This window comes from Microbacterium sp. (genome assembly GCF_047607225.1).
Lineage (GTDB): Bacteria > Actinomycetota > Actinomycetes > Actinomycetales > Microbacteriaceae > Microbacterium.
In genome coordinates this window covers 1-56,121 of the sequence record NZ_JASGDO010000045.1, presented here as the reverse complement: position 1 = coordinate 56,121, position 56,121 = coordinate 1, and the positions used below count along the sequence as shown (strand labels likewise).

51 protein-coding genes and 1 riboswitch (1 of these 52 only partly in view) are annotated in these 56,121 nt (G+C 69.6%); of the genes, 19 read left to right on the top strand and 32 right to left on the bottom strand.

Annotated elements, in window-relative coordinates; genetic code table 11:
- Together QM591_RS09360 and QM591_RS09355 are read right to left on the bottom strand one after the other, a co-directional pair.
- Positions 1–58 carry the 5' end (the start) of an MFS transporter gene (locus QM591_RS09360; protein WP_415131874.1) on the bottom strand. It extends 1,388 nt beyond the left edge of the window, so the window shows 58 of its 1,446 coding nt (coding positions 1–58); the start codon lies at positions 56–58; its stop codon lies beyond the left edge, outside the window.
- Between the two features lie 225 nt (positions 59–283).
- Positions 284–634: a Fe-S protein gene (locus tag QM591_RS09355; protein WP_415131872.1), complete on the bottom strand. Its 351-nt coding sequence runs from the start codon at positions 632–634 to the stop codon at positions 284–286.
- Between the two features lie 178 nt (positions 635–812).
- Between QM591_RS09355 and QM591_RS09350 the strand changes: the two genes are divergently transcribed.
- On the top strand, positions 813–4,436 hold the full coding sequence (locus QM591_RS09350; protein WP_415131870.1) for a hypothetical protein: 3,624 nt from the start codon (positions 813–815) through the stop codon (positions 4,434–4,436).
- Positions 4,437–4,489: 53 nt separating this feature from the next.
- Here QM591_RS09350 and QM591_RS09345 read toward each other — a convergent pair whose 3' ends face one another.
- On the bottom strand, positions 4,490–5,569 hold the full coding sequence (locus tag QM591_RS09345; RefSeq protein ID WP_415131868.1) for a LacI family DNA-binding transcriptional regulator: 1,080 nt from the start codon (positions 5,567–5,569) through the stop codon (positions 4,490–4,492).
- A 79-nt stretch (positions 5,570–5,648) separates the two neighbouring features.
- Here QM591_RS09345 and QM591_RS09340 point away from each other — a divergent pair, with 79 nt between their 5' ends.
- The 5 genes from QM591_RS09340 (at position 5,649) to QM591_RS09320 (ending at position 10,962) form a co-directional block, all read left to right on the top strand.
- Complete coding sequence (locus QM591_RS09340; RefSeq protein WP_415131866.1) at positions 5,649–6,962, top strand: ABC transporter substrate-binding protein; 1,314 nt, start codon at positions 5,649–5,651, stop codon at positions 6,960–6,962.
- 67 nt (positions 6,963–7,029) lie between these two features.
- Complete coding sequence (locus QM591_RS09335; protein ID WP_415131864.1) at positions 7,030–7,938, top strand: carbohydrate ABC transporter permease; 909 nt, start codon at positions 7,030–7,032, stop codon at positions 7,936–7,938.
- Entirely contained in the window at positions 7,935–8,792 is an 858-nt protein-coding gene (locus QM591_RS09330; RefSeq protein ID WP_415131862.1) for a carbohydrate ABC transporter permease, read from the top strand. The genes QM591_RS09335 and QM591_RS09330 overlap by 4 nt, the downstream gene beginning before the upstream one ends.
- Before the next feature lie 44 nt (positions 8,793–8,836).
- Positions 8,837–9,925, top strand: coding sequence for a glycosidase (locus tag QM591_RS09325; protein ID WP_415131860.1), 1,089 nt, complete (start codon positions 8,837–8,839; stop codon positions 9,923–9,925).
- The gene (locus QM591_RS09320) at positions 9,922–10,962 is read left to right on the top strand and encodes a hypothetical protein (protein ID WP_415131858.1); all 1,041 of its coding nucleotides are present in this window, start codon (positions 9,922–9,924) and stop codon (positions 10,960–10,962) included. The genes QM591_RS09325 and QM591_RS09320 overlap by 4 nt, the downstream gene beginning before the upstream one ends.
- 10 nt (positions 10,963–10,972) lie before the next feature.
- On the opposite strand, the gene ribH is transcribed toward QM591_RS09320, so the two are convergent.
- From ribH to ribD, 4 genes are read right to left on the bottom strand one after another with little or no spacing between them, the layout of a single operon-like run.
- A complete protein-coding gene (ribH, locus tag QM591_RS09315) occupies positions 10,973–11,446 on the bottom strand; it encodes a 6,7-dimethyl-8-ribityllumazine synthase (RefSeq protein WP_415131856.1) in 474 nt (157 codons plus the stop codon).
- Positions 11,443–12,717 (bottom strand): GTP cyclohydrolase II, encoded by a 1,275-nt coding sequence (ribA, locus tag QM591_RS09310; protein ID WP_415131854.1) that lies wholly within the window; start codon positions 12,715–12,717, stop codon positions 11,443–11,445. The genes ribH and ribA overlap by 4 nt, the downstream gene beginning before the upstream one ends.
- Complete coding sequence (locus QM591_RS09305; RefSeq protein ID WP_415131852.1) at positions 12,714–13,349, bottom strand: riboflavin synthase; 636 nt, start codon at positions 13,347–13,349, stop codon at positions 12,714–12,716. The genes ribA and QM591_RS09305 overlap by 4 nt, the downstream gene beginning before the upstream one ends.
- Positions 13,349–14,380 (bottom strand): bifunctional diaminohydroxyphosphoribosylaminopyrimidine deaminase/5-amino-6-(5-phosphoribosylamino)uracil reductase RibD, encoded by a 1,032-nt coding sequence (gene ribD, locus QM591_RS09300; protein ID WP_415131850.1) that lies wholly within the window; start codon positions 14,378–14,380, stop codon positions 13,349–13,351. Before ribD ends, QM591_RS09305 begins: the two co-directional genes overlap by 1 nt.
- Before the next feature lie 70 nt (positions 14,381–14,450).
- Positions 14,451–14,591: riboswitch (FMN riboswitch) on the bottom strand.
- A gap of 97 nt (positions 14,592–14,688) precedes the next feature.
- Between ribD and QM591_RS09295 the strand changes: the two genes are divergently transcribed.
- The gene (locus QM591_RS09295; RefSeq protein WP_415131848.1) at positions 14,689–16,401 is read left to right on the top strand and encodes a glycerol-3-phosphate dehydrogenase/oxidase; all 1,713 of its coding nucleotides are present in this window, start codon (positions 14,689–14,691) and stop codon (positions 16,399–16,401) included.
- Positions 16,402–16,461: 60 nt separating this feature from the next.
- On the top strand, positions 16,462–18,000 hold the full coding sequence (glpK, locus tag QM591_RS09290; RefSeq protein WP_415131846.1) for a glycerol kinase GlpK: 1,539 nt from the start codon (positions 16,462–16,464) through the stop codon (positions 17,998–18,000).
- A gap of 28 nt (positions 18,001–18,028) precedes the next feature.
- Here the strand turns inward: glpK and QM591_RS09285 are convergent, their stop codons facing one another.
- The 9 genes from QM591_RS09285 to sdhC all read right to left on the bottom strand — a co-directional run bounded on the left by QM591_RS09285 (position 18,029) and on the right by sdhC (position 26,266).
- A complete protein-coding gene (locus tag QM591_RS09285) occupies positions 18,029–18,901 on the bottom strand; it encodes an Fpg/Nei family DNA glycosylase (protein WP_415131844.1) in 873 nt (290 codons plus the stop codon).
- A 55-nt stretch (positions 18,902–18,956) separates the two neighbouring features.
- Complete coding sequence (locus tag QM591_RS09280) at positions 18,957–19,523, bottom strand: GNAT family N-acetyltransferase (RefSeq protein ID WP_415131842.1); 567 nt, start codon at positions 19,521–19,523, stop codon at positions 18,957–18,959.
- Between the two features lie 118 nt (positions 19,524–19,641).
- A complete protein-coding gene (gene trpS / locus QM591_RS09275) occupies positions 19,642–20,646 on the bottom strand; it encodes a tryptophan--tRNA ligase (RefSeq protein WP_415131840.1) in 1,005 nt (334 codons plus the stop codon).
- 59 nt (positions 20,647–20,705) lie between these two features.
- On the bottom strand, positions 20,706–21,542 hold the full coding sequence (locus QM591_RS09270) for an exodeoxyribonuclease III (protein WP_415131838.1): 837 nt from the start codon (positions 21,540–21,542) through the stop codon (positions 20,706–20,708).
- A gap of 45 nt (positions 21,543–21,587) precedes the next feature.
- On the bottom strand, positions 21,588–22,757 hold the full coding sequence (locus QM591_RS09265) for a YihY/virulence factor BrkB family protein (RefSeq protein ID WP_415131836.1): 1,170 nt from the start codon (positions 22,755–22,757) through the stop codon (positions 21,588–21,590).
- A 36-nt stretch (positions 22,758–22,793) separates the two neighbouring features.
- Positions 22,794–23,555, bottom strand: a complete 762-nt coding sequence (locus QM591_RS09260; protein ID WP_415131834.1) for a succinate dehydrogenase iron-sulfur subunit — start codon at positions 23,553–23,555, stop codon at positions 22,794–22,796.
- 1 nt (position 23,556) lies between these two features.
- Positions 23,557–25,380, bottom strand: a complete 1,824-nt coding sequence (gene sdhA, locus QM591_RS09255) for a succinate dehydrogenase flavoprotein subunit (RefSeq protein ID WP_415131832.1) — start codon at positions 25,378–25,380, stop codon at positions 23,557–23,559.
- 2 nt (positions 25,381–25,382) lie between these two features.
- Entirely contained in the window at positions 25,383–25,832 is a 450-nt protein-coding gene (locus tag QM591_RS09250; protein ID WP_415131830.1) for a succinate dehydrogenase hydrophobic membrane anchor subunit, read from the bottom strand.
- The gene (gene sdhC / locus QM591_RS09245) at positions 25,832–26,266 is read right to left on the bottom strand and encodes a succinate dehydrogenase, cytochrome b556 subunit (protein WP_082829136.1); all 435 of its coding nucleotides are present in this window, start codon (positions 26,264–26,266) and stop codon (positions 25,832–25,834) included. Before sdhC ends, QM591_RS09250 begins: the two co-directional genes overlap by 1 nt.
- 296 nt (positions 26,267–26,562) lie before the next feature.
- Between sdhC and QM591_RS09240 the strand changes: the two genes are divergently transcribed.
- On the top strand, positions 26,563–27,678 hold the full coding sequence (locus QM591_RS09240; protein ID WP_415131828.1) for a mannose-1-phosphate guanylyltransferase: 1,116 nt from the start codon (positions 26,563–26,565) through the stop codon (positions 27,676–27,678).
- A gap of 23 nt (positions 27,679–27,701) precedes the next feature.
- Here QM591_RS09240 and QM591_RS09235 read toward each other — a convergent pair whose 3' ends face one another.
- Positions 27,702–28,265 (bottom strand): hypothetical protein, encoded by a 564-nt coding sequence (locus QM591_RS09235; protein ID WP_415131826.1) that lies wholly within the window; start codon positions 28,263–28,265, stop codon positions 27,702–27,704.
- Between the two features lie 245 nt (positions 28,266–28,510).
- Here QM591_RS09235 and QM591_RS09230 point away from each other — a divergent pair, with 245 nt between their 5' ends.
- The 7 genes from QM591_RS09230 (at position 28,511) to QM591_RS09200 (ending at position 36,706) form a co-directional block, all read left to right on the top strand.
- On the top strand, positions 28,511–29,632 hold the full coding sequence (locus tag QM591_RS09230) for a BMP family lipoprotein (protein ID WP_415131824.1): 1,122 nt from the start codon (positions 28,511–28,513) through the stop codon (positions 29,630–29,632).
- Between the two features lie 115 nt (positions 29,633–29,747).
- Positions 29,748–31,262: an ABC transporter ATP-binding protein gene (locus QM591_RS09225; protein WP_415131822.1), complete on the top strand. Its 1,515-nt coding sequence runs from the start codon at positions 29,748–29,750 to the stop codon at positions 31,260–31,262.
- Entirely contained in the window at positions 31,259–32,566 is a 1,308-nt protein-coding gene (locus QM591_RS09220; RefSeq protein ID WP_415131820.1) for an ABC transporter permease, read from the top strand. The genes QM591_RS09225 and QM591_RS09220 overlap by 4 nt, the downstream gene beginning before the upstream one ends.
- On the top strand, positions 32,563–33,843 hold the full coding sequence (locus QM591_RS09215; protein WP_415131818.1) for an ABC transporter permease: 1,281 nt from the start codon (positions 32,563–32,565) through the stop codon (positions 33,841–33,843). The genes QM591_RS09220 and QM591_RS09215 overlap by 4 nt, the downstream gene beginning before the upstream one ends.
- A 1-nt stretch (position 33,844) precedes the next feature.
- A complete protein-coding gene (locus QM591_RS09210) occupies positions 33,845–34,243 on the top strand; it encodes a cytidine deaminase (RefSeq protein ID WP_067163593.1) in 399 nt (132 codons plus the stop codon).
- Complete coding sequence (locus tag QM591_RS09205) at positions 34,240–35,547, top strand: thymidine phosphorylase (RefSeq protein WP_415131816.1); 1,308 nt, start codon at positions 34,240–34,242, stop codon at positions 35,545–35,547. Before QM591_RS09210 ends, QM591_RS09205 begins: the two co-directional genes overlap by 4 nt.
- A 43-nt stretch (positions 35,548–35,590) precedes the next feature.
- Positions 35,591–36,706, top strand: coding sequence for an adenosine deaminase (locus QM591_RS09200; RefSeq protein ID WP_415131814.1), 1,116 nt, complete (start codon positions 35,591–35,593; stop codon positions 36,704–36,706).
- Between the two features lie 55 nt (positions 36,707–36,761).
- Here the strand turns inward: QM591_RS09200 and QM591_RS09195 are convergent, their stop codons facing one another.
- From QM591_RS09195 to QM591_RS09155, 9 genes are all read right to left on the bottom strand, one after another.
- Positions 36,762–37,667, bottom strand: a complete 906-nt coding sequence (locus QM591_RS09195; RefSeq protein ID WP_415131812.1) for a type IV toxin-antitoxin system AbiEi family antitoxin domain-containing protein — start codon at positions 37,665–37,667, stop codon at positions 36,762–36,764.
- Between the two features lie 175 nt (positions 37,668–37,842).
- Entirely contained in the window at positions 37,843–39,177 is a 1,335-nt protein-coding gene (locus QM591_RS09190) for a flavin-containing monooxygenase (protein WP_415131810.1), read from the bottom strand.
- Between the two features lie 77 nt (positions 39,178–39,254).
- On the bottom strand, positions 39,255–40,013 hold the full coding sequence (locus QM591_RS09185) for an alpha/beta hydrolase (RefSeq protein WP_415131808.1): 759 nt from the start codon (positions 40,011–40,013) through the stop codon (positions 39,255–39,257).
- Positions 40,010–41,161 (bottom strand): mannitol-1-phosphate 5-dehydrogenase, encoded by a 1,152-nt coding sequence (locus QM591_RS09180; RefSeq protein ID WP_415131806.1) that lies wholly within the window; start codon positions 41,159–41,161, stop codon positions 40,010–40,012. Before QM591_RS09180 ends, QM591_RS09185 begins: the two co-directional genes overlap by 4 nt.
- The gene (locus QM591_RS09175) at positions 41,158–41,598 is read right to left on the bottom strand and encodes a PTS sugar transporter subunit IIA (protein WP_415131804.1); all 441 of its coding nucleotides are present in this window, start codon (positions 41,596–41,598) and stop codon (positions 41,158–41,160) included. Before QM591_RS09175 ends, QM591_RS09180 begins: the two co-directional genes overlap by 4 nt.
- A gap of 89 nt (positions 41,599–41,687) precedes the next feature.
- Positions 41,688–43,301 (bottom strand): PTS mannitol transporter subunit IICB, encoded by a 1,614-nt coding sequence (locus QM591_RS09170; protein ID WP_415131802.1) that lies wholly within the window; start codon positions 43,299–43,301, stop codon positions 41,688–41,690.
- 32 nt (positions 43,302–43,333) lie between these two features.
- Positions 43,334–44,995 carry a phosphoenolpyruvate--protein phosphotransferase gene (gene ptsP / locus QM591_RS09165; RefSeq protein WP_415131800.1) on the bottom strand — a complete coding sequence of 554 codons (1,662 nt, stop codon included), beginning with the start codon at positions 44,993–44,995 and terminating at the stop codon, positions 43,334–43,336.
- 50 nt (positions 44,996–45,045) lie between these two features.
- Positions 45,046–45,318: an HPr family phosphocarrier protein gene (locus QM591_RS09160; RefSeq protein WP_415131798.1), complete on the bottom strand. Its 273-nt coding sequence runs from the start codon at positions 45,316–45,318 to the stop codon at positions 45,046–45,048.
- Positions 45,315–45,641: a PTS sugar transporter subunit IIB gene (locus QM591_RS09155; RefSeq protein ID WP_415131796.1), complete on the bottom strand. Its 327-nt coding sequence runs from the start codon at positions 45,639–45,641 to the stop codon at positions 45,315–45,317. The genes QM591_RS09160 and QM591_RS09155 overlap by 4 nt, the downstream gene beginning before the upstream one ends.
- A 118-nt stretch (positions 45,642–45,759) precedes the next feature.
- On the opposite strand from QM591_RS09155, the gene QM591_RS09150 reads away from it, so the two are divergent.
- Positions 45,760–47,688 carry a BglG family transcription antiterminator gene (locus QM591_RS09150; protein ID WP_415131794.1) on the top strand — a complete coding sequence of 643 codons (1,929 nt, stop codon included), beginning with the start codon at positions 45,760–45,762 and terminating at the stop codon, positions 47,686–47,688.
- 12 nt (positions 47,689–47,700) lie between these two features.
- Here the strand turns inward: QM591_RS09150 and QM591_RS09145 are convergent, their stop codons facing one another.
- Genes QM591_RS09145 through QM591_RS09135 form a run of 3 tightly spaced genes read right to left on the bottom strand, consistent with a single transcriptional unit; the run spans position 47,701 to position 50,778 of the window.
- On the bottom strand, positions 47,701–48,267 hold the full coding sequence (locus QM591_RS09145; RefSeq protein WP_415131792.1) for a GNAT family N-acetyltransferase: 567 nt from the start codon (positions 48,265–48,267) through the stop codon (positions 47,701–47,703).
- Positions 48,268–48,292: 25 nt separating this feature from the next.
- A complete protein-coding gene (locus tag QM591_RS09140; RefSeq protein ID WP_415131790.1) occupies positions 48,293–49,945 on the bottom strand; it encodes a phospho-sugar mutase in 1,653 nt (550 codons plus the stop codon).
- Entirely contained in the window at positions 49,945–50,778 is an 834-nt protein-coding gene (locus QM591_RS09135; RefSeq protein WP_415131788.1) for a purine-nucleoside phosphorylase, read from the bottom strand. The genes QM591_RS09140 and QM591_RS09135 overlap by 1 nt, the downstream gene beginning before the upstream one ends.
- A gap of 104 nt (positions 50,779–50,882) precedes the next feature.
- Between QM591_RS09135 and QM591_RS09130 the strand changes: the two genes are divergently transcribed.
- Positions 50,883–52,334 carry an NAD(P)H-quinone dehydrogenase gene (locus tag QM591_RS09130; protein WP_415131786.1) on the top strand — a complete coding sequence of 484 codons (1,452 nt, stop codon included), beginning with the start codon at positions 50,883–50,885 and terminating at the stop codon, positions 52,332–52,334.
- A gap of 6 nt (positions 52,335–52,340) precedes the next feature.
- Here the strand turns inward: QM591_RS09130 and QM591_RS09125 are convergent, their stop codons facing one another.
- The 3 genes from QM591_RS09125 to QM591_RS09115 all read right to left on the bottom strand — a co-directional run bounded on the left by QM591_RS09125 (position 52,341) and on the right by QM591_RS09115 (position 55,387).
- A complete protein-coding gene (locus QM591_RS09125) occupies positions 52,341–52,811 on the bottom strand; it encodes a hypothetical protein (protein WP_415131784.1) in 471 nt (156 codons plus the stop codon).
- 50 nt (positions 52,812–52,861) lie between these two features.
- Positions 52,862–54,643 carry an acetyl/propionyl/methylcrotonyl-CoA carboxylase subunit alpha gene (locus tag QM591_RS09120; protein WP_415131782.1) on the bottom strand — a complete coding sequence of 594 codons (1,782 nt, stop codon included), beginning with the start codon at positions 54,641–54,643 and terminating at the stop codon, positions 52,862–52,864.
- Positions 54,644–54,721: 78 nt separating this feature from the next.
- Complete coding sequence (locus QM591_RS09115) at positions 54,722–55,387, bottom strand: Maf family protein (RefSeq protein WP_415131780.1); 666 nt, start codon at positions 55,385–55,387, stop codon at positions 54,722–54,724.
- Positions 55,388–55,432: 45 nt separating this feature from the next.
- Here QM591_RS09115 and QM591_RS09110 point away from each other — a divergent pair.
- A partial coding sequence (locus tag QM591_RS09110) for a TRAM domain-containing protein (protein ID WP_415131778.1) occupies positions 55,433–56,121 on the top strand: 689 nt, incomplete at its 3' end.

Below are 56,121 nucleotides of genomic sequence, written 5' to 3'. Positions count from 1 at the left end.
TGATGACGCGCGAGCGGGGATTGACGGGGGTGGTGGACGGAGCGGGAGCGTGGGACATGGAGCACCTGGAAGACACGGAGGGACAGCGGATCCTCGTGGGATGAGGGCCAGGCGGGTCGCGCGCCGCGCGGGGTGGTGCGCGGGGCGGCTCGGAGGTCGTGGCGGAGCGGCGGTTAGCCGGAGCCGACGGAAAATCGTACGTCCGCATGCGACGCACTCGGGTGAAACGTCAACCGCCGTCCGCCACGTGTGCGGCGGACGGCGGTGGTGGTGCGACGGACGGTCAGCGCCAGAGGACGGCCAGAGCGGCGTTCAGGAGCGTCAGGACGCCGATGCCCCAGAAGAGGGGAGCCGGGACGCTGCCCACCTTGCGCTGGCGTGAGGCACCGATGCCGAGGAGGGCGCCGATGACGAGGAGCACGACGAGCTTCACCCCGATCTTGACGTAGTTGAGCTCCCACGTGATCCCCCATGGGGCGGCCAGCGCCAGGCCGGCGACCCCGGCGATCGCGAGACCCCAGTGCTGCAGCCGCGTGATCTTGCGGTCGCCGACGGCGGCGACCAGCCAGGCTCCGAAGAGGGTGGCGAACCCGACGAGGTGGACCAGGACGACGACGTGGCGGAGGGTTTCCATACCCTCAGTCTATCTGAAGGTCAAGAGGAGAGGTTGCGGGGCTTTGCGCGCTGTCGATAGGCTCGCATCGCCGCAGGGACCGAAACGCTTCGGTAATTTCGGTTCGCCCTCTCGACATCACAAAGGAGTGAGTATGCCTTCGATCACACGGGATCGTCCGCCGCGATCACCAAGACGGATGAGGACAGCGGCGATCATCGCCGCGACGGTCTCCGTCGTCGGCGCGGCGAGCGCCGTAAGCGTGTCGGCCGCCGCAGCCACGAGACCAGTCGACTACGCGATCGACCTCTCGCCCGCCGCGATCGCCGCTCCGGCCTGGCAGGTGACCGGCGAGATCGACCTCGTCAGCCGCGTGGCGCTGGAGCCGGGCGGCGCGTTGTGGCAGGGGATCGCCTCGACCACCGAGGCGACGACGCCACAGCCGGGCGACATCGTGCACGGCTCGGTGGAGGTGCTCCGTCACGACGACGTCGATGCCGACGCGACGGTCCTCATCCGGGTCACCGACGACCGGGGGATCCTCGCGGAGCACACCGATCTCACCTCCGTGGAGGCCGGTGTGCCCACGGCCGTCGAGACGGCGCCGGTCGCCGGCGACGCGCGTATGCACGAGGGGGCGACGACCCTCTGGGTGGAGTTGCACAACGACACCGAGGGAACGATCGAGTTCACCGACGTGCGTCTGTGGGGGGAGCGAGACGGCGAGCGTGTGGACTACGTGCTCCCCGACGCCGACTTCTCGGACGGTTTCGGTGGTGACCTCTGGGGTCACAGCAAGGCCGTCGTCACGCGCGTCGCCGAGCTCGCCCCGGGGGCGCGGGCAGAACGAGCGATCGAGATCGATGCGGCGAACGCGGACCTGCCGATGACCGGCGACCGGCTGACGCTGTTGGCGGAGGTCTTCGGCGCCTCGGCGTCGCCCTCCCACGGATCCATCTCGATCCGCTCGGAGAGCGAGGACCTCGCGCGGACGACCTGGGATGCCGCTGCAGGATGGCAGGACGTCGAGGCCGCGACCTCCGTCGCCCTCGCCTCGGACGTCGCCACGGTGCGGGTGGTCATCGACAACCCCACCAGCGCCCCCGTGCGCCTGCGTGCGCTCGAGCTGACCGGCGAGCGGGGTCGCCCCAGTGACGACCTGAACGGCGACGGGCGTGTCGACGACGATGACCGCGCGTGGTTCGCGGCGGCCGTCCGCGACGGGTCCGCCGACGATGCGTGGGACTACGACGGCGACGGCGAGGTGACCGCCGCCGACGTGGACTACTTCGCGCGATTCGTCCTGGACGACTCCTCGGTCGTCTTCCCGAGTCTTGCCCATCTCGACTTCCTCAGCGAAGACGTCGAATTGGACGGACAGCAGATGATGATCACGCACCTCTACTCGGAGCCTCGACGGGCGGGCGATCCGGCTTCCGGCTACGTCTGGGTCGGCGACCCCCAGGAGGGTGTCTCTGCGCTCGACGACGTCGCCCGAGCGGTCATCGCCTATGCCGAGCACCACACCACCTACGGTGACACCCACAGCTACCGGCAGCTGGTCAAAGGTGTGCGCTTCGCGATGTGGATGCAGGCCGACAACGGCGACTTCGACAACTTCGTCGCCCGGGACGGCGCAGGCGAGCTGGTCAAGAAGGACAGCCAGTCCTCGCAGACCTCCTTCGGATACTGGGCCGCGCGCGCCTGGGAGGCGTTCGCCACCGCCCTTCCGGCGATCGACGAGCGCGACCCCGCCCTGGCGGCCGAGGTGCGGGCGCGCCTCGACCTCATCCGCGATCGGGTGAGTGCGCTGCTGGCAGCGGCGCCCGCCAGCGGCGAGGGCCGACTTCTCGCCGGTGACGTGTGGATGTCCTCGATCGCCGTCAACGCCGCCAGTCGGGAGTACGCCGTCGCCGACGCGGGCGCGCGCGCCTCGCTGTCCTCGATCGTGGCGCAGCTGGCCGGGGGTATCGCCGCACATCAGCGAGGTTCGTTCACCTCGTATCCGCTCGGGGCGATCCAGAACGCTGCTGGCGGCTGGGACGAGTGGGGGAGCGTGCAGGTGGAGGCCCTGGCGCGCGCCAGTGTGGTCACCGGCGACGGCACGTTCCTCGAACGGGCGCGCACGAGCGCGGAGAGCTTCCTCTCCGATCTGCTCCTGTCCGGCCGGGCCTACGCCGTCTCGCCGAACAAGGCCACCTATCCGCAGCTGAACTACGGCACGGCCAGCTACGTCGACAACTTCCTCGCGTTGTACGAGGTCACCGGAGATCGGGTGTACGCCGACGCAGCAGGTCTGGCGGCGTCGTGGTGGCGAGGGAACAATCCTGCCGAGACGATCATGTTCACCGAAGACACCGGCGTCGCCTTCGATGCCGTCGACCACAACGGGGTGAACCGCAACGGCGGGGCGGAGTCGGTCGTAGAGGCGCTGCGCGGCATCCTGAGGGTGCAGCGGGTGCCCGCCGCGCTCTCCGCGATGACCGCGAGCATCGGCGACCGCGTGTCGGCGCAGGTCGTGGAGGCCGAGGAACTCGCCCGCGCGGTGGGAGGCGCGGACACGCGCCGCGAGCTTCCCGACGGAGACCTCAACGACCCGGCTCGCGCGCTCGTGACCCCCGCGCCGTCGTCGGGCACGGACGAAGGGCCCGTCTATGCCGACGCTCAGCGGGTGGAGGAGCCTCAGGAGATCTACCCCTCCTGGTCGGGACGCAGGGCGATCTTCGTCGCCGGATCCGGGCACAACAACGTCCGGCTCTTCGACGGCGGGTTCCTCGAGTCGCGGATCGAGGTCGGCGGCGAGGGCCAGCCGGTGCCCGGCGACAGCCTTGCCGTGCGCTTCAGTGCCATCGTGCAGTTCGACACCGACCTCGACGCGGAGGTGCTCGGCGTGGATGCCGCGGGCACCGAGACCCTGCTCTCGGACGACTCCGGCTTCAGCTACCACCCGCGCACGTGGTACGCCGGCGGAGCGGCGGTGCGCACCTCGCCGATCGTCGCCGTCCCCGAGGACGCCGTGGCGGTCGTAGTGCGCTTCTCGGTCACATCGACGAAGTCGATCCCTGCCGAGGGCTACGCGAACGTCACCGAGGCGAGCCTCTGGCGCGTCGGCACTCCCGAGTTGCGCTACGGTGCCTCCGATCTCTCCGGCGGCGCCTACGCTCAGCTGGACGCAGACTCGACGCATGACTGGACGGCTGACCTCATGCGATCCGACGACTACCTCGTCTACGCCAGCGTGCGCGCGGGCGAGGAGGACACCCAGCGACGGGCGGGAGCGGCCACCGGCGGAAGCGGCTCGCTGCGCGTCGGCGGCGTGGACGTCGGCGTGATCACGGCGCCGGGGGAGACCGGGCAGGTCACCATCGTGCCGGTGGGCCGGCTCGCACTGCCGGCCGGTCCGCTCCCGGTGCGGGTGATCGCCGGTCAGGAGGGGCTGGCGCTGGACGCGCTGATCTTCTACCCGGTGCGCACGTCGGTGGAGCTGCGCTCTCCCGACGGCACCGAGAGACTGATCGTGCGTGACGCGGATCAGAGGAGGTTGCTCTCCGGCACCGCCGCCGAAGTCGCCCCGACGGCCTCTCCCACCGCCTCTCCCACCGCGTCTCCCGCTCCGACCACGACCGCCGCGACCCCGGTTGCCCCGACGCCGACGGCGACCGCGTCGTCGACCGGCGGCTCTCCGGCGGCAGCGGGCGAGGGCGACGGGGCACTGGCGGGAACAGGTGGAGCGTCCACCCCGCTGTGGTGGATCGCCGGCGTCCTGGCGTTCCTCGTGGGAAGCGCGCTCGTGCAGCGGGCGCGCCGGACGCGGCGCAGCTGAGACCGCGCAGAAGGGGCTCGCGGCGGGATGACACCTGCCGCGGGCCCGTCCGGTCAGCGCATGTCGCTGCGCAGGCGTCCCGCGGAGCCGCGGAGCACGAAGCGGGCCTCCGACAGCACGACGTCGGCGGGGCGTCCCCCCGTCACGGCGTCCAGCAGCATGCGTGCGGCTTCCCGGCCCAGCTGCCGGGGAGAGGTCTGCACGGTCGCGAGTTGAGGTTTCACGAACTCGCCGATGCGGTTGCCGTCGTAGCCCACGATGGAGAGGGCGTCGGGGACGGCGACGTCGAACTCGATCGCCCGGTTCATGAAGCCGATCGCCGACTGGTCGTTCGCGCAGAACACCGCGGTGGGACGCTCGTCTCGTGTCAGCAGGATCTCGGCCGCCCGGCGCCCGCCTTCATAGGTGAAGCTGCCGTCTTCGACGAGGTCGGCCGGCAGGCCCTCCTCCGCCATGGCCGCCTGCCAGGCCCGCAGACGCTCAGCGGAGTGGGCGTAGGTGTCGGGCCCGCTGACATGAGCGATCCGCCGGTGCCCCAGCTGGACGAGGGTGTGGACGACGTCGCGGATGGCGCGGGTGCCGTCCTGGTGCACGGCGGGGAAGGCGAAGTCCGCCTCGGCCGGGTTGACGGCGACGGCGGGCACTTCGAGATCGCGCAGGAGTGCGATGCGAGGGTCGTCGACCTTGAGTTCGTTGAGGAAGACGCCGTCGACCCGCCGGCCGTGGACGAGCTCGACCAAGCGGCGGAGGGTGGCCTGCGAATCCTCGGTTACCAGGAGCGCCAGAACGTACCCCTCGGCGGAGAGCGACTCTTCGATGCCTCCGATGAACGCCCCGAAGAACGGATCGGCTTCGAGGACATCGGGATGCCGCTCGACGACGAGCCCGACGGCGAAGGCGCGTTGGCTCGAGAGCGACTTCCCGCGCATCGACGGAACGTAGTCGAGCTGGGCGGCCACCTCCTTGACGCGCGCGCGGGTGGCCTCCGAGACTCCGGGGCGGTCGTTGAGCGCGGCCGATGCGGAGCTGAGGGCGACCCCCGCCTCCCGAGCGACGTCGACGATGGTGGCGCGCGCCGTGGCGGGTGACCGATTCGCCTGAGCCGCCCGGCCCGCGGAGGTTGTGTTCTTCATCGAAGTCAGTCTAAAGTACGAGTACCGAAAGAACAGAAACGTTTCGGTTCTGCCTCGAAGTACTGCACAAAGGAGTGACATGCGCACACACATCACCCGGGGGATCGCGGCCGTCGGGGTCGCCGCTCTCGCGCTGGCCGCCGTGACCGCCTGCTCGTCGACCGAGGACGGCGCCGCGACCGGCGAGGTCTCCGGGACGCTGCAGATCCTCGTGTCGAGCTCGTCGGGATCCGACGCCGCCTTCGCGAAGGTCAACGAGGCCTTCATGAAGAAGTACCCCGATGTGAAGGTCGAGTTCAGTGCCGTTCCCAACGAGAACTTCAACTCCACCCGGTCGTCGCGCCTGACCGCGGGCAACGTCGACGTCACGCTCGCCCAGCCCCGCGATGTACCCGCCTTCGCCGAGGGCGTGTCCGCGAGCGATGACAACGTGGCCGCCGACGCGGGGCTCTTCGTCGACCTCACCGATCAGGCTTTCATGAAGAACTTCACCCCGACGGTGCTGGAGGCCACCGCCTACAACGGCAAGCAGTACACGGTGCCCACCGGCCTCAGCTACTACTCCGGCGTGTACTACAACAAGAAGATCTTCGACGACCTCGGCCTGGAGATCCCGACGACGTGGAGCGAGTTCGAATCCGTCGCCGCCGCGCTCCAGAAGGACGGCATCACCCCGCTCGGCATCGGCGGGAAGGACAGCTGGCCCGCCGGTCTCGCGATGCTCGCCGCGGTGCAGGGCCTCTACCCGACAGCCGACGACAAGAACGCGCTGGCGACCGGCCTCTGGGACAACTCGCTCTCGCTGACCGACGGCACGCAGCTGCAGGTGCTGGAGAGGGTGAAGAGCCTCTACGACATGGCCCAGAAGAACTTCGCCGGCGTCGGGTACGACGCCATCCCGTCGGGCTTCGCCAACGGGGACTTCGCCATGACCATCGACGGAACCTGGAACCAGACGACGATCGACGACGCCGTCGGCGACGCGTTCGAGTACGGATACTTCCCGTTGCCGGCCAGCGACGACGCGGCCGACAACGCAACTCTTGCCGGCAAGGTGGAGCTCCGGCTGGCGGCAGCCTCCAACGCCCCCAACAAGGCGGCCGCACTCGCCTACCTCGACTTCTTCTCGAGCCCCGAGGTCTACGCCGACTTCGTGGCCACCACGGGGTTCGCGCCCGCACAGCCGAACATCACCGCGAGCGATTTCCTCACGGGCATCGCCGACTACACGGCGACCTTCTCGCCGGCGTGGGACACGATCTGGGTGTCGAACCAGGACGCCGGCCCCGCAGCCGTGTTCCCGTTCAACTACCCCGCCATCGCTCCGCTCGGAACGATGACCGTGCCCCAGGCCGCCCAGGAAGCGCAGTCGGCCTGGTCCGCCGCCTTCTGATCGACCGACCGCGCCCGCGGGCGGCGACCATGTCGTCGTCGCCCGCGGGCCCCTCCAAAGGAATGGCATGAGCACCTTCCCCTTCGGGCACCGTCGCACCATGCGGGTGAGCATGAGCGCCGGCGCGGCCGTCCTCGCCGTCTTCGCCCTCGTCCCGGCGGTCGCCGTCTTCGCGATCTCCTTCACCGACATCCGGGGCCTCCCCGGCATCCCGGTGAACTTCGTCGGTCTCGAGAACTACGCCCGGTTCTTCTCCGCCGCCAAGCTCGGCTACAACCTCAACGCGCTGCAGAACACCCTCGTCTACGCGATCGTCTCCACCGTCGTCATCAACGTGCTGGCGCTCGGCATCGCGGTGCTCTTGAACACCAGGCTGCGCGGACGCACCTTCACCCGCGCGCTGGTCTTCCTGCCGACGATCCTCGGGGTCACCGTCATCGGCCTCATCTGGTCGCTGTTCTTCAACCCGTCGGCCGGGCCCGCCGCCACGATCTGGTCGTGGTTCGGGGCCGACTCGGCGTTCTTCGGCGACCCCGCCCTCGCGCTCGGGCTCGTGATCTTCGTGCAGATCTGGGCGGGACTCGGCGTCGCCGTCGTCATCTATCTCGCGGGCCTCCAGTCGATCCCCGAGGAGCTGTACGAGGCGGCGGCCCTCGACGGCGCAGACGGCGCGAAGAGACTGCGCCTGGTCACGATCCCGCTCCTTGCCCCGTCCGTCACGGCCAATGTGCTCCTCGCGATCGTCGGCTCGCTGCAGAGCTACCAGCTCGCCTACGTCCTCACCGGCCCGAACAACCCGGCCACGCAGTTGCTCTCGCTCGCGATCTTCGCTCAGGCGTTCGGCGGATCCACCACCAGCGGCATGGGGCAGTCGCAGGGATATGCCGCGACCATCTCGGTCATCCAGTTCTTCATCGTCGGCATCGCCTCTCTCCTGGTGATGTGGTACCTGCGCAGAAGGGAGGCCCGACTGTGACCACCGTGGAACTGCGGCCCGGCCGCGTCGAGAAGCGCCGACGTCCGCTCACGCCCGGCCGTGTCGTGTCGTACCTCCTGCTGGCCCTCGTCGCCGTCTGCTATCTCTTCCCCCTGGCGTTCCTGCTGAACACCTCGCTCAAATCCAGTGGTGCCTTCTTCGCCGATCCCGGGGCCGTGGTGACCGATCCCCAGTGGGGCAACTTCGGGGCAGCCTGGGTGCAGGGGAACTTCGGCGCGTACCTTGCCAACAGCATCATCTACACCCTGACGGCGGCGGCGATCGGAACCGCGGTCTCACTCGTGCTGGCGTTCCCGGTGGCGAGATCGTATGTGAAGCATCCGCGCCTATGGAACCTGCTGTTCGTGGTGCTCCTATTCCTCCCCAACGCCCTCATCACGCAGTTCCAGCTTCTGCTCCGCCTGGGGCTCTACAACACGCAGATCGGCTACATCGCCATCATGGCCGCGGGGGTGGGGATCGGACCGATCCTGCTGGCCGGATACGTCCGCTCGATCCCGTTCGAGCTCGACGAGGCGGCGGCCGTGGACGGTTGCGGCTATTGGCGGTACCTCATGACGTTCGTGATCCCGATGGCCCGGCCCGCCCTTGCCACGGTGTTCATCCTGCAAGCGATCGGCGTGTGGAACGACATCATCCTCGCAACGATCCTCCTCCCCGATCCCGCGAAGAGTCCGATCTCCCTCGGCCTGTACGCGTTCAAAGGCACCTACACGAACGACTGGCCGCTGCTGGCGGCGGCCACGATGATCGTCGCGGCGCCGCTGCTGGCGGCCTACGTCTTCCTGCAGCGGTACCTCGTCGGGGGCGTCGTCGGCTCCGTCAAGGGCTGATGCCTCCCTCCCGCCCCGTCCCTCCTCGACACGAAAGCCCTCTCATGACCTCTCCCGCCGTCTCCACGGCATCTACCGTCCCCTACGAGATCCGTCGGCTCGGCGTGCTCATGTCGCCCGACCCGCAGGCGCCGGAGGAGGTGGAGGGCGTCCTCAATCCTGCGGTGGCGACTGACACCGACGGCAGGGTGTGGCTGTTCCCGCGCCTGGTCGCCGAGGGGAACTTCTCGCGCATCGGCCGGGCCGAGGTGCAGTGCGACGGCGGGGTGCCCGTCGGAGTGCGCCGCGACGGCATCGCCCTCGAACCGGACCGCACGTGGGAGGCGGGGGGCCGGCACGGAGGCGCCGAAGACCCGCGCATCACCCGCATCGACGCGCTCGGGCTCTACGTCATGACCTATGTCGCGTTCGGTCCCACGGGCCCGCGGACCGCACTGGCCGTCTCCGATGACGCGCGCTCCTGGCGACGCCTTGGACCCCTGCAGTTCGCGTACGAGGATGCGCTCGATCTCGACCTGAACCTCTTCCCGAACAAGGACGTCGTCTTCTTCCCGGAGATCGTGCCGGCCCCCGACGGGACCCCGTCGGTCGCGCTGTTGCACCGGCCGATGTGGGACCTCAGCTTCGTGCGTCCCGACCACGACGTGCGTCTGCCCGACGGCGTCGTCGAGCAGCGGCCGAGCATCTGGATCTCCTACGTACCCGTCGACGAGGTGCATCGCGACCAGTCGGCGCTCACGCGTCCCCGGGGTCACCGTTTCCTCGCCGGACCGAAGCAGGACTGGGAGAGTCTGAAGATCGGTGCCGGCCCCGCCCCGCTGAGGGTTCCCGAGGGGTGGCTCCTGCTGTACCACGGTGTCTCGGGAACGATCGAGGGAAGCGTGTTCACGCCGCAGGTCGACGTCCACTACGCCGTCGGAGCGATGCTGCTCGACCCGACCGATCCGTCCCGTGTCATCGAGCGCACCGCCGCCCCGCTGATGATTCCGGAGACCGACGGAGAGCGCGAAGGCGTGGTCGCCAACGTCGTCTTCCCGACGGCCGTGGAGCGGATCGAGGAGCGCGACTTCGTCTTCTACGGCATGGCCGACAGCCGGATCGGCGTCGCCGAGCTCGTGCGGCGGGAATCGTGACCCGTCCGCTCACGACCGCGTCGCAGCGGCTCGCGCTCGCCCGCGCGCGGGCACAAGCCAATCCGCAGACCGACGCCCTGTCCGAGCACACCTTCCTCGCGCAGTTCGCCGAGCCTCGGGAGTGGCAGGTCGGTCCCTTCGCCGAACGGCCCGAGCTGCGATTCGACGGACGCCCCTGGGAAGACCCGTGGGGGATCGGGTGGGAGGTGGCCTCGCTCATCAACTCGTCGCTCTTGCCCGAGGGTGACCGGCTCCACCTGTTCTACCGCGCTTCGCCGGCCAAGGAGTCGCTGGCCTCGCGCATCGGCCACGCCGTTCTCGACGCCGACGGCACGTGGCAGGACGACGCGGCCAACCCCCTCGTCTGGCCGACGGTCGAGGGGGAGGACCTCGGCGTCGAGGATCCCAAGATCTACCGAGCCGAGGGGCGCTACCTGCTCTTCTACAACGGGGTGTTCACCGTCACCGACGCCGATCGCGCGCAGTACCCGTCGCCGGGGTACGAGGTCGGCGACGTCGGGTGCGACATCTCGGTCGCCGAGTCCGACGACCTCCGCACCTGGACCAAGCGCGGACGGGTCGTCGACCGCGACGTGTCACGGCTCTGGGCGAAGGGCGCCGTCATCCCGCGCGACCTCGACGGCAACGCCGTGCGCATCGGCGGCGAGTACCTGATGTACCTCTCCGAAGGCTGCAATGGCCGTCTGCACGTGGGGCGCTCGACGGACCTCGTCAGCTGGAGCTTCGCCCCGTGCGACTATCTCGACCTCACCGGCTTCGGCGACATCCTGCACGAGGTGGCCACCGCGATCGTGATCGACGACCGTCTCGTCCTCGACTTCTTCTACGAGTCGGAGGGCACCTGGCGGGCCGGGCAGGCGCTCTACCGACTCGAGGACCCCTTCACCGCGAGGGAGCTCGCCCGTGGCGGCACGCTCGCCTGGGGTGGAATCGTCCGCTGGAGAGGCGAGACGATGTTCGCTCAGGGATGGGACGCGCCCCCGGGAGAGGCCCAGGTGCAGCTCTTCGTGCGCTGAGCGACGGGGTTCAGCCGCGCAGCTCGCGCAGCAGCACCGCGGTGCGCAAGGCCGCGTCGGCCGCCTCGGCGCCCTTGTCCTCCTTCGAGCCGGCGAGGCCGGCACGATCGAGGCCCTGCTGCTCGTCGTCGAGGGTCAAGACGCCGAACCCCACGGGCTTGCCCGTCTCCAGGGCGACGCGCGTGAGGCCATCGGTCGCTGCGGACGAGACGTACTCGAAGTGGGGCGTCCCGCCGCGGATGATGACTCCGAGGGCGACGACCGCGTCGGCCCCCGCCTCCAGCGCCACCTTGCTCGCGACGGGGAGCTCGAAGGAGCCGGGCACCCGGACGAGCCGCCACGACGCGCCGGAGGCCTCCAAGACGCGCTCGGCTCCCGCGATCAGGCCGTCGGTGATGGTGTCGTGCCACGTGCCGGCGACCACGATCACGCGCAGCCCCGTCGCGTCCACCCGCTCCGTCGTCGGTGCCCCGTGTCCGCTCATGCGTTCTCTCCCTGTGCTCCGGCCAGCGCCTGGTCCAGCGCCGCACCGTCGATGATGTGTCCCATTCGCTCCGCCTTCGTGGCGAGGTACTGGTGGTTGTTCGGCCCGACGCCGACCAGCAGCGGCACCTGCTCGACGATGTCGAGTCCGAGTGCACGCAGCTGGTTGACCTTGTCGGTGTTGTTCGTGAGGAGACGCACCTTGTCGACGCCGAGGTCGGCGAGGATGCCGGCAGCGGCGGCGTAGTCGCGCGCGTCGGCCGGGAGGCCGAGGGCGAGGTTCGCATCGACGGTGTCGAGGCCGCGCTCCTGGAGGCTGTAGGCGCGGAGCTTGTTGATCAGCCCGATTCCTCGTCCCTCATGGCCCCGCATGTAGATCACGACACCGCCGTCCTGCTCGATCGCATCGAGGGCGGCGTCCAGCTGCGGGCCGCACTCGCACTTCAGCGAGCCGAAGGCCTCGCCCGTCAGGCATTCCGAGTGGACGCGCACGAGCGACGCGTCCTCGGTGAGGTCGCCCGAGACGACGGCGATGTGGTCGGTGCCGGTGATCCGGTCCTTGTAGGCGAGGAAGCGGAAGGAGCCGTGCGAGGTCGGCACCTGCGCCTCGGCGCGGAGGCTGACGCGTCGGCGCGAGCCGTGCTCGCCCTGTGACTGGGCCACCGAGGTGCCATCGAGGTGAGCGATCAGCTGCTCGATCGTGATGACCGGCACGCCCTCGCGCGCCCCGAGTTCGAGCAGGCCCGGAAGCCGCATCATGCTGCCGTCCTCGGCGACGACCTCACCGATCGCCCCCACCGGCTGGAGACCTGCGAGCATCATGAGCTCCACGGCCGCCTCGGTGTGCCCCGCCCTCTCGCGCACCCCACCGTCGACGGCGCGCAACGGAAGGATGTGCCCGGGGCGGATGACCGAGGACGGGGTCGAGGCGGGATCGGCCAGGACGTTCAGGGTGTGGGCGCGGTCGGCCGCGCTGATGCCGGTCGATACGCGGTCGGCGGCGTCGACGCTCACGGTGTACGCCGTCCCGCGGCTGTCCTCGTTGACTGCCACCATGGGCGGCAGGTCGAGTCGGTCGGCCCAGTCGGCGGGCATCGGGGCGCAGAGGAAGCCGCTCGACCAGCGGATGGTCCAGGCGAGCCATTCGGGGGTGGCGAGCTCGGCCGACAGGATGATGTCGCCCTCGTTCTCGCGGTTCTCATCGTCGGCGACGATGACCGGGCGGCCGGCGCGGAGGGCGTCGAGGGCCTCGGGAATGGTGGAAAGGCTCATGCGGAGCCTCCTTCTCGGATGGTGTCGGGTCGGAAGTCGAGGAGGCGCTGCACGTGGCGCGCGAGGATGTCTGTCTCGAGGTTCACGCGGTCGCCGGGGCGCAGCGCGCCGAGTGTCGTCTTGTCGAGGGTCTCGGGGATGAGCGACACCTCGAACCAGGCCTCTGGCGCATCGGCGGGCGAGACGGCCGAGACGGTCAGCGAGACTCCCTGCAGGGAGATCGAGCCCTTGTCGACCACGAGCGGCGCCAGGTCGGCAGGCAGCGACACCCGGATCACACGCCATTGTGCTCCCGGTCGGACCTCGATGACACTCCCGGTGCCGTCGACGTGTCCCTGCACGATGTGTCCTCCCAGGCGCGCGTGCGCGGCGAGCGCGCGCTCGACGTTCACCTCCGCGCCGACGTCGAAAGCGCCGAGACTGGACATGTCCAGCGTCTGCTTCATCACGTCGGCGGTGAACCAGTCCTCGCCCTGATCGGTGACCGTCAGGCAGACGCCGCTGATGGCGATCGAGTCTCCGCGGCGGGCGTCCGACACCGCGAGGGGCGAGCGCACCGTGAGTCGCACGCCGTCGCCGGACGGCTCGATGGCGGTGACGACGCCGCGCTCTTCGATGATCCCGGTGAACATCAGGCGGTCTCCTTCTCGATGAGGGGGCGGGTGGTGACCAGGAGGTCGTCGCCGAGGCGCTCGACCGTGACGATCTCGAGTCGTCGTTGCTGGGCGATCGTGGACACACCCACGTCGGTGACCGCGACGCGGTCGCCGCCGATCACGGTGGGGGCGATGTAGGTGAGGACCTCGTCGACGAGACCCGCACGCAGGAACGAGCTGGCCAGCGTCGGGCCGCCCTCGACGAACACGGACTGCGCACCCAGCTCGCGGAGGCGGTCGAGGAGGTCGGGAAGGTCGTCGCCCTCGTCCTGCAGGAAGGGTCGAGGGTGACGTCGGACAGCGGCCTCCTGCGGCACCGCGCGGGTCCCGACGATGACGGGCCGCGGCTGGTCGGGGAGCAGTGCGCCGTTCGGCTCCCGTGCCGTCAGCGCCGGGTCGTCGGCCAGCAGCGTGCCGGTGCCGACGATGATCGCGTCGGCCCGCGCGCGTCGGCGGTGCACGTCCGCCCGCGCCTCAGGCCCCGTGATCCACTGGCTGGTGCCGTCCTGGGCGGCAGCGCGACCGTCGAGCGACTGCGCCCACTTGATCGTCACGTGCGGCCGCCCGAGCCGCTGCACCGTGAGCCATCCGGCCAGCAGCTCGGCGGCCTCCTCGGCGCGTACACCCGCGACGACGTCGACGCCGGCGGCCCGCAGCCGGTCGGCTCCGCCCGAGGACGCCTCGCCGGGGTCGTCGATCGCGTAGACCACGCGCGCGATCCCGGCATCGATCAGCGCCTGCGCGCACGGTCCCGTGCGGCCCGTGTGGTTGCACGGCTCGAGGCTCACGACGGCAGTCGCTCCGCGCGCGGCATTCGGCGCGAGGTGGGAGAGAGCATCGACCTCCGCGTGAGCGGTGCCCGCACCGCGGTGCCAGCCCTCAGCGAGCAGCTCGCCGTCAGCGCCGAGGATCACCGCGCCCACCTGGGGGTTCACCCCGCGCGGCCCGTTGAGCGCCAGCATCAGCGCGCGGCGCATCGCCTCGCTCTCGCGGTCGGTGGCGGCCATCCCTCGTCCTTCGGTCAGACTCCGGGGATCGGTCGACGCCTCGCCGGCATGCGCTATCGACACACACCGCCTGTGCTTCCTCCCATCCGGACTCGCGACTCGCGTCGCATCACCGTCGGTCCTGGAGTTCCACCAGGTCAACCCGTCGCCGTGGCGAGGGGCTCGCGGACTGTCACCGCCGGTTCGGATTCTCACCGACCCCGGAGCACATCGTGCTTCCGAGTGTACTCAACGCGTCCCGCGGTGTTTCATTCCGCGCCAGCCTCTCCACAGGCCGGGCGACGTAGCCTGGGGTGGAGAGGACGGGTATGCAGACAGCGGAGGAACGCACGAGGCTCATCGACCGGCCGTACGCCGACGTGCTCATCATCGGGGGCGGCATCAACGGTCTCGCGACCTTCCGCGACCTCGCACTGCAGGGTGTGGACGTCGCGTTGGTCGAGCAGAACGACTTCGTCTCGGGGGCATCGGCCGCCTCCAGCCACATGATCCACGGCGGCATCCGGTATCTCGAGAACGGCGAGTTCCGTCTCGTCCACGAGGCCGTCACCGAGCGCAACGCCCTGCTGCGCATCGCGCCCCACTACGTCCGGCCGCTGCAGACGACGATCCCGATCTACTCCACGTTCTCGGGCCTCCTGTCCGCACCGCTGCGGTTCCTGCGCCACGGGGCCGGCGCGCCGAGGGAACGGGGCGCGCTGCTCATCAAGATCGGCCTGGTCATCTACGACTCCTTCTCCCGCGGAGGCGGCTTGTGGGGTAAGGGCACCGTGCCCCGTCACGCCTTCCACGGCCGCCGACGCTCCCTCGAGCAGCTGCCCCAGCTGAATCCCCGCGTGCGATACACGGCGACGTACTGGGACGCCTCCCTGCACGATCCCGAGCGATTGGCGCTCGACGTGCTCCACGATGGGCGGCTCGCCGGTGGCGAGCGTGCCCGCGCGGCCAACTACACGGCAGCGGTCGGTGTCGACGACGGCCGCGTGGTGCTGCGGACGGAGGACGGCGAGGAGTTCCCCTTCACGGCGTCGGTGATCGTCAATGCCTCCGGTCCGTGGACCGACCTCACCAACGCCGCGCTCGGGCAGCCCACGCGCTTCATGGGCGGGACGAAGGGCTCGCACATCGTGCTGGAGCACGACGAGTTGCTGGCGGCCACGGGCGGACGGGAGTTGTTCTTCGAGCACTCCGACGGCCGCATCGTCCTCATCTACCCGCTCAAGGGACGTGTGCTGGTCGGGACGACCGACCTGGAGCACGACATGACCGAACCGCTCGTGTGCACAGAGGCGGAGGTGGACTATTTCTTCGACCTCATCGGGCACGTCTTCCCCGGCATCGAGGTCTCCCGCTCCCAGATCGTCCACCGCTTCGCCGGTGTCCGCCCGCTTCCCGGCCACGGCGACCTCGCTCCCGGATTCGTCTCGCGCGACTATCGCATCGAGGCAGAGCGACTGCCGGGAGCGACCGGCGCGAGCGTGCTCAGCCTCGTGGGCGGGAAGTGGACCACCTTCCGGGCGTCGGCGGCCCACCTCACCGACCGAGTCCTGGCCCTGCTGGCCGTGCCACGGCGGCGGAGCACCAAGGGGCTCCCGATCGGGGGCGGCAGGGGATACCCGCAGAGCCATCGCGCGCGTCGCCAGTTGATCGAGTTGCACGCGCCGGGGCTCGGCGCGCGCCGGGCTGAGACGCTGCTCGACCGCTACGGCACCCGCGCCGGCGAGGTGATCGCTTCCCTCGGCGACGACGACAGGGACCTGCGCACCCTTCCCGGCTACAGCGTGGGCGAGGTGCGGCACCTCGCGCGCACGGAGGATGTCGTCCACCTGGACGATCTGGTGCAGCGTCGCACGAGTCTGGCCTTTGCCGGCCTGGTCGATGCCGAGGTCGCCGCCGAGCTGGCCGAGGTGATCGCACCGGTGCGGGGGTGGGACGCCGCGACGCGCGACGCCGAGGTCGCCCGCACCTTGGAGCGGATCGACTCCGCCGTTCCCGGCCGCCCCACACTTTCCGCGCGATAGCGTGTCAGGGCGTGTGACGGCCGCCGGAGGAGCCAGAGCCGGCGACTCAGTGAGGAGACGATGTTGCCCAGCCATGTGATCGCTGTCGACCAGGGGACCACCTCCACTCGGGCCATCGTGTTCGACGCGACGGGAGGGATCGTCGGCACTGCTCAGCGCGAGCACGAGCAGATCTTCCCGCGGGCCGGACGGGTGGAGCACGACGCCGACGAGATCTGGACGAACACCGAATGGGTGCTCGCGCGGGTCATGGAGGACACCGCCCTCTCCCGCGACGACGTGGCCGCGATCGGGGTGACCAACCAGCGCGAGACCGCGATCGTGTGGGATCGGCGCACCGGACGGCCCGTCCATAACGCCCTCGTGTGGCAGGACACCCGCACCCAGCCCATGCTCGACCGCATGATCGCCGAGCGCGGGGTGGACGCCTTCACCGAGCAGACCGGCCTTCCGCTGGCCACCTACTTCTCCGCGTCGAAGCTCGCCTGGATCCTCGAAAACGTTCCCGGCGCGCGCGAGGATGCCGAGGCGGGGCACCTGCTGTTCGGCACGGCCGACAGCTGGGTGGTGTGGAACCTCACCGGGGGCGTGGACGGCGGAATCCACGTCACCGACGTCACCAACGCGAGCCGGACGCTCCTCATGGACCTCCGCACGCTGGACTGGTCCGACGAGCTCCTCGAGATCTGGCGGGTGCCGCGCTCGATGCTCCCGGCGATCCACTCGTCCTCGGAGGTGGTCGGTGCGGTGCGCACCCCGGCCGCGCTCCGCGGAGTGCCGCTGGCAGGCATCCTCGGTGATCAGCAGGCGGCGACGTTCGGGCAGACGGCCTTCGACACGAGCGAGTCGAAGAACACCTATGGCACCGGCAACTTCCTCCTCGTGAACACCGGGACCGAGCTCGTGCGGTCGCGGGCGGGGCTGATCACGACGGTGGCGTACCGTTGCGGCGACGAACCCGCGCGCTATGCGCTGGAGGGATCGATCGCCGTCACCGGGTCTCTCGTGCAGTGGCTGCGTGACAACCTCGGCCTCATCCGCAGCTCGGAAGAGGTCGAGACCCTGGCCACGACGGTGGACGACAACGGCGGCGCCTACTTCGTCCCGGCCTTCTCAGGGCTGTTCGCGCCGTACTGGCGCCCCGATGCCCGCGGCGCCCTGCTGGGGCTCACCCGGTTCGTCACGAAGGGCCACGTCGCGCGTGCGGCGCTGGAGGCGACGGCGTTCCAGACGCGAGACGTCATCGAGGCCGTCGTCGCCGACGCGGGCCGGGAACTGGAGGAGCTGCGGGTCGACGGCGGGATGACCCGCAACGCGACGCTCATGCAGTTCCAGGCCGACATCCTCGGGATCCCGGTGGTGCGCCCCCGGGTCGTGGAGACGACGGCGCTCGGTGCCGCGTACGCTGCGGGCCTTGCCGTGGGCGTGTGGGCGGACCGTGACGAACTGCGCACGCACTGGAAGGAAGACGCGCGGTTCGAGCCGCGTATGGATCCCGACGAGCGCGCGCGTCGCTATCGGCAGTGGAAGAAGGCCGTCTCGAAGTCGATCGACTGGGTCGACGACGACGCCCGCATCCTCATGGGCACCACCGGCTGACGCGCTCCGCCGGCGGGTCGTCGAGACGCTACTTCAACAGCCGCGAGAGGCGTCGGTCCGCGAGGATCTTCCCGCCGGTCTGGCACGTCGGGCAATACTCCAGGCTGTTGTCGGCGAAGAAGACGCTGCGGACCTCGTCGCCGCACACCGGGCACGCCTGTCCGCGCCGCCCGTGCACGGCCATCCCCCTCCGCTTGGCGTCCTTGAGCTCTGCCGGCGGCTTGCCGCTGGCCTCGGCGACCGCGTCGGTGAGGGTGTCGCGAACGGCCGCGTAGAGGCGATCGATCTCGGCGTCGTCGAGCCCGGCCGCCAGCGCGTAGGGCGACATGTGCGCCGCGTGGAGGATCTCGTCGGAGTAGGCGTTGCCGATGCCCGCGACGATCGACTGGTCGCGCAGCACCCCCTTGATCTGCGTGCGGCGCCCGGCGAGGAGGCCCGCGAGCGTGTCGCGGGAGAAGTCCTCGGCGAGGGGATCAGGGCCCAGGCGTGCGATCCCGGGGACGTCGTCGGGGTGCCGGGCTGCGTAGACCGCGAGGGACTTCTTCGTGCCGGCCTCGGTGAGGTCGAATCCGGAGTCGTCGTCGAAGCCCACCCGAAGGGCGATGGGGGTCTTCCCCGGCCGGATCACGGTGGCCGGCAAGAGGTCGTACCACCGCAGCCAGCCCGCTTTGGCCAGGTGGAAGATCAGGTGGGGCACCGCGGCGCCGTCCTCGGTGCCGATGTCGACGAACTTGCCGTGCCGCGTGACACCGGCCACGCGCGCGCCGACCAGAGCGGGCAGGGGTGGGTCGTAGGTCTTCAGCGCCGCGATGTTGGCGACGGTCGCCTTCGTCACCGTCCGTCCGCGCAGGCGCCCGTCGAGGAAATCGACCAGTCCCTGCACCTCGGGCATCTCCGGCATGCCCTCATCCTGCCACCGTGAGCGGACACGCGCGCCCCCTCGTGGGCGGGACCGGTCAGGCGTCGAGCACGGGCCAGGGCTGCGGGGTGCGGTCGTCGGAGGGGAGGAGCCCGGCGATCCAGCCGTCTGCCCGGGCGCCGGCGCCGTTCCGCAGCGACGCGCGCTGCGTGCCCTCGAAGCGGAACCCGAGTGCGCGGGCGGCGCGGGCGGAAGGGAGGTTGCCGACGACGGCGCGCCACTGGATCCGCGCAAGCTCCAGCCCATCGGCGGAGAAGCCCCAGTCGATCACGGCAGTGGCGGCCTCGGTCAGGAAACCATGGCCGCGGTGGGCGGCCGACATCCAGTAGCCGAGCTCGGCATCGCCCCCGCCCAGGCGATGCAGCCCCACCACCCCGGTGAGCACACCGTCGGCGCGGACCGCCCACGTCGCCTCCGTCCCGGACTCCCACCACTCGGTGGCGCGCGCAACGAAATCCACCGCGTGATCGCGCGTGTAGGGGCTCGGCACCGTCGTGTAGCGCTGGATGTCCGGATCCTGGCAGGCCGCGAAGATCGCATCGACGTCGTCCGCCGTCGCCGCCGAGAGCTCGAGTCGGTCGGTGCGGAGCGTCACGGGCTGCATCCTCCGACCCTATCTCCGCGGCCGGCCGCGTCCCGCTCAGGAAAACTCCGCCGGGCAGGACGATCCGGTGAGATCGGTCCTGCCCAGCGGAGTTTTCCTCGATACCCGCGGGCGCGGTTCACACGCGACGGAGCAGACCCACCTTGTCGTACACGTCGGCGAGGGTCGCCTCGGCCACCTCGTCGGCCTTGGCCGCGTTCGCGGCGAGCAGCCGGTCGAGCTCGGCGGGGTCGTCGAGCAGTTCCAGCGCGCGTTGACGCACCGGGCCGAACTCTCCGACGATCACCTCCGCGAGGCCCTTCTTGAAATCTCCGTAGCCGCGCCCGGCATACTCGTCCTCGATCGAGGGGATCTGCCGCCCGGTGAGGGCCGCGTAGATCACGAGGAGGTTGGAGACGCCGGGCTTGTTCTCCCGGTCGTAGCGCACCGAGCCTTCGGAATCGGTGACCGCTCGCATGACCTTCTTCGCGGAGACGGCCGGGTCGTCGAGGAGCCACAGCACGCCGGCGTCCGACTCCGCGGACTTCGACATCTTCGCCGTCGGGTTCTGCAGGTCGTAGATGCGCGCGGTCTCCTTCTGAATGACCGGGGTCGGCACCGTGAACGCCTTCCCGTACCGTGCGTTGAAACGCTCGGCGAGGTCGCGCGTCAGCTCGACGTGCTGCTTCTGGTCGTCGCCGACGGGAACGATGTCGGTTTGGTACAGGAGAATGTCGGCCGCCATGAGCACGGGGTAGGTGAACAGTCCCACGTTGGTCGCGTCGGCGCCGTACCGCTGCGACTTGTCCTTGAACTGCGTCATGCGTCCCGCCTCGCCGAATCCGGTGAGGGTGGCCAGGACCCATTGCAGTTGGGCGTGCGCCGCCACGTGCGACTGGACGTACAGCGTGGACTTGGACGGCTCGATGCCCGCCGCGATGTACTGCGCCGCGGTGCGCCGGGTCTTCGCACGCAGTTCGGCCGGGTCGTTCGGCTGAGTGAGGGCGTGGAGATCGACGACGGAGAAGAACGCCTCGTACGCCTCCTGCAGATCACGCCACTGGAGGAGCGCGCCGATGTAGTTGCCGATCTGGAGGGAGTCGGCGGAGGGCTGCATTCCGGAGTACAGGCGAGGTCTGGTCACCCGACAATCCTAGGCGTGCGGCGCCGGCGCGTCCGACGGAGCGAGCGGACGGGCAGGGGTCAATCGAAGGTGTAGTCGGCGATCACGGGTGCGTGGTCGCTCCACCTCGTGTCCCACGAGGGCGCCCGCACGATGCGGTAGTCGGTGACCTTCTCCGCCAGGGTGGGCGAGGCGAGGTGGTAGTCGATCCGCCACCCCGTGTCGGTGTCGAAGGCCTTGCCGCGGTTGGACCACCACGAGTACGGGCCATCGACCTCTCCGGCCCATCGCCGGCCCACGTCCACCCAGCCGAGGCCGGTTCCTGTGGTGCCGTCGACACACTCGACGGTCTCGCCCCGGGCTCCGGTGAAACGGTCGAAGTACGCGCGCTCGCGGGGGAGGAAGCCCGCCTTCTTCCGGTTACCCCTCCAGTTGCGGATGTCGAGTTCGCGATGGCCGACGTTGAGGTCGCCCGTGACGACCGCGAGCTCTCCCAGCGCGGGCAGTCGCGCCTCCATCGCGTCGAGGAAGGCGTACTTCGCCACCTGCTTCTCGGTGTCGGCCTCGCCCGTGAACACGTACGCGCTGACCACCGTGACTGCCTGGCCGGCGACCTCGATGTCGGCCTCGACCCAGCGGCCCTTCGAGTCGAGCGTGTCGTCGCCGAGCTCGGTGCGCCAGATCTCCAGCGGCTCGCGCGCAGCGATCGCCACACCGGCGCGCCCCTTTGCGAGGGCCTCGTCGTTGACGACGTGCCAGCCGGGAAGCGCCGCGGCGAGGTCGCTCGCCTCGGCGCGCACCTCTTGCAGGGTGAGGATGTCGACGTCGGCCGACTCGAGCCACCCGTGCATCCCCTTGCGTGCCGCCGCCCGGATCCCGTTGACGTTGACCGAGGCGACACGCAGGCGTTGGGGCATGGGTGCCAGCCTACTGAGAGCCGCCGACACGGCTCTGCGGACGGGTCAGCGGGATGCCGGAGCGTCCTCCTCACCCGCATCGAGGCGGGCAAGCTCATCTTCTGCGCGGCGCACCTCTCGCGTGGCGACCCACCGTGCCCAGAGGGAGGCCTCGCTCCGTGCGACGTGCGCGTCGCGGACCCGTAGGCGTGCCGCCACCAGGAGGGCCTCTCGTTCCGCGGCGCGCCGCTGCGCTTCGGTGGGGGTCACCAACGGCACGTCGCGGTCGTGGGCCGAGACCGCCACCCACGACGAGGCGACGAGGATCACGATCCCCGCGAGCCGGAACCACAGGAGGAAGCCGATGAAGACGGAGAACGTCGCCAGCAGCGGGTTGGCCGGTGTGTAGTACAGGAGCAGTCCCGCGCCCAGCTGAAGCACGACCAGGGCGCCGCCGCCGAGCATCGCTCCGGGCCAGATCCGGCCCCAGGGGAGGGTTGTGCCGGTGAGGAAGCGGACGAGGAAGGCCAGCGCTCCGGTGTTGATGACGAGCGCGATCACGAGGGACGCAAGCCGGCTGAGCACGTTGCCCCAGACGGAGAGGATGTCGCCCCCGACGACGCGGAAGAGGAACTCCACCGCCCCGCTGGCTGCCCATCCGAGCCCCGCGCCGAGCACGAGCGATCCGCCGAACAGGGCTCCGGCGACGAAGTCGCGCGCTTTCAGGAAGAGGTAGTTGCGGTCGTCGAAGGGCAGACCGAAGATGTCGCGCACGGCTCGCCGGGTGAAGGTGATGAAGCCGATGGCGGTCCAGATCGCCACCATCACCGCGACCGCACCCGTCACCGCCAGAACGCTCGTCGCGCTCCGCGCGATCTCCTCGACCGCGTCGTCGGGGATCAGCCCCGCTCCCTCGGGCCCGATGAGCCCAGGAATGTAGGAGTTGATCAGCTCGATCAGCCCGTCGATGGCGGACCGACTGCCACCGAGCCAGAGTCCGACCCCGGCGAAGGCGACGTAGATGATCGCGAAGATCGCAAAGATCGACTGGTAGCTGATGGCGGCCGCCAACAGGAAGCCGTTGTGCTGGAGGAAGTGGCGCCACACCCGAACCGGGAACCATGCCAGCGTCTTGCGGGTGATCCGCGTGGCGCGCTCGATCGGCTCGTCGAGGCGTTCGCGCAGGCCGGAATCCTCCCAGCGTGCGCGCCAGAGGTCGCTGCGGTCCTCGCTCACCCGACCAGGCTACCCAGCCTCGGAACGCGGAGCGGCTCAGCGGCCGCGCAGCACCGCCTGCTTGACCTCGGCGATGGCCTTGGTCACTTCGATCCCGCGCGGGCACGCCTCGGTGCAGTTGAAGGTCGTGCGGCATCGCCACACGCCCTCCTTGTCGTTGAGGATGTCCAGCCGCACATCGCCGGCGTCGTCACGCGAGTCGAAGATGAACCGGTGCGCGTTGACGATGGCGGCCGGGCCGAAGTACTGTCCGTCGGTCCAGAACACGGGGCACGACGACGTGCACGCCGCGCACAGGATGCACTTGGTCGTGTCGTCGAAGATCTCGCGGTCGGCGATGGACTGGATGCGCTCCTTGCCCGGCTCCGGCTTCGAGTTCGCGATGAGGAACGGCTGCACCTCGCGGTACGAAGCGAAGAACGGCTCCATGTCGACGACGAGGTCCTTCTCCAGCGGCAGGCCCTTGATGGCCTCCACGTAGATCGGCTGCGAGATGTCGAGGTCCTTGATGAGCGTCTTGCACGCGAGACGGTTGCGGCCGTTGATGCGCATGGCGTCGGAGCCGCAGATGCCGTGGGCGCACGAACGGCGGAAGGTCAGCGAGCCGTCGACCTCCCATTTGATCTTGTGGAGGGCGTCCAGCACGCGGTCGGTCGAGTACAGCTCGACGTCGTAGTCCACCCAGCGCGGCTCGCTGTCGACCTCCGGGTCGAAGCGGCGGATGATGAACGTGACGAGGAACGACTGGATGCCGGTGTCGTTGGTGGCCTCGGTGGCGGGGTCGGCGACGAGGGTCATCTCAGTACTTCCTCTCCAGCGGCGGGTAGCGCAGTTCGCCGGCCTCGTTCTTGGTGAACACGACGGGCTTCCAGTCCAGGCGGATGTGATCCTCGGGGTGCGACGAGTGCGGGTCTCCCGAGAGGTAGGCCATGGTGTGCTTCATGTAGTTCTCGTCGTCGCGGTGCGGGAAGTCGTCCCGCATGTGGCCGCCGCGGCTCTCCTTGCGGTTGCGCGCGGTGACGACGACGACCTCGGCGATGTCGAGGAGGAAGCCCAGCTCCACCGCTTCCAGCAGATCGGTGTTGAAGCGCGTGCCCTTGTCGTCGACATGGACGTTCTTGTAGCGCTCGCGGAGGTCGGCGATGACGTCCATCACCTCCGACAGCGACTGGTCGGTGCGGAACACCTGGGCCTTGCGGTCCATCTCGTCCTGCAGGGTCTTGCGGAGGACGGCGATGCGCTCCGAGCCGGGGTTGTTCCGCAGGCCCTCGAGCATCTCGCGCACCTCGCGGGCCGGATCCTCCGGGAGGGGCACGAAGTCGGCGGTCGCGGCGTACGTCACCGCGTTCCGGCCGGCGCGCTTGCCGAACACGTTGATGTCCAGGAGCGAGTTGGTGCCCAGACGGTTGGAGCCGTGGACCGACACGCAGGCGCACTCGCCCGCGGCGTAGAGGCCGGGGACGACGGTGTCGTTGTCGGCGAGGACCTCGGCGTCGACGTTGGTGGGGATGCCGCCCATCGCGTAGTGGGCGGTCGGCATCACCGGGACCGGCTCGACGACGGGGTCGACGCCCAGGTAGGTGCGGGCGAACTCGGTGATGTCGGGGAGCTTGGTCTCCAGCACCTCGGCGCCCAGGTGGGTGCAGTCCAGCAGTACGTAGTCGCGGTGGGGGCCGGCTCCGCGGCCCTCTGCCACTTCTTGCACCATGCAGCGGCTGACGATGTCGCGCGGAGCGAGGTCCTTGATCGTGGGGGCGTAGCGCTCCATGAACCGCTCGCCCGAGGCGTTGCGGAGGATCGCGCCCTCGCCGCGCGCACCCTCCGTGAGGAGGATGCCGAGTCCTGCGAGGCCGGTCGGGTGGAACTGGAAGAACTCCATGTCCTCCAGCGGCAGCTTCTTGCGCCACACCACGCCCACGCCGTCGCCGGTCAGGGTGTGGGCGTTGGAGGTCGTCTTGAAGATCTTGCCGAAGCCGCCGGTGGCGAAAACGACCGCCTTGGACTGGAAGACGTGGAGGTCTCCCGTCGCCAGTTCGTATGCGACGACGCCCGCGACCTGGGTTTCGGTGCCCTCACCGACGGTGATGAGGTCGAGCACGTAGAACTCGTTGAAGAAGTTGATCCCGAGCTTGACGCAGTTCTGGAACAGCGTCTGCAGGATCATGTGACCGGTGCGGTCGGCCGCATAGCAGGCGCGTCGCACGGGAGTCTTGCCGTGGTCGGCCGTGTGCCCGCCGAAGCGGCGCTGGTCGATCTTGCCCTCGGGGGTGCGGTTGAAGGGCAGGCCCATGTTCTCGAGGTCGATGACCGCGTCAATGGCCTCCTTGGCCAGGATCTCCGCGGCGTCCTGGTCGACGAGGTAGTCGCCGCCCTTGACGGTGTCGAAGGTGTGCCACTCCCACGAGTCCTCTTCGACGTTGGCGAGCGCCGCCGCCATGCCGCCCTGCGCCGCGCCGGTGTGCGACCGGGTGGGGTAGAGCTTGGAGATCACCGCGGTCTTCGCGCCGGGACCTGCCTCGATGGCCGCGCGCATGCCGGCGCCGCCGGCGCCCACGATGACGACGTCGAACTGGTGGTAGTAGACGCCGTCTTTGACGACCGCGTCGGGGTAGCTGAGAGTCACAGTCAGGATGCCTTGCAGATCTCGGTCAGGACGCTGCCGTCGCTGAGGTTGGGGATGCACGGGTCGAAGGTGAAGACGACGAGGGTGCCGAGCACGATGAGCAGGCCCGCGGTGATCCACAGGGCCCACACCAGCACGCGCCGTGTCTTCTCGCCCGTGACGTAGTCGTTGACGATCGTGCGCATGCCGTTCGCACCATGGATGAGCGCGAGCCAGAGCATCAGCACGTCCCACCACTGCCAGAAGGGGCTCGCGAACTTGCCGGACACGAACGCGAAGTCGATCCCGTGGATGCCCTCGCCCAGCATGAGGTTGACGAAGAGGTGGCCGAAGATGAGCACGACCAGCAGCACGCCCGAGACGCGCATGTAGATCCAGCCCCACTTCTCGAGGTTGGCGCCCTTCTTACGGGGCGCGGTGCTGCGCGGGGCAGCCAGGGTCTCGGCGGTCATCAGTGCCCCCCTCCCATGGTCGAGAAGACGATGGGGAGGTGGCGGGCGGCGAATCCGCCCACGGTCACCACCCAGAGCACGAGCACCGTCCACCACAGCTGACGCTGGTGGCGCGTGGCCCACGGCCACAGGTCCACCGCGATGATGCGGAGGCCGTTGAAGGCGTGGTACACGATCGCGGCCACGAGCACGGTCTCGCCCAGTCCCATCACGGGGTTCTTGTACGAGCTCATGACGGCGTCGTATGCATCCGGGGCGACCCGGATCAGAGCCGTGTCGAGCACGTGGACGAGCAGGAAGAAGAAGATGGCGACGCCGGTGATGCGGTGCAGCACCCACGACCACATGCCCTCGTTTCCGCGGTACAGCGTGCCGCGCGGCGTGCGGGATGTGGTCTGGGTTACCGACGGTGTGACGCGTGCTGGTGCGGACACGGTCGTCCTCCCTTTGGTGTGAACGGCACCTCGAAGCGGCGGGGGACAGCATCATCCCTGGGGCTTCCGACCCCGACGTCGCACACGGGCGCCCCTTCATCCTAGGACGGTCCTCGGGCAGGGGGCGAGTGAGGCGGGCCTTACTTCTCTCGACGTCGAGATATCGGTGCGCTGGGGCGTGGGTTCCCCGACGCGACCCCCGACTTTCGGGGGGATCGGCGTTGCGCCTCCCCAGCGCGCCTCCCCGGCGCGCCTGCCCTGTGGACGCTCAGGAGCCGCCCGCTACGCTCGGTGCCATGGTCGATCCCATTCCCGACTTCTATGCCGTCATTCCCGCGGGAGGGGTGGGAAGCCGCCTCTGGCCTCTGTCCCGCGCCGACGCTCCCAAGTTCCTCCACGATCTCACCGGCTCCGGGCACTCCCTGCTCCGAGACACGTGGGACCGTTTGGAGCCGCTGACGGGGGAGGGGCGTATCGCCGTGGTGACGGGGCGCGCACACCGAGCCGCCGTGGAGGAGCAGCTGCCGGGGATCGCCGACCACAACGTCTTCCTCGAATCGGAGCCGCGCGACTCCGCCGCCGCGATCGGACTGGCCGCGGCGATCCTGCACCGCCGCAACCCCGACGTCATCATCGGATCGTTCGCCGCCGACCACGTCATCCGCGTCCTCCCGGTGTTCCACTGGGCCGTGCAGCAAGCCGTCGCGGTCGCGCGCGAGGGCTATGTGTGCACGATCGGGATCACCCCCAGCGAGCCCTCGGTCGGGTTCGGCTACATCAAGAAGGCCGACATGCTCGAGGTGTCGGGGGCTCCCGAGGCAGCGCTCGTGGAACGCTTCGTGGAGAAGCCCGACCTCGAGACCGCGCGACAGTACGTCGCCTCGCGGGACTATCTGTGGAACGCGGGCATGTTCATCTCCCGCGCCGACGTGCTGCTCGCCGAGATCGAGGCGAACCAGCCGGAACTCCATGCCGGACTGATCGAACTCGCCGAGGCATGGGACGACCGCGACCGGCGGGGGCCTGTCGTGGACCGCGTGTGGCCCAAGCTCCGCAAGATCGCCATCGACTACGTCGTGGCGGAGCCGGCCGCCGAGCGGGGACGGCTGGCGGTGATCCCCGGACACTTCGACTGGGACGACGTCGGGGACTTCGCGAGTCTCGCCAAGCTCAACTCCGGCGGACGCAAGAACGACCTCGCGATCCTCGGCGAGAACGCGCGGATCCTTTCCGACGCCGCCAGCGGCATCGTCGTCAGCCACACCACCCGGGTGATCAGCCTCATCGGGGTCAAGGACATCGTCGTCGTCGACACCCCCGACGCACTGCTGGTGACCACCAGCGAGCACGCCCAGCGGGTCAAGGGCGTCGTCGACGCTCTGAAGCTCACCGGTCGCGGCGACGTCCTGTAGTCCGACGGCTGCAGGCGGCCCGGTCAGCGGCGCCCGTCGCCTTCCGATCTCCGCGCGGTGGTCGCCTCGATGATCGCGTCCTCCTCGGCCGCGTCACGATCGACGGGCTCCGGCGTGTTCCCCGCGTCGCCGCGAGGGTGGAGCAGGACCGTCGGAACGAGGATGCCGACGAACAGAGCGCCGACGGTTCCTGTCCAGGCGACGTTCGCCGGACCCGCCAAGAGTGCGAGCGAGTTGACGTCGGCTCCCTCGATGATGCGGAAGAGGACGAAGAGATACCCGGCCACCATCGCGAAGACCGCGTAGGCGATCGTGGCGCGCACGGCGGTGACCATGAGGTTCGGTCGCGCGTCACGGGGGAACGGGAAGCCCCGTACGAGGCAACACCACAACGCCGCCGCGAAGAAGGGGAGCGCACCCACCCACTCGGGTCCGATCCAGAAGGCGAGCACCGACCGCGTCCCGCTCTGTCCCTCCGGGAAGACGACGCGAAGGAGAAACAGGGCGGGGATGCCCTGGAGGGCCCAGACCGCCACCGCGCTCGCCGCGATGAGCGCAACCCACTCGCGTCCACGTCTGTTCGACATCTTCCTCCTCGTCCCGACCTTAGCGAGCCGTCCCACTGACGTTCAGCCGAGGGGTTACGCACGGCGGCTCCCGCCGTCGGAAACCGGTCGATCCTGAGCAGGATGCGTGCTGCGTGACGGGTTCATTGCGTCTTTGTAACCATTCGCGCTGAACGGCCTGCTCAGCGTGCAAATCAGCCGACACAATCGGTAACTTGATCCCGCATGCCCGCGAAGTCCGCGGGTCTTCGTCCGTGGAGGCACACTTGACCATTTCGACCACCAAGAAGTTTGCGGGTATCGCGGGAGCAGCTCTGCTCGTCGCGGCCCTCGCCGGCTGTGGGAGCGCCCCGCAGGCGAGCCCGTCGTCGCCCGGTGCCAGCGCACCGACCGTCGTCGATGGCTTCAAGCCCTGCCTGATCTCGGACGCGGGCGGCTGGAACGACAAGTCGTTCAACGAGTCGGCCAAGAACGGCATGGACAAGGCCGCAGCGGAGCTGGGCGTGAAGCCGCTGGAGTTCGAGTCGACCAACGACAACGACTACAGCCCGAACATGACCACCGCGATCTCCGAGGGCTGCACGCTGATCATCTCGGTCGGCTTCAAGCTCGCCGCCGCCACGGTCGAGGCCGCCAAGGCCAACCCCGACCTCAACTTCGCGATCATCGACGACTACGCCGACACGGACTTCGACGGCAAGACCGATGCTCCGAACATCAAGCCGCTCGTCTTCAACACGGCTGAGGCGGCCTACCTCGGTGGCTACGCCGCCGCGGCGTGGTCGGCTCAAGCGGGCGTGAACAAGGTCGGCACCTTCGGCGGCATGCAGATCCCGTCGGTCGCCGTGTTCATGGACGGCTACAAGCTGGGTGTGGACAAGTACAACGAGGACAAGGGCGCCGACGTCCAGGTCTTCGGCTGGGACGTCGAGTCGCAGAAGGGCGCCTTCACCGGCGGCTTCGACGCGAACGACACCGCCAAGCAGACCGCCAACTCGGTGCTCGACCAGGGCGTGGACGTCATCCTCCCCGTCGGCGGACCCATCTACAAGAGCGCGGCGGCCGCCATCGCCGACAGCGGCAAGGACACCCTGATGCTCGGTGTCGACAGCGACCTCGCCGTCGCTGACGACAGCGTCGCGGACATCACGCTCGTCTCGATCATGAAGGCCATCGACGTCGCGGTCTACGACGCCACCGTCGCCGCTGCCGCGGGCAGCTTCGACCCGGCTCCCTACGTCGGCACCCTCGAGAACGAGGGCGTCAAGCTCTCGAGCTTCCACGACTTCGAGTCGAAGCTCCCGGCGGGCCTGACCGACGAGATCGCCGCTCTGCAGAAGGCGATCGTCTCGGGCGAGATCAAGGTGGAGTCGAAGAACTCCCCGTGATCTGACCACTCACCACTCGGGGCGAGCCAGCGCAAGCGGCTCGCCCCGAGTGTCGTCCGCAGTGATATCGATGGCACCCTCCCGCCGCAGCGGGGGCGCCGGATAGGGTTTTGATATGAAGCTCGAGATACGCGGGATCACCAAGAGATTCGGCAGCCTCGTCGCCAACGACCACATCGATCTCGTGGTCCAGCCGGGGGAGATCCACGCTCTCCTCGGTGAGAACGGCGCAGGAAAGTCCACCCTCATGAACGTGCTCTACGGCCTCTACCAGGCCGACGAGGGCGAGATCCTCCTCGACGACGAGGTCCAGCACTTCCGCGGGCCGGGCGACGCGATGGCGGCGGGCATCGGCATGGTGCACCAGCACTTCATGCTCATCCCCGTGTTCACCGTCGCGGAGAACGTCATGCTCGGACACGAGGAGACCAAAGGCCTCGGGCGGCTCGACATCCAGAAGGCCCGGCAGCACGTCCGCGAGGTCGCGGAGCGCTTCGGGTTCCAGATCGACCCCGACGCGCTCGTCGGCGACCTCCCCGTCGGCGTGCAGCAGCGGGTGGAGATCATCAAGGCGCTCTCCCGCGACGCGAAGGTGCTCGTCTTCGACGAGCCCACCGCCGTGCTGACCCCGCAAGAGACCGACGAGCTCATGGCGATCATGCGCCAGCTGCGCGACGAGGGAACCTCCATCGTCTTCATCACCCACAAGCTGCGTGAGGTTCGCGAAGTCGCGGACCGCATCACCGTCATCCGCCTCGGCAAGGTGGTGGGGGAGGCATCGCCGACCGCCACCAATACCGAACTGGCCTCGCTCATGGTCGGACGCGCCGTCGAGCTGACCGTGCAGAAGGGCGCTCCGCAACTGCGCGAGGGCGGACTCTCGGTCCGCGATCTCCGTGTGCTCACCGCCGAGGGCGGGATCGTCGTCGACGGCGTCAGCTTCGATGTGCGCCCCGGCGAGGTGCTCGCCATCGCGGGAGTGCAGGGCAACGGCCAGACCGAGCTCGTCGAGGCCATCGTCGGCCTCGCCCCCCGCGTGGAGGGCTCCATTCGCCTGGGCACCACGGAGCTCGTCGGCAAGAGCGTGCGAGGGATTCTGGAGTCGGGCGTGGGCTTCGTCCCCGAGGACCGCACCGAGGACGGACTCGTGGCGGGCTTCTCGGTCGCGGAGAACCTGATCCTCGATCGATCGAGCGACCCCGAGTTCAGCCGCGCCGGGACCATCCGACGCGCGGCGCTCGACGCGTTCGCCCGTGCTCGCATCGCCGAGTACGACATCCGCACCCAGGGGCCGCAGACACCCGCAGGAAAGCTCTCCGGCGGTAACCAGCAGAAGGTCGTGATCGCGCGCGAGATGAGTCGTGACCTCCACCTCCTCGTCGCTGCGCAGCCCACCCGCGGGGTGGACGTCGGGTCCATCGAGTTCATCCACAAGCGGATCATCGAGACCCGCGACGCCGGGATCCCCGTCGTGGTGATCTCCACCGAGCTGGACGAAGTGACCGCTCTCGCCGATCGGATCGCCGTGATGTACCGCGGCACCATCGTCGGCATCGTCCCGGGCGACACTCCCCGGGACACCCTCGGCCTGATGATGGCCGGTGCGACGGATGCGGAGGTTGCGGCATGAGCGGCACGACGCCGGGCGCGGCCGATGCCGCTCGCCCCACCGAACAGCTTCCTCCGGCCAGCGGTCCGCTGACCGGCGAGGAGGTGCCGCCGCCTCCCCGCTCCAGCGTGTTCCTCAAGGAGCTGCTACGGGGAAGCGCCATGACGACGATCCTCGCGATCGTCCTGGCGATGGTGGTCGGCGGCGTGCTGATCGCGATCACGAACACCGACGTGCAGGCAGCAGCCGGCTACTTCTTCGCGCAGCCGGGCGACACCTTCGCCGCGATCTGGAACGCGGTGTACAACGGCTACGAGGCGCTCTTCCGCGGCGCCGTGTTCAACTTCCGGGGGGCGAGCTTCGAAGCCCAGATCCGCCCGCTGACGAACTCGCTCGGCTTTGCCGCTCCCTTGATCGCCGCCGGTCTCGGCGTCGCGCTCGCCTTCCGCGTCGGCCTGTTCAACATCGGTGCGCGCGGCCAGATGCTGGTCGGTGCGATGTTCGCGGGCCTGTTCGCGTTCAATCTCGACCTGCCGATCTGGATCCACCTGCCCGTCACGCTGCTGGCCGGCATCGTCGGCGGCGCGCTCTGGGGTGGCCTGGTCGGGATCCTCAAGGCCAAGACGGGCGCGCACGAGGTGATCCTCACGATCATGCTCAACTACGTCGCCTTCTACCTGCTCATGTGGATGCTCCGCACTCCGGGGCTCCTGCAGATGGAAGGACAGAACCAGCCGCAGTCGCAGCCGACGCCGGTCACCGCGCAGTTCCCCGACCTTCTGGGTCCGCTCTTCCCCCAGCTGGACTGGGGCTTCGTGATCGTCGTGGCCGCCACTCTCCTGGTGTGGTGGGTGATCGAGCGGTCGAGCCTCGGCCTTCGGCTGCGTGCGGTGGGAGAGAACCCCCACGCGGCACGCGCCGCGGGCATCAACGTCGAGCGGCTCTACGTCTACGCCATGCTCTTTGCCGGAGGGCTTGCGGGCCTCGCGGCGATGAACCAGATCCAGGGGAACGTGACGACCGGCTTCGGTGCGACGATCGACGCCGGCATCGGCTTCGACGCCATCACGGTCGCCCTCCTCGGCCGGAGCCGCGCCTGGGGCACCTTCGCGGCCGGCATCCTCTTCGGCGCGCTCAAGGCGGGATCGTTCTCGATGCAGGCCCAGGGCATCCCGGTGGACATCGTGCTGGTCGTCCAGTCGCTCATCGTGCTGTTCATCGCGGCGCCGCCGCTCTTGCGCGCCGTGTTCTTCCTTCCCAAGACGGACCTCGAGAAGGCGGCCAAGGCGCGAGCCAAGGCGGCCAAGAAGGCGGTGACGGCATGAGCGCCCCCGCTCTCGAAGCAGACGGCACCATCCAGCTCGACGTCGTGAAAGAGCGGCGCCTGAAGGTGCCCGCGGTGTTCGCGATCGTCACCGTCTTGCTGACGGTCCTGTTCGCGGCCGCCCCCCGCGGCGGCGTGTCCATCTTCCGGCTGGGCGACCCGTCGTCGGCCATCGCCATCCCCGACGTCGAGCTGCCCACCGGGCTGACGACGTGGCTGCTGGTGGCGGTGCTCGCCGCCCTCACCGTGTGGGCCGGCTGGATCGCGTGGTCGTTCCGCCCGGTTCCGCTGTGGATCGCCGCGGTCTTCGGCGTCGTGGGCGTCTTCGCCTTCCTCGTCTGGGCGGCGGCGGGCGGGCTCGTCCCGCTCCCGAGCCTGCTGTTCGGCGCCGTGTCGCTGTCGGTACCTCTCGTGTTCGGCGCGCTCGGTGGTGTCATCGGTGAGCGCGTCGGCGTCGTCAACGTCGCGATCGAGGGGCAGCTGCTCCTGGGTGCGTTCTCGGCCGCGCTGCTGTCGAGCATCACCGGGAACCCCTTCGTCGGGCTCCTGGGCGCCATGGTCGGCGGGGTGCTCGTCGCGTTCGTGCTGGCGGCCTTCGCCATCAAGTACCTGGTCGACCAGGTGATCGTCGGTGTCGTCCTCAACGTCCTCGTCACGGGTCTCACGGGCTTCCTCTATGGAGCGCTGCTCGTGCCGAACGAGGCCCAGCTCAACCGCCCCGAGCGGTTCGGGCGCATCGAGATCCCGCTCCTCAGCGACATCCCCGTGATCGGACCCGTGCTGTTCAACCAGACCTTCATCGTCTACCTCATGTTCGTGACGGTCGCCATCGTCGCCTGGGGGCTCTACCGCACCCGGTGGGGTCTTCGGCTCCGTGCCGTCGGAGAGCACCCGCAGGCGGCCGACACGGTGGGCATCAAGGTCGCCGCGACGCGGTTCTGGAACGTCTCCCTCGCCGGCGCGATCGCCGGCATCGGCGGCGCCTTCTTCACCCTCGTCTCGGTTCCGGAGTTCGGGAAGGACATGACCGCCGGCCTCGGCTTCATCGCTCTGGCCGCGGTGATCTTCGGTCGCTGGGACCCCATCCGGGCGACCCTGGCCGCACTGCTGTTCGGGTTCGCGACGAACCTCCAGAACCTGCTCACGATCTTGAAAACCCCAATCCCGAGCGAGTTCATGCTGATGCTGCCGTACATCGTGACGATCCTCGCGGTCGCCGGCTTCGCCGGGCAGATCCGCGGGCCCGCCGCCGCCGGCAAGCCGTACATCAAGGGATGACATGACCGACATCGATTGGGATCATCTGCGCGCCGTCGCGACCGAGGCGATGCAGCGCGCCTACGCGCCGTACTCGCGGTATCGCGTGGGGGCTGCCGCGCTCGTCAGCGACGGACGCGTCGTGTCCGGGTGCAACGTGGAGAACGCCTCCTACGGCGTCGGGCTGTGTGCCGAATGCGCCCTCGTGGGAGACCTCCACATGTCCGGCGGTGGCCAGCTCGTCGCCTTCGTGTGCGTCAACAACGACGGCGAGACGATCATGCCGTGCGGCCGATGCCGTCAGCTTCTGAACGAGTTCGCCCTGCCGGGCATGCTCTTGGAGACGGTGTCCGGCATCCGCACGATCGACGAAGTCCTGCCCGACGCGTTCGGGCCCCGAGACCTGGAGGCCGCGCGATGAGCAGTCCGACCACGCCCGACGTGGAGCCCTTCGACGCGGTCGACGTGATTCGCACCAAGCGTGACGGCGGTGCCGTCGCCGAAGACGCGCTGCGGTGGATGGTCGACGCCTACACGCGCGAGTACGTCGCCGACTCGCAGATGGCGGCCTTCGCGATGGCGGTGCTCCTGAACGGGATGACGAGGGACGAGATCCGCGTCATGACCGACGCGATGATCGCCTCGGGGGAGCGCATGAGCTTCGCGGGCCTGGGCAAGACCACCGTCGACAAGCACTCGACGGGAGGCGTCGGTGACAAGATCACGCTTCCGCTCGCGCCGCTCGTCGCCGCGTTCGGTGTGGCGGTGCCGCAGTTGTCGGGGCGGGGGCTCGGGCACACCGGCGGCACGCTGGACAAGCTCGAGTCGATTCCGGGGTGGCGCGCCGCTCTGTCCAACGACGAGATGTTCGCCCAGCTGCGCGACGTCGGCGCGGTGATCTGCGCGGCCGGTTCCGGCCTCGCGCCCGCCGACAAGCGGCTCTACGCCCTCCGTGACGTCACCGGAACGGTCGAGGCGATCCCTCTCATCGCGTCGAGCATCATGTCCAAGAAGATCGCCGAGGGCACCGACTCCCTCGTCCTCGACGTCAAGTTCGGATCGGGAGCGTTCATGCGCGACGTCGACCGCGCGAGAGAGCTCGCGCGGACGATGGTGGCGCTGGGCACCGACTCCGGGGTGGCGACGACGGCGCTGCTCACCGACATGAACACGCCGCTGGGTCTGGCGATCGGCAACGCCAACGAGGTCCGGGAGTCGGTGGAGGTCCTCTCCGGCGGCGGACCCGCCGACGTCGTGGAGCTGACGGTCGCGCTCGCGCGCGAGATGCTCGCCCTCGCCGGCCAGCCCGATGCCGATGTCGAGGCAGCGCTCACCGACGGACGGGCGATGGATGCGTGGCGTCGGATGATCCGGGCTCAAGACGGCGACCCCGACGCTCCGCTTCCCGCCCCGCGGGAGACGCACACGGTCGTCGCCGATCGCGAGGGCGTCGTCACGGCGCTCGAGGCGCTCCCCTTCGGAATCGCGGCGTGGCGCCTGGGCGCCGGACGCGCCCGCGCACAGGACCCGGTGATCCACGCCGCCGGTATCGATCTCCACGTCAAGCCCGGCGACCGGGTCGCTCCCGGTCAGCCCGTCTTCACCCTCCTCGCCGACGACGAGCACCGCTTCGCCCGTGCCCTCGACGCCCTCGACGGGGCGTGGACGATCGGCGACGAGGCCCCCAGCCGTTCGCCGCTCGTCCTGGAGCGCATCACCGCCTGAACGGCGGCACCCGCCATTCCATCCCTCACACCCCGGGAGAATCATGTCCATCGATCAGCACGGCGACGCGAAGCTGCAGGGCGTCTCGATCCGCTCCCTGCCGAAGGTGTCGCTGCACGACCACCTCGACGGCGCTCTGCGCCCACAGACGATCATCGAACTCGCCGACGAGATCGGGCTCGAGGTTCCCCGGACCGACGCCGACGCCCTCGCCGACTGGTTCGAAGGGCAGAGCGATTCCGGCTCGCTCGTGGAGTACCTGAAGACGTTCGACCTCACCACCGGTGTCATGCAGACCCGCGAGGGACTGCGCCGCGTGGCCAAGGAGTTCGTGGAGGATCTGGCGGCCGACGGCGTCATCTACGGTGAGGTCCGCTGGGCTCCGGAGCAGCATCTTGCCGCCGGACTGACGCTCGAGGAGGCCGTCGAGGCCGTGCAGGAGGGGATCGAGGAGGGCGAGGATGCGGTCGAGGCCCGCGGTGACGACATCCGCGTCGGGCAGCTCATCACCGCCATGCGCCACACCGATCGGGCACGAGAGATCGCCGAGCTCGCCGTCGCCTTCCGGGGACGCGGCGCCGTCGGGTTCGACATCGCCGGACCCGAGGACGGCTTCCCGCCCTCCCGTCACCGCGAGGCGTTCGATTACCTCGCCGAGCAGTTCTTCCCCGTGACGGTTCACGCGGGTGAGGCGGCGGGTCTCGACTCCATCCGCTCGGCGCTGATCGACGGCCGCGCCCTGCGCCTCGGCCACGGGGTCCGTATCGCGGAAGACCTCGAGGTGGTGTCGCAGAAGGGGGAGGAGACCTTCGTCACCTTCGGCGACCTCGCCCACTGGGTACGCGACCGTGAGATCCCGCTCGAGCTCTCGCCGTCGTCCAACCTCCAGACCGGCGCGATCGCCAGCTGGGGCACGACGATGGAGGATCACCCCTTCGACCTCCTGTACCAGCTCGGGTTCTCCGTCACGGTCAACGTCGACAACCGGACGATGAGCCGCACGTCTCTGACTCGTGAGCTGGCGCTCCTCGCCGAGACCTTCGACTACTCGCTCGACGATCTCGAAGCGTTCCAGCTGAATGCGGCCGCGGGGGCCTTCCTCTCGGTCGAGGAGCGCGAAGAGCTCATCGAGCTGATCGGTGAGGGCTTCGACCGCTGACCTCCCTCTGATGCCGTCTGCATAACTCCTCCACGTCGGCGCTGACGTCTGCCCGTCACAGGATTTCCGGCACGATCGCCGCGGAACTGGAGGAGTTGTGCAGACCCGGCCGCGGCGCGGGAGACGACAGGGCCGACCGGAGAGCCGCGAGGACGGCCTCCGGGTGCGTCAGGATGTCCTCGGCGAGGGGACGAACCGTCGTGTAGCCCAGGGCGGCCGCGGCGAGATCGCGTCGACGGTCGCTTCGCTGCGCATCCCAGCCGCTGTGGTGCGCCCTGCTGTCGCATTCCACGATGAGCCAGCCGTCGGCGAGGAGGTCGACCCGGCCGACACCGGCGATCGCCACTTGCACCTCGACGCGGCACCCGAGGCCACGGAGCATCAGCCGCACGAGCGTCTCGGTCCCCGACTCGGCGCGCGGGTCGAGGAGTCCGCCAAGGCGACGGAATCGACGAGGAAGCCGACCGAGGACGGCGGCGATGTCGGACTCGTCCACCACTGCGTGGAACCACGCGCTGTCGAGCGTGGCGATGGCGTCTCTCGGGCTCTGGCAGCGACAGGCCTGCGTCACCGCGTCGATGATCTGCGCGACCAGGTCTTGGGACGAAGACTCCGATGCCCGCCAATGTGCGACCACCCCGGTCGGACGGGGCGGGAGCCTGCTCGATCCCCGTTCGAACTGGACATGCGGGATCGCCGGTCGCGATCGCACGAACACCCCGACGGCCGCGAGCAACGACAGGCAGTCCAGCCGGCCGCCGAGCCGGCCGACCTCGACGAGTTCGCGTGGCGTCTCCACGGCGACGAATCGCCCGCGACGAAGGCGGATCAGCTGCCCCTGATCAACGAGGCGGGCGGCATGATGACGGCTGATACCGGCGCCGCGGAGATCCGACGCGGTGAGGTAGCGCGCCGTGTGGAGCTCTTCGGCGCGGGCGAGGGGACGACGAGAATCGGACATCGCTCTAGCGCACTCGCTCGCGCCCCGCGCGGTGTGCGGATGGGCCGTCCACGGGGGGAACTCGGCCCGAGTCGCGCACGGGGAGGAGTCGCCGCGCCTGCAGAACTCCTCCAGGTCGGGGCGCGAACGCGCGTGAGGGCGGCGGCGACGGGCGGACGGTGGCGGGTTGGCGGAGTTAGGCAGGTCGCCGTCGACCGTCGCGGGCGGCGCGGATCCGATCGGACTTCAGCGACTGCGTCATCGCACGCACCGTCGTGCGATAGGCGTCCTTGTTGACGTAGTACGACATCCGCTCCAGGGCCAGGTACCGGTAGCCGCCGGTCAGGTCGGGCCAGGGGACGTTGACCCTCCGACGGAACAGGGACGCACGCTCGGGGGCGTCGACCTGAGCGCGCAGATAGGCGGCGACGAGCTCCGCCTGCTCGAAGCGCCCCTGCCAGCCCAGTCCTGACGCCTCGACCATGCCCATCACATAGAGCCCATTGAACGATGGCGGGAAGATGTGCAGGAAGAGGCGGGGTGCCGCGCCCGTCCAGTGCAGATCGGCACGATCGACGAACGGATAGTCGAGACGGTAACCGGTCGCCAGCAGCACCGTGTCGTACTCGCCCGAGCTGCCGTCGCGGAAGTGGACCCTCGCGCCGTCGAACCGGTCGACGTCGGCGCGGATGCGCAGATCGCCCTGACCCAGATGGTGCAGAACGAGGGTGTTGACGATCGGGTGCGACTCGTAGATCCGATAGTCCGGTCGAGGGAACCCGAATCTCACGGGGTCGCCCGTGAACGCGCGCAGCACCCGCGTGTCGATGAACTGCTTGAGTCGAGCGGGCAGCGGACCCCCCTGGTTCAGCGTGTCCGCGGGACGGCCGAAGAGGTAGCGCGGAACGAAGTAGTAGCCGCGGCGCACGCTCATCTCCACCGAGGCCGCGTGGTGCACCGCGTCGACCGCGATATCGCAGCCGGAGTTCCCGGCGCCGACGATGAGCACCCGGCGGCCGGCGAGCTGGCTTGCGTTCTTGTAGGCGCTCGTGTGCACGATGTCGCCCGAGAACTGACCCGTGAAAGCCGGGATATGGGGCTCCGCGAGCGTGCCGTTGGCGATGATCACGCCGTCATACGCCGTCGTCGACGGTCCGTCGGGGGAGTCGGCGGTCACGCGCCAGGCGCCGGATGAGGTGCGCTCGACCGCGGTCACTCTGCTGTGGAACCGGAACCGCTCATCGAGGCCGAAGGCGGTGCTGTAGGCGCGGAAGTATCGGACGAGTTCCCGATGGCTCGGGTAGTCTGCCGTGCTCTCCATCGGGAACTCGGTGAACTCCGTGGTCGTGCGCGAGGAGATGAGGTGGGCCGACTCGTACATCGTCGAGCGGGGGTTGTCGATGTCCCACAGTCCGCCGACTCCCGCCGACGCCTCATACCCGTCGAAGTCGAGGCCCTCGCGCTGGAGCGCCCGGGCCGCGGCAAGCCCCGACGGCCCGGCGCCGATGATCGCATAGCGACGCTGAGGCATGGTCCGGTCACTCCTTCGTGGCGGATGAGGAGACGTGACGTGATGCTATCGGCTGCCCGCTGTCGTGACCGAGCCGGCTAGTCCAGCGACGCGATGAACTCTCCGGCGGACGACGTGATCTCCGCGGTCACCTTCTCGCGCGAGAGCGTGGGGACCCCGTCGCCGTCCTGAGGGCCGTAGGCGCCGAAGGACGCATGGCTGGCGCCGTCGATCTGAACTACGGTCGCCCCCGGCGGAAGGAGGTGACGGGCATCGTCGATCTTCTGCGGTGTCGACAGCCCGTCATCGCTCCCCGCCAGGCTCAGCACCGGAAGGCCGGAGCCCGAGATGTCGGTGGCGCAGTAGGAGGCGAAGAGCACCAGGGCGTCGGCATCGGTGGCGAGGCTGCACGCGCGCACGCCGCCCAGCGAGTGGCCGCCGACCGCCCACGTCTGCACCCCGGGGGCGAGATCGGTGAACGTGCTGAGCGGGCGCGGGTCGAAGAAAGCGAGGTTGAGCCAGGGCCGGGTGATCACGACGGTCAGGCCGTCCTCGGCGACGAGCCCGCTGAGTGTGCTGGCGTACGCCCACGGGTCGACCTTCGCGCCCGGGATGAACACGAGCCCCCGCGTCGCGTCGGTGTCAGCTCGCGTCGGCGACATGACGATGGCGGTGCCGTCTTCGGCGAGGCGGATGGCGGGGTCGGCGCGGACAGCGGCCAGCGGCTCCGCTTCGGCTTGATAGACCCCGACCTGGCTCCACACGACGATGCCCGTGGCGGCGAGCAGGAGCACGCCGGCCAGACCACCGCCGATCCACCACAGCAGCCGGCGCCGGCGTCGCCCCGCCCCGGTCACTCCCGCTCGGCCTGCCGCGCCGCGACGACCTCGCTCACGCGCGCGAAGAGGGGGTGGTCCTGCGTGAGCCCGGTGACCGACGCGGTGAAGTCATCGGCGGTCTGTGCCCGCAGTCTCTGCTGGAGCTCCACCGACTGCTCGTCGTCGGTGTCGTCGAAGCGCAACGCCGCGCCGATGGCCGCCAGAAGCGCATCGACGGAGAGTCCGCGCTCGGCCGCTTCGGCTGCCGGACCGACGAAGCGTTCGTGGCGGGAGAGCTTGCGCAGCGGCTGACGCCCGACACGGCCGACGGTGTCGGGAAGAGCCGGGTTGGCGAACCGGCGCAGGATCGTGGCGCGATACTCGGCAAGCTCGCCGGCATCCAGTCCGTGCTTGGCCACGAGCAGCGCCGAGGTCTCTTCGAGGGTCGCTGCGACCTTGCCCGCGATGGCGGGGTCGGCCAGAACGTCGGAGATCTTGTCGATGCCCGCCTCAGCCCCGAAGTACGCCGTGGTGGCGTGGCCCGTGTTGACGGTGAAGAGCTTGCGCTCGATGTAGGGGGCGAGATCGTCGACGAAATGCGCGCCGGGGATGTGCGGCGGCGCATCGCCGAAGGGCGGCAGCTCGATGGCCCACTCGTAGAACGGCTCCACGGTGACATCGACCCCGGATCCGGCGGGCTGCGCCGGGACGATGCGGTCGACGGCGGTGTTGGCGAAGACCGCGCGGCCTTCGAGCGCGTCCCACGCTTCACCTGCCTGGGCCTTGATCTCCTCGCGGAGCAGATCGGTCGCATTGATCGCGTTCTCGCACGCCATGATCTGCAGCGGAGGAGCGGACGGGTCGCGCAGCGCCAGGCCGGCGACGATCGGCGGGGCCACGAACTTCAGGATCGTCGGGCCGACCGCGGTGGTCACCACGTTCGCGCGGGAGATCTCGTCGACGAGCTCGTCCTGCTGTGTGGTGCTGTTGAGGGCGCGGAAACCGGTGACCACCTTGTCGGTGCCGCCGTCGCCCACCTCGTGGACCGTGTACGAGGAGGCCGCGTTGATCGCATCGACGAGCGGCGCGGCGACATCGGAGAACACGAGGTCGTAGCCGCCCTCGTGGAGGAGCAGTCCGACGAAGCCTCGCCCGATGTTGCCGGCGCCGAAGTGGACGGCTTTCATGCCTCGTTCACCGCTGCGAGCAAGGTGAACAGCTCTTCGGGGCTCTGCGCTGCCTTCAGCCGCTCGACTTCGTCCTCGTCGGAGAACAGGAGGGCGATCTGCGACAGGATCTCGAGGTGTTCGTCGCCCTTGCCGGCGATGCCCACGACGAAGCTGACGGGGTTGCCGTCCCAGTCCACTCCGCCGTCGTACCGGACGAACGAGAGAGCCGAGTCGAGGATGGCGTCTTTGGTCTCGTTGGTGCCGTGGGGAATGGCCAGCTCATTGCCCATGTAGGTCGAGACGGTCGCCTCGCGCTGCTGCATGGCGTCGAAGTACGCCCCCGTCACGGCACCTGCCGCCTCCAGGATGTCGGCTGCCTCTCGCATCGCCTGCTCCCGCGTAGCCGACCCCGCGTGGATGCGGACCTGTCCGACGTTCAAGACTTCACGTGCCATGACTGTTCTCTTTCTTCCTTCGGTTCGGATGCCTCGGGCTGCGAGGCCGGGTGCATCTCGCGACCCGACCCCGCAGCGGTCTTCCGAGGCTACGCGTCGTGCTGATCGACCACGAGCTTGACGACCTCGTCGTACTTCGGCGAGTTCATGAAGTTGTCGACTGACACGTGGATGGCGTTGGGGTTGACCCCGCGGGCCCGGTCCGTCAGCTGCTGCTGCGTGATCACCAGGTCCTCGGAGCCGTCGAGGTTGGCGACCGCCTTGTTGGTGACGGTCACCCCTTCCACGCCCGCCTTCTTGATCTTGTTGCGGAGGACGCTCGCGCCCATCGCGGACGAGCCCATTCCCGCGTCGCACGCGAAGACGATGTTGTTGATCGTCTTGTCGGCTGTGACCGTTCCCGCCCCGGCAGTGGCGCCCGCAGCTGCAGCGCCCGAGCCGCGGAGCGCGTCCATGGCGGACGAGGACTTGCCCTTGTTCGCCTCGGTCTGGTCGATGGCTGCAGAGAACGAGTCCGTGGCGGCGGCGAGATCCCGCTTGCGCGAGGAGCGCAAGATGACGGCCGTGATCAGGAAGGTCACCGCTGCGGCGAGGACGACGGACAGGTAGACGACCAACAGGTTCCCGACGCCACCAGCCTCGGGAGTCAAAGCCGCCGCAGTCACGGCGATGATGCTTCCGGGGGCCGCGGGGAACGCGAGACCGCCGCCGAAGATCATGTTGGTCGTGACACCGGTCGCGCCACCCGCAATGAGGGCGAGGATCGTCATCGGCTTGCTCAGCGCGTACGGGAAGTAGATCTCATGGATGCCGCCGAGGAACTGGATCACGATCGCGCCCGGCGCCGAGGCCTTGGCGGCCCCGATGCCGAAGAACGTGAAGGCGAGGAGGAGCCCGAGTCCGGGGCCAGGGTTGGCCTCGATGAGGAACAGGATCGACTTCCCTGTCTCTGTCGCCTGCTGGATCCCGAGCGGTGTGAACACGCCGTGGTTGATGGCGTTGTTGAGGAACAGCACTTTCGCGGGTTCGACGATGATCGAGAGAACCGGCAGAAGGCTCGCCGACACGAGGCCGCCGACGACCGTCCCGAGGAATCCGCTGATGCCGAGCATCACGGGGCCGAAAGCGAAGAACCCGAAGATAGCAAGAAGCATGCCCAAGATGCCCGCGGAGAAGTTGTTGACCAGCATCTCGAAGCCGGGCTTGATCTTCCCGTCCCAGAGCTTGTCCATCTGTTTGGTGACCCACGCCGCCAAGGGACCCATGATCATGGCGCCGAGGAACATCGGAATGTCCGTTCCCACGATCACACCCATCGTCGCGATGGTCGCCACGACGCCACCTCGCTCGCCGTAGACCATCCGCCCACCAGTGTTGGCGATCAGAAGAGGCAGGAGATAGGTCACCATCGGGCCGACCAAGCCGACGAACGTGGTGAAGGTGACGCCGTCCTCGGTCTGGGCGAGAGCGGTTCTCGCGCCCTCCCAGCCGATGGTTGCCGCATCCCCGAAACCGCCGAGCAGGTTGGCAACGGGGAACCACCCGCCCAGCCAGCCGGCGGAGATGAAGAGCATCGTGATGAAGCCCCACGCGATGAATGCCGCGATGTTCGGCATGATCATGCCGGAGAGGAACGTGCCGAAGCGCTGGACTCCGACTCGTGCCCGATTGACCCCCGTCGTGGGGGAGGACGCCGTTGTCATGTGCTGATTTCTCCTTGGGGTAGCCCCGCCGGTCAGGCGGGGGAGCCAGACGCGGCCTGTGCCGCGGCTCGGGCGGACGCCGCGTCGGACGCGGCGAGTGCTGCTGCGGCGATGCGCTCGGCATCGTCGCGGGTGTACTGCAAGAGGGTGGCGCGGACATCCGCGAGCGCCGTGGGCGCCATCGACAGGGTCGTCGCCCCGAGGCCGACCAGGACGACGGCCAGCATCGGGTCGGCGGCGGCCTCGCCGCAGATGCCGATGGGCTTCCCGTGCGCCTTGCCGCCTTCGCCGGTCAGCTTGATGAGCTGCAGGACCGCCGGGTGCCAGGGGTCCTGGAAGCCCGAGACCGACCCGAGCAGCCGGTCGGCGGCCAGGGTGTACTGGGTGAGGTCGTTCGTGCCGATCGAGGCGAAGTCGGCGATGTCGAGGACCTTGTCGGCCAGGAGCGCGGAGGAGGGCACCTCGACCATCACGCCGGCGGTCTTGATGCTGTACTCCTTGGCGAGGGTGACGAAGTACTCCGTCTCCTCCACGGTGGACACCATCGGCGCCATGACCCAGAGGTCGGCGTCGGTGGCGGCGTCGGCCTGCGCCAGAGCGGTCAGCTGCTCGCGCAGGATGTCCTCGCTCGCGCGGAGCGCGCGGAGCCCGCGCAGGCCGAGCGCGGGGTTCTCCTCGTGCGCGTCGTTGAGGAAGGCAAGCGGCTTGTCCGCTCCGGCGTCCAGCGCACGGACGACGACCTTCTTGCCGGGGAAGGCCTGGAGGAGCTCGGTGTAGGCCTTCGTCTGCTCCTCGACGGTCGGCGCCTGGGAGGACGACAGGAAGAGGAACTCGGTGCGGAACAGCCCCACGCCCTCCGCGCCCAGCTCGACCGCTTCGGCCGCTCCGCCGGGCTTTCCGAGGTTCGCCAGGAGCGGCACCGCCGTCCCGTCCTTCAGGGCGCCCGGAGTGAGGGGGGCGGTTGCCGCGGCAGCACGGGCGTCGGCGCGGTGCTGCGCCTGAGCGAGTTCGGCCTCCGAAGGGCTGCTCGTCACGACACCCTTGGCCGCATCGACGATGACGGTCTCGCCGTCGGTGAGGTCTTTCGCTGCGGCGGCTCCGACCACGGCGACGATCGACTTCTCCCGCGCGAGGATGGCGGTGTGCGAAGTGGGGCCGCCGTCGGTGGTGACGAGGGCCAGCACCTTGTCGAGGTCGAGGAGAGCGGTGTCGGCGGGAGCGAGGTCCTTCGCGACGAGGACGAACGGGTGGCCGGGGTCGGGGATGCCGGGGGCGGGAAGGCCCCGCAGACGCGCGATGACGCGCTGGGCGACGTCGTCGAGGTCGGCCGCGCGCTCGCCGAGGTATCCGCCCATCGCCGAGAGCATGTCGCGGAAGGTGGCGAAGGCGTCGTGCACCGCGTACTCGCCGGTCTTGCCGGCGGTCACCCGCGTGGAGACCTCCTGATCGAGCGTGGGATCCTCAGCCATCATGGCCTGCGCTTCGAGCACCTCACGGGCAAGACCCCCGGCCTGCGAGCCCCGTTCCTCGAGCTCGCGGGCGACGGCGGCCACGGCTTCGCGAACCCGGGCGAGCTCCTCCTCGGGAGTGCGCTGGCTGGGGACGTCCTCGGGGGCGGGAAGCGGCTCCGCCATCCGGGCGACAGGTCCCTGGGCAACGCCCAGACCGATGCCGACTCCGCGCAGTTCGCTCATGTCGTGGATCTCCTTGTGGTGCTCTGTGGGGGTGGAACGTCGGCGAGCGATTACTCGTCGTGGTCGGTGGTGAGGAGCTCGGCGAGCGCATCGAGGACGCTCTCCGCGTTCGCTCCGTCGGTGGTCAGGGTCACGTAGTCGCCCTTCTCGGCGCCCAGGGAGATGACACCGAGGATGCTGGCGGCGTTGACGGGAGCGCCGGAGCCCTTCGAGATGGTCACCTCGGCGCCGGACTCCTTCGCGGCCTGCGCGAACAGCTTCGCGGGACGCGCGTGAAGGCCGTTGGACGACCCGATCCGGACGGTGCGGGACACAGCGGTCATGCGGGTTCCTCTCGATAGGGCGGCGTCAGGGTTGCATCGACGAGTGCGAGGGTTCGGGTCCCGTCGAGGTCGGCGAAGATGTCGGGGGGCAGCAGCACGACGCGCGTGCCTCGCGGACCGGCGTCGTGGCGGATGCTCTCCAGGGCATGCTGCAAGTGGGGTCCGACGAGCACGAGATCCGCCCGTTCGATATCGGTCGGCAACGACTGCTCGGTGCCGGCGACCGCGCTGAGCTCCCGGCCCCGGGTCTGGGCCGCGCGCCGCAAGCGCTGGGCGACGAAAGTGCTCGACGCTCCTGCGCCGCATACCACCAGGATCCTCATCGATCCGCCTCCTTCCCGCCCATTCTTGTGAAACCACTGAGAGCCGACAACCACTCCTGTTTCCGCAGGGGCGGAAACCGCCGGAGCCCGGCGGAGAGACCCATGGTTGACTGGACGGGTGAGCAGAGCCCGGCAGGATCGCGTCATCGCCATGCTCGCGCGCGGCAGCGACTGGATGACCGCCGCAGAGCTCGCCGACGCGATCGGGGTGACCCCGCGCAGCATCCGCTCCTATGTGAATGCGATCAATGGCCGGGTTCCCGACGGGTCGGCCGTCGAGTCCGGGCCCCAGGGGTATCGTGCCGGTGCCGACCTCGTCGCGGCGCAGCGCGCCGGGGGCGTGGAGTCCGGCACTCCGAGGGATCGGCTCCATCGCCTGGTGCGGGCGGTCCTCGCCTCGCCCGACGGCATCGATGTGTTCGAGACCGCGGACCAGTTCCACGTGAGTCCGGCCACGCTCGACGCGGATCTGGCTCGGGTGAGGGCTCTCCTCGGCGAGACCGACCTCGTCCTCGAGCGCACGGCCTCCCGCGCCCGGCTGCGGGGAACCGAGATGTCTCAGCGGAGGCTCCTCAGCCGCCTCGTCCACGAGGAGACCGACGACGGCGCGTTCGACGTCGATGCGCTCCGCCGAGCGCTCGGTGAGGAGTCCATCGGAGCGGCGGCGTTCGGGCCGTTCAAGGCGGAACTGGTCGCCGAGCTCACCGACCTCGGGTACTTCGTCAACGAGTTCGGGATCGGCGACGTGATGATGCACATCGCGATCGCCGCCGACCGGGTGTCCCGAGATCGCGGCCTCGAGGAGGCGGGGGCACCGCCGTCGGGGGAGTCGGCCGAACGCATCGCCGCCGCGCTCGACCGCCTGAGCGCCCGCCACCTCCGCGTGCGTTTCGGGTCGGGAGACCTGTTGCACCTCACGGCCCTGGTGGAGAGTCGCGTCGTGGCCCCGGGCGCCGCGGAGCCGGCTGCGGTCATCCGGCAGCGGCTCGACCCGGAAGTGGAGACCGCCGTACGCGACGTCGTCGCGCGCGCCGCGGCGGAGTTCCAGGTCGACATCGATCACGACGACTTCGTCCTGCGTCTCGCCCTCCACGTGCAGAACCTGCGGATGCGGGCGCGCGAGCAGGCGTGGTCGCGCAATCCGCTCACGAAGTCGCTGAAGACGAGCTATCCGATGATCTTCGAGATCGCCGTCTACATCTCCGACGGTCTGCGGGGGCTCCTCGGGATCGCGCTCCTCGACGACGAGATCGCCTATATCGCGATGCACGTCGGTGGTCGGCTGGAGAGAAGCCGACGTGCGGGTGCCGTCCTGACGGCGACGATCGTCTGCCCCGGCTACTACGAACTGCACGAGCTCTTGCGTTCGAGCATCGCGCAGTCGCTCGGGCAGGCCGTGACCGTGGTGGGCGTGGAGACCCGGGTGGATCCCGACTGGTCCTCCATCGACACCGACCTCGTGCTCACCACGATCGACCCGCCGACAGTGGCCGATCGGTTCGTGCGCATCCAGCCGTTCCTCACCGAGGCCGACGTGGAGCGGGTGCAGGCGGCGGCCAGCCGTGTCCGCCGCGCGCGGCGGCTCGCGCGCCTGCGCACCGAGCTGGAGCGCTACTTCCACCCCGACGCCTTCGTCTACGGCCTTGACCCTCAGCAGGACGAGGAGGCGGTGATCTCGCGGCTCGGGGCGCTGTTGGTGCGCTCCGGCGTCATCGACGACGACTACGTGCAGCGCACCCTCGAGCGTGAACGGCTGTCCTCCACCGCGTTCTCCGACGCCCTCGCGGTGCCGCACGCGCTCGGGATGACCGCGACGCGAACGGCCATCGCGATCGGCATCGGCGAGCAGTCGATCCCGTGGGGTGACGGCCGCGTGCAGGTGGTGGCCCTGGTGGCCTTCAGCGAGTCGGATCGCGCCGCGTTCCAGACCGTGTTCGAGCAGCTCGTCGAGGTGTTCAGCGAGCGCGACAGCGTGCAGCGCATCGTTCGGCGGGGAACCACGTTCCCCGCCTTCCTCGACGAGTTGGTCGCCGTCGTCGACGGCTGAGCCGGCTGCCGGTCAGGACAGGCGCGCACTCAGGCCCCGCCGTACCGTGGGCCATTCGTGCGGGAGGATCGAGTAGACGACGGTGTCGCGGAGAGTGCCGTCGGGCCCGAAGCGGTGATTGCGCAGCACTCCGTCCTGCTTGGCCCCCAGCCGCTCGATGGCCGCCCGAGACTGACGGTTGTGCCAGTGGGTGCGAAACTCCACGGCGATCACGTCGCACGCCTCGAACGCGTGCGTGAGGAGGAGCAGCTTGGCGGCGGTGTTGACCGCGGTCCGCTGCACGGTCGGCGACAGCCAGGTGTGGCCGATCTCCACGCGTCGGTTGTCCGCATCGATGTTGCAGAACGTCGTCATGCCGCGCGCACGCCCGTCGACCACGACCGCCCAGGGGTTCATCCGGCCGGCTTCCCTCTCGCCGACCCGATGCGCGATCTCATCCTCCACCGAGGCGGGCACGGAGGTGTACCAGGCGTACTCCAGCCCTCCGCGCGCGTCTTCCAGATCGGCGGCGTGCGAGGGGTGCAGGGGCTCCAGGCGAACGTGGGGATCCTCGAGGACGATCGGCTCGGTCAGCAGCATGACACGAGCCTAGGCGCGCGCCGCGTCACCCCTGTGCGGCGGCGAGGAGGTCGCGCGCCCCGCCTTCGACCGCCGCGAGCCGCGATGCGGCTTGCGTGGCCGAATCGCCGCGGACATCGAGATACACCTTGACCTTCGGCTCGGTGCCGCTCGGGCGCACGATCACTCGCGAGCCGTCGGTCAGCCAGAAGCGGAGCACGTCGCCGCGCGGAAGATCGCCGACACCCGCCAGCAGGTCGTCGACACGTTCCACCGCGGTCCCACCGATCGAGGTGGGCGGTGCGGAGCGCAGCGCCGCCATGACGCGTGGGATCACAGAGAGATCCTCGACCCTGACCGAGACCTGACCGGACTCGAAGAATCCGAACGTCTCGTCGAACTGACGGAGGAGGTCGGCCAGGCTGCGGCCCTCCTCGCGCGCCTCGGAGACGAGACCGAGCAGGGCGATCGCGGCGGAGATGCCGTCCTTGTCGCGCACGGTGCCGGGGTTGACGAGGTAGCCGAGCGCCTCTTCGAAGCCGTAGACGATGCCCGGGGCGCGGGAGATCCACTTGAACCCGGTGAGCGTGGAGTGGAAGTCGAGCCCGTAGTGCTCCGCCACGGTCTGGAGTCCCGGGGAGGACACCAGCGAGCACGCGAGGGCACCCGACGTGGCGGTTCGAGCGGCGCGCCAGCCGAGGAGGAGGCCCACCTGATTTCCGGTGAGTCGGCGCCACCCCTCCGGCGCCTCGGCATCCGGAACGGCCACCGCGAGCCGGTCCGCATCGGGATCGTTGGCGAGGATCAGCTCCGCCCTCGCGTCCCGTGCCGTGGCGAAGGCGAGATCCATCGCGCCGGGCTCTTCCGGGTTGGGGAAGGCGACGGTGGGGAAGGTGCCGTCGGGGCGGATCTGCTCGGCGACGACGGTCGGCAAGGGGTAGCCGGCGGCGGTGAGGATGCGCTCGAGCGTCTCGTATCCGACACCGTGCATCGCGGTGTACACCCAGTTCAGTCCCGCCGCCCCCGCGGGGGCGGGGGCCACCGTGGCCGTGGCCGCGACGTAGGCGTCGACGACGTCCTCGCCGGCGGTCTCGAAGACGCCCCGCGGGAGCGCGCCGACATCACCCGCCTCCGCCACCGCGAGGATGTGGGCGGCGATCTCGGCGTCGGCCGGCGCGACGATCTGTGAGCCGTCGTCGGCGCCTCCCAGATACACCTTGTACCCGTTGTCGTCGGGCGGGTTGTGCGACGCGGTGACCATCACCCCGGCCGCCGCGCCGAGGTGGCGCACGGCGAAGGCGAGCACGGGGGTCGGCAGGAGCCGGGGGAGGAGGATCGCGCGGAGCCCGGCGCCGGCGAAGAGCTCGGCGCTGTCGCGCGCGAACACGTCGGAGTTGCGTCGTCCGTCGTACCCCACGACGACCGTCGGCGTGGTGCCGTCCGCCTTCTCGAGGAGATAGGCCGCGAGGCCCGCGGCAGCTTGGGCGACGAGAACCCGGTTCATGCGGGTGGGGCCGGCACCGAGGCGCCCGCGCAGCCCCGCGGTCCCGAACTCGAGGCGCCCCGAGAACCGGTCGTCGAGGTCGGCTGCGGCGGCGGGATCGCCCGCCTCGGCCGCATCGATCAGCCTGTCGAGCTCTGCACGGGTCACGTCGTCGGGGTCCTGATCGCGCCACGCCCGTGCGGCCGCGATGCTCATCACAGCTCGCCGATCACGCGGGCCAGGAGCGCGGAGATCACCGGCTCTGCCTGCTGGCCCGCCTCGATCACCTCCTGGTGACTGAGCGGCGTCGTCTGGATCCCGGCGGCCATGTTGGTGATGAGTGAAAAGCCCAGGATCTCCATTCCCGCCTGGCGGGCGGCGATCGCCTCCAGCGCCGTCGACATCCCGACGATGTGACCGCCGATCGTCTTGGCCATGCGCACCTCGGCGGGCGTCTCGTACTGCGGACCACGGAACTGGCAGTACACGCCTTCGTCGAGCGAGGGGTCCACCCGTCGTGCGAGGTCGCGCAGGCGCGTCGAGTACAGGTCGGTGAGGTCGATGAAGGTCGCGCCCTCCAGCGGCGAATCGCCGGTGAGGTTGATGTGATCGCTGATGAGCACCGGCTGCCCGGGAGACCACGTGCTCTTGATCCCGCCGGCGCCGTTGGTGAGGACCATCGTGCGGGCGCCCGTTGCCGCGGCGGTCCGCACGCTGTGCACCACGCGGCGGACGCCGTGGCCCTCGTAGTAGTGGGTCCGTGCCCCGATCACGAGGACGCGCTTGCCCTTCGGGGTGAGGATACTGCGCAGCGACCCGACGTGCCCCGCGAGAGCGGGCTTGCTGAATCCCGTGACCTCGGTGGCGGCGATCGTCGCCGTGGTCTCACCGATGAGGTCGGCGGCCTTGCCCCAGCCGCTGCCGAGGGTGAGGGCGATGTCGTGATGCTCGACGCCGGTGAGACGAGCGATGTCGTCGGCAGCGCGCGCGGCGACCTCGAACGGATCGGTCGCGAGGTCGTCGAGCGGGTGGTGGATCGTTTCGGACATGCCTCCACTCTAGGAACCTGCGGCACGCCGTGCCAGGAGCGGCGCGGCGTGCTCATGCGCCGCCGTGGCGCGCGACGGTCGCCCGAGTTGCGACAATGGATGTCATGTCGTTGAGCTTCGAGCGCACCCAGTCCGTCGCCGTCCTCGGTGGGGGGCCCGGAGGGTACGAGGCGGCGCTGGCCGCCGCGCAGCTGGGTGCCCAGGTCACCCTCGTCGAGCGCGCTGGTGTGGGCGGGAGCGCGGTGATCACCGACGTCGTCCCGTCGAAGAGCCTCATCGCCACGGCCGACGCCGCCGTCGCGATCTCGGAGGCCTCCGATCTGGGGGTGCAGCTGTTCGCCAAGTCCGACACGGGCCGGCCCCTGAAGCCGGAGATCGCGATCAACCTCGCCGCCGTCAACAAGCGGCTCCTCTCGCTGGCTCGTCAGCAGTCCGACGACATGCGGGCCCACCTCGTCGAGGCGGGCGTGCGCATCATCTCCGGCCACGGCCGGCTGGACGGCCCCCACGCCCTCGTGGCCTCGACCGGGCCCGGGGGGACCGACTTCGACCGCATCGAAGCCGACACGCTCGTCGTGTCGGTCGGCGCCTCGCCCAGGGAGCTGCCCAGCGCCCAGCCCGACGGGGAGCGGATCCTCACCTGGACGCAGCTCTACGACATGAAGTCGCTGCCGGAGCATCTCATCGTGGTGGGATCCGGTGTGACGGGAGCAGAGTTCGCCTCGGCCTACATGAACCTGGGCGCGAAGGTCACATTGATCTCCAGCCGCGACCAGGTCCTCCCGGGCGAAGACCGCGACGCGGCCGCCGTGATCGAGAAGGTGTTCAAGCGCGGCGGGATGACGGTGTTGTCGAAGTCGCGCGCCGACAAGGTGGAGCGCTCCGGGTCGGGCGTGGTCGTCACCCTTTCCGACGGACGCACGGTGGAGGGCAGTCATTGCCTCATGGCGGTGGGATCGATCCCCAACACCCGTGACATCGGTCTCGAGGAAGCGGGCGTGCAGCTCACCGACTCCGGACACATCCGGGTCAATCGCGTCGCGCGCACCTCCGTGCCCAACATCTACGCCGCGGGGGACTGCACGACCTTCGTCCCCCTCGCCTCGGTCGCCTCGATGCAGGGACGCACGGCCATCTTCCACACGCTCGGCGACATCGTCATCCCGTTGGAGCGCCGGCGGATCACGGCCAACATCTTCACCGCTCCCGAGATCGCGACCGTCGGCCGTTCGGAGGCCGACATCGAGTCAGGCGCCGTCAACGGGTACGTGCACAAGCTGCCGCTGGCAGCCAATCCCCGCGCCAAGATGATGGGGATCAAAGACGGCTTCGTGAAGATCATGGCGCGGGAAGGGTCGGGCACCGTGATCGGCGGCGTCATCGTCGCGCCGCGTGCCTCGGAGCTCATCTACCCGATCGCGATCGCGGTCGAGCGCCGCCTCACCGTCGACCAGGTGTCGCGGATCTTCGCGGTCTACCCGTCTCTGTCGGGCTCGATCACCGACGCCACCCGCGCGATGCACATGGTCAACCGCGACGACGACTTCTTCGGCTGAGCCTTCTCAGCGCTCGGCCGTGAGGGCCTGGATCACCTCGACATAGGCGTACGTGGACGGATCGGCGCGCGCCGTGAGGAACGCCGATTCCGCGCGCTCGATCCCGTCATCCCCGAACGGGATGTCGTGCGGCTTCTCGTCGCAGGGGATCTCGAGCCCATAGCCCACCGAGGCGCCCTCCGCCGACGCGGTCACCGTCACGATGACCTCGGCCTTGTGCCCACCGAAGCAACTCGCCTGCGCGCGGGTCAGGCTCACCGGTTCGCTGAAGTCCAGGCGCACGCCGTCGTCGGAGGGCGCGTCGGGTGTGGCCGACAGCATGGCTGCGCCGGCAAGTCCCGGGCCGTCGGAGCTCTGCGCACTCGACTCGGCCGCCCACGCACGCGCAGCGTCGAGATCGACCGACGCCGACGCGGCGCATCCCGCCGACAACAGAGTCGCCGAGATCACGACGACGGCACCGAGTAGGCGTCTCATGCCACCCACGCTACAGATCCGCGCCGGCGGCCGCGGGCTGCCGAACGATGTCAGGAGATCGTCAACAGCTGATGCCCCGCGGCGACGGTGGTCCCCGGGTCGGCGTTGATCGCGCCGATGACGCCGTCCTTGTGGGCTTGGAGCGGCTGCTCCATCTTCATCGCCTCGAGCACGACGACCAGGTCGCCCTTGACGACCTGCTGCCCCTCCTCGACGGCGACCTTGACGACGGTGGCCTGCATCGGCGAGGTCACCGCGTCGCCCGACGCGCCGGCGTTGACGGTCGGGGCATGCGACCGACGGGACGGGGGCACCGCAGCGGGACGGCCGACCTGCGTCGGCGCCTGGGAGATGCGGTCCGGAAGGCTCACCTCGAGGCGTTTGCCGGACACCTCGACGACGACGGTGTGCCGCGCCTCGGCGGCCTCGGGGGCTTCCAGCTCGCCGTCCCACGCGGGGATGTCGTTGTCGAACTCGGTCTCGATCCAACGGGTGTAAACGCCGAAGCGGCCGTCCTCCGCGGTGAAGGCGGGATCGCGGACCACCTTGCGGTGGAACGGCAGCACGGTGGGCATTCCGGCGACCTCGAACTCGTCGAGGGCGCGGCGCGAGCGCTCGAGGGCCTCGGCGCGCGTGCGTCCCGAGACGATGATCTTGCCGAGGAGGGAGTCGAACGCGCCCGAGACGCTGTCTCCGGCGGTCACGCCCGAGTCGAGCCGGATGCCGGGCCCGCCGAAGGTCTTGAACTGGTGGATACGGCCGGGCTGGGGGAGGAAGCCCCGCCCCGGATCCTCGCCGTTGATCCGGAACTCGAAGGAGTGACCGACCGGCTCAGGGTCGTCATAGTCGAGCACGCCGCCCTCGGCCAGCCGGAACTGCTCGCGGACGAGGTCGATCCCGGTGACCTCTTCCGAGACCGGGTGCTCCACCTGCAGGCGTGTGTTGACCTCGAGGAAGGAGATCGTTCCGTCGGCGCCGATGAGGAACTCGCACGTCCCCGCGCCCACATAGCCGACCTCCTTCAGGATGGCTTTGGACGAGGTGTAGAGGATCTCGTTCTGCTCCGCAGTGAGGAACGGCGCGGGCGCCTCTTCCACGAGCTTCTGGTGGCGCCGCTGCAGTGAGCAGTCCCGCGTGGAGACGACCACGACGTTGCCCTCCGTGTCGGCCAGGCACTGTGTCTCGACGTGCCGCGGCTTGTCGAGGTACTTCTCGACGAAGCACTCGCCGCGCCCGAAGGCGGCGATGGCCTCCCGGGTGGCCGATTCGAACAGTTCCGCCACCTCGTCGAGCTCTCGGGCGACCTTCAACCCGCGTCCGCCACCGCCGTAGGCCGCCTTGATCGCGATCGGCAGACCATGCTCGCGGGCGAACGCGATCACCTCGTCCGCCCCCGAGACGGGGCCCGGCGTACCGGGAGCGAGCGGAGCCCCGACTCTCTCGGCCACGTGGCGAGCCGTCACCTTGTCGCCCAGCGCCTCGATGGCTTCGGGGGACGGGCCGATCCAGGTCAGCCCCGCCGCGATCACGGCACGGGCGAAGTCGGCGTTCTCCGCGAGGAACCCGTAACCGGGGTGCACGGCATCGGCTCCGGACCGCCGGGCCACCGAGAGGATCTTCTCGATCGAGAGGTAGGTGTCGGCGCTCGTCGCACCGTCGAGAGCGTAGGCCTCGTCGGCCAGGCGCGTGTGGAGGGCGTCGCGGTCCTGGTCGGCGTAGACGGCGACCGAGGCCTTGCCCGAGTCGCGAGCTGCGCGGATGACGCGCACGGCGATCTCGCCTCGATTCGCGATGAGCACCTTGGTGAGCGGAGTGGTCCCGAACTGAGGCATGGAGTCGAGCCTACCGAGAGGAGACGGGTGGTCTTTGGATCACTCGCACAAGATCATTCCGAAAACGTGGGTGACACCCTACGAGGTCGACGGCGCGCCGCCGCGGTTCCACAGCGTCGTCCAGACGATGTCGAGCTCGCCCGCCAACCGGCGGAGTGTCGACAGGGACATGCCGACCACGGTCGAGGGGTCGCCCTCGACACGGCTGATGAAAGGGCCGCCGAGGCTGTCCACGGTGAAGGCGCCGGCGACCAGCAGAGGCTCGCCCGTGGCGACGTAGGCGTCGATCTCCGCGTCGGAGACATCGTCGGCGAACGTGACGGCTGCGTCGGCGACCGCGTACGCCTCCGTCGGAGCGCGCCCGGGCCCGACACGGTAGACACTGTGCCCGGAGTGTAGGACGCCCGTGCGTCCTCGCATCGCCCGCCAGCGCGCGACCGCGACCTCCGGCTCGTAGGGCTTGCCGAGGATCTCGCCGTCGAGCTCGAACATGGAGTCGCCGCCGACGATGAGACCCTCGAAGTCCGGATCGGTGCGCGCGAGGGAGGCGACCACGGCGGCGGCCTTCCGGCGCGCCAGCAGGAGCACGTGCTCGGCGGGGAGGAGAGTGCGTCCCTCCTCCGCTTCGACCGTGGCGATCACGCCCTCCTCGTCCACGTCCGGGGCCTGGAGGAGGGGCTCGATGCCGGCGTGTCGGAGCAGCATCCGGCGGGCGGGAGACGTCGAGGCCAGGCATACGCGCATGACTCCCACGCTACCGAGGCGAGATCGGTGTGGAAGAGTCGAAGAGTGACGGGAGCCGAGATCGAACTGGACATCACCGACGTCGCCCACGGCGGGGTCTTCGTGGCCCGCCACGTCGACGCCGAGACCGAGGCGCGCGGTGGTCGTGTGGTCTTCGTCCCCGACACGGTGCCGGGTGAACGGGTGCGGGCGCGCGTCGTCGACGACAGCAAACCGGCCTTCTGGCGCGCCGAGCTCCTGGAGGTTCTCGAGCCCTCGCCACACCGGCGTCCGCACGTATGGAGTGCCGCCGAGGTGTCGGCGGCACCCGAGGACCGGCCGGGTGGGGCGGACTTCGGTCACATCGCCCTGGCGCACCAGCGAGAGCTCAAGAAGCGGGTCATCGCCGATGCGCTCTCTCGCGTCGGCCGCGTGGACCTGCCCGTGACTGTCGAGCCGGTCGACGCAGAGACGCCCGACGGCACGCGATGGCGCACGCGCGTTCGCCTCCATGCCGACGGCGAGGGACGCGTGGGACCCTACGCCGCGCGGAGCCATCGGGTCATTCCGGTGGACTCGCTGCCTCTCGCCACCGAAGCCATCGAGGAAGCGGCCGCGCACCTTGCCCGCCGAGCAGGCGCGGCGGCGGAGATCGACCTCGTGCAGCCCGCGGACGGTCGGGTGCGGGTGATCGAGCGTGCGGCGCGGCCTGGCTCCCGTGCGCGCGGCGGCCGACGGGGCGCTCGGGGCGCGGC

What these genes read in the sequence shown, in the direction of transcription:
- QM591_RS09355 (WP_415131872.1), bottom strand. Translation starts at nt 634, where the DNA reads ATGGAAACCCTCCGCCACGTCGTCGTCCTGGTCCACCTCGTCGGGTTC.
- QM591_RS09350 (WP_415131870.1), top strand. Translation starts at nt 813, where the DNA reads ATGAGGACAGCGGCGATCATCGCCGCGACGGTCTCCGTCGTCGGCGCG.
- QM591_RS09345 (WP_415131868.1), bottom strand. Translation starts at nt 5,569, where the DNA reads ATGAAGAACACAACCTCCGCGGGCCGGGCGGCTCAGGCGAATCGGTCA.
- QM591_RS09340 (WP_415131866.1), top strand. Translation starts at nt 5,649, where the DNA reads ATGCGCACACACATCACCCGGGGGATCGCGGCCGTCGGGGTCGCCGCT.
- QM591_RS09335 (WP_415131864.1), top strand. Translation starts at nt 7,030, where the DNA reads ATGAGCACCTTCCCCTTCGGGCACCGTCGCACCATGCGGGTGAGCATG.
- QM591_RS09325 (WP_415131860.1), top strand. Translation starts at nt 8,837, where the DNA reads ATGACCTCTCCCGCCGTCTCCACGGCATCTACCGTCCCCTACGAGATC.
- ribH (WP_415131856.1), bottom strand. Translation starts at nt 11,446, where the DNA reads ATGAGCGGACACGGGGCACCGACGACGGAGCGGGTGGACGCGACGGGG.
- ribA (WP_415131854.1), bottom strand. Translation starts at nt 12,717, where the DNA reads ATGAGCCTTTCCACCATTCCCGAGGCCCTCGACGCCCTCCGCGCCGGC.
- QM591_RS09305 (WP_415131852.1), bottom strand. Translation starts at nt 13,349, where the DNA reads ATGTTCACCGGGATCATCGAAGAGCGCGGCGTCGTCACCGCCATCGAG.
- ribD (WP_415131850.1), bottom strand. Translation starts at nt 14,380, where the DNA reads ATGGCCGCCACCGACCGCGAGAGCGAGGCGATGCGCCGCGCGCTGATG.
- QM591_RS09295 (WP_415131848.1), top strand. Translation starts at nt 14,689, where the DNA reads ATGCAGACAGCGGAGGAACGCACGAGGCTCATCGACCGGCCGTACGCC.
- glpK (WP_415131846.1), top strand. Translation starts at nt 16,462, where the DNA reads ATGTTGCCCAGCCATGTGATCGCTGTCGACCAGGGGACCACCTCCACT.
- QM591_RS09285 (WP_415131844.1), bottom strand. Translation starts at nt 18,901, where the DNA reads ATGCCGGAGATGCCCGAGGTGCAGGGACTGGTCGATTTCCTCGACGGG.
- QM591_RS09280 (WP_415131842.1), bottom strand. Translation starts at nt 19,523, where the DNA reads ATGCAGCCCGTGACGCTCCGCACCGACCGACTCGAGCTCTCGGCGGCG.
- QM591_RS09270 (WP_415131838.1), bottom strand. Translation starts at nt 21,542, where the DNA reads ATGCCCCAACGCCTGCGTGTCGCCTCGGTCAACGTCAACGGGATCCGG.
- QM591_RS09260 (WP_415131834.1), bottom strand. Translation starts at nt 23,555, where the DNA reads ATGACCCTCGTCGCCGACCCCGCCACCGAGGCCACCAACGACACCGGC.
- QM591_RS09250 (WP_415131830.1), bottom strand. Translation starts at nt 25,832, where the DNA reads ATGACCGCCGAGACCCTGGCTGCCCCGCGCAGCACCGCGCCCCGTAAG.
- QM591_RS09240 (WP_415131828.1), top strand. Translation starts at nt 26,563, where the DNA reads ATGGTCGATCCCATTCCCGACTTCTATGCCGTCATTCCCGCGGGAGGG.
- QM591_RS09235 (WP_415131826.1), bottom strand. Translation starts at nt 28,265, where the DNA reads ATGTCGAACAGACGTGGACGCGAGTGGGTTGCGCTCATCGCGGCGAGC.
- QM591_RS09225 (WP_415131822.1), top strand. Translation starts at nt 29,748, where the DNA reads ATGAAGCTCGAGATACGCGGGATCACCAAGAGATTCGGCAGCCTCGTC.
- QM591_RS09220 (WP_415131820.1), top strand. Translation starts at nt 31,259, where the DNA reads ATGAGCGGCACGACGCCGGGCGCGGCCGATGCCGCTCGCCCCACCGAA.
- QM591_RS09215 (WP_415131818.1), top strand. Translation starts at nt 32,563, where the DNA reads ATGAGCGCCCCCGCTCTCGAAGCAGACGGCACCATCCAGCTCGACGTC.
- QM591_RS09210 (WP_067163593.1), top strand. Translation starts at nt 33,845, where the DNA reads ATGACCGACATCGATTGGGATCATCTGCGCGCCGTCGCGACCGAGGCG.
- QM591_RS09205 (WP_415131816.1), top strand. Translation starts at nt 34,240, where the DNA reads ATGAGCAGTCCGACCACGCCCGACGTGGAGCCCTTCGACGCGGTCGAC.
- QM591_RS09200 (WP_415131814.1), top strand. Translation starts at nt 35,591, where the DNA reads ATGTCCATCGATCAGCACGGCGACGCGAAGCTGCAGGGCGTCTCGATC.
- QM591_RS09195 (WP_415131812.1), bottom strand. Translation starts at nt 37,667, where the DNA reads ATGTCCGATTCTCGTCGTCCCCTCGCCCGCGCCGAAGAGCTCCACACG.
- QM591_RS09190 (WP_415131810.1), bottom strand. Translation starts at nt 39,177, where the DNA reads ATGCCTCAGCGTCGCTATGCGATCATCGGCGCCGGGCCGTCGGGGCTT.
- QM591_RS09180 (WP_415131806.1), bottom strand. Translation starts at nt 41,161, where the DNA reads ATGAAAGCCGTCCACTTCGGCGCCGGCAACATCGGGCGAGGCTTCGTC.
- QM591_RS09175 (WP_415131804.1), bottom strand. Translation starts at nt 41,598, where the DNA reads ATGGCACGTGAAGTCTTGAACGTCGGACAGGTCCGCATCCACGCGGGG.
- QM591_RS09170 (WP_415131802.1), bottom strand. Translation starts at nt 43,301, where the DNA reads ATGACAACGGCGTCCTCCCCCACGACGGGGGTCAATCGGGCACGAGTC.
- ptsP (WP_415131800.1), bottom strand. Translation starts at nt 44,995, where the DNA reads ATGAGCGAACTGCGCGGAGTCGGCATCGGTCTGGGCGTTGCCCAGGGA.
- QM591_RS09160 (WP_415131798.1), bottom strand. Translation starts at nt 45,318, where the DNA reads ATGACCGCTGTGTCCCGCACCGTCCGGATCGGGTCGTCCAACGGCCTT.
- QM591_RS09155 (WP_415131796.1), bottom strand. Translation starts at nt 45,641, where the DNA reads ATGAGGATCCTGGTGGTATGCGGCGCAGGAGCGTCGAGCACTTTCGTC.
- QM591_RS09145 (WP_415131792.1), bottom strand. Translation starts at nt 48,267, where the DNA reads ATGCTGCTGACCGAGCCGATCGTCCTCGAGGATCCCCACGTTCGCCTG.
- QM591_RS09140 (WP_415131790.1), bottom strand. Translation starts at nt 49,945, where the DNA reads ATGAGCATCGCGGCCGCACGGGCGTGGCGCGATCAGGACCCCGACGAC.
- QM591_RS09135 (WP_415131788.1), bottom strand. Translation starts at nt 50,778, where the DNA reads ATGTCCGAAACGATCCACCACCCGCTCGACGACCTCGCGACCGATCCG.
- QM591_RS09130 (WP_415131786.1), top strand. Translation starts at nt 50,883, where the DNA reads ATGTCGTTGAGCTTCGAGCGCACCCAGTCCGTCGCCGTCCTCGGTGGG.
- QM591_RS09125 (WP_415131784.1), bottom strand. Translation starts at nt 52,811, where the DNA reads ATGAGACGCCTACTCGGTGCCGTCGTCGTGATCTCGGCGACTCTGTTG.
- QM591_RS09120 (WP_415131782.1), bottom strand. Translation starts at nt 54,643, where the DNA reads ATGCCTCAGTTCGGGACCACTCCGCTCACCAAGGTGCTCATCGCGAAT.
- QM591_RS09115 (WP_415131780.1), bottom strand. Translation starts at nt 55,387, where the DNA reads ATGCGCGTATGCCTGGCCTCGACGTCTCCCGCCCGCCGGATGCTGCTC.